Source organism: Mycetohabitans sp. B8 (assembly GCF_021991875.1).
Lineage (GTDB): Bacteria > Pseudomonadota > Gammaproteobacteria > Burkholderiales > Burkholderiaceae > Mycetohabitans.
In genome coordinates, this window is record NZ_JAHLKR010000005.1 from 57,672 (window position 1) to 114,279 (window position 56,608).

Consider the following 56,608-nt stretch of genomic DNA (forward strand, 5'->3'; position numbering starts at 1 on the left):
GAATTTGAACAGGCGTATGTCGCGTACGAGGAGAAGGCCGCGCGCGGCGAACTGAAGCTGTCCAAGAAGATTCCGGCTGCGCAACTGTGGCGCAAGATGCTCGGGATGCTGTTCGAGACGGGTCACCCGTGGATCACGTTTAAGGACCCCTGCAACGTGCGCTCGCCGCAGCAGCACGTGGGTGTCGTGCATTCGTCGAACCTGTGCACTGAAATCACGTTGAACACGAGCGACAACGAGATCGCGGTTTGCAACCTGGGCTCGGTCAACCTGGTCGCGCACATGAAGCAGGACGCGGACGGTGGCTATGTGCTGGACCACGATAAGCTCAAGCGCACGATCAGCGTCGCGATGCGCATGCTCGACAATGTGATCGATATCAATTACTACGCGGTTGCCAAGGCGCGTAACTCGAACCTGAAGCACCGCCCGGTCGGCATGGGCATCATGGGGTTCCAGGACTGCCTGCACCTGCTGCGCACGCCGTATGCGTCGCAGCAGGCGGTGGAGTTCGCGGACCGCTCAATGGAAGCTGTTTGCTACTACGCGTACTGGGCGTCCACTGAACTGGCGAGCGAGCGCGGCCGGTACTCGTCGTACGGCGGCTCGCTGTGGGATCGCGGAATCCTGCCGCAGGACACGCTGAAGCTGCTCGCCGACTCACGCGGCGGGTATGTCGAGGTCGACTCGTCCGAAACGATGGACTGGGCTGCGCTGCGCGAGCGCATCGCCACGCATGGCATGCGCAACTCGAACTGCGTCGCGATCGCGCCGACCGCAACGATTTCGAACATCATTGGCGTGTCTGCGTGCATCGAGCCGACGTTCCAAAACCTGTATGTGAAATCGAATTTGTCGGGTGAATTCACGGTCGTCAACGAATACCTGGTGCGTGACCTGAAGGCGCACGGGCTCTGGGACGAAGTGATGGTGGCCGATTTGAAGTACTTCGATGGATCGCTGGCGCGCATTGATCGTATTCCCGCCGATCTGCGCGCGACGTATGCAACCGCGTTCGAAGTGGATCCGAAGTGGCTCGTGGAAGCGGCGGCGCGCCGGCAGAAGTGGATCGATCAGGCGCAGTCGTTGAACATCTACATGGCCGGTGCGTCGGGCAAGAAGCTGGACGAAATCTACAAGCTCGCTTGGCTGCGCGGCCTGAAGACGACGTACTACCTGCGCACGATCGCCGCGACGCATGTCGAGAAGTCGACGGTTGCGCATGGCGCGCTCAATGCGGTGCCATCCAGCGACGGTGGGGGGGGCGCGATGCATGGCGCGGGTGGCGTGTCGGGCAGCGCGACGGCACATAACGCCGGTGTGCACGCCGCTGCTGATGCGGGATCACAAGATGAGATCGCGGGACCGGTTTGCATGCTGCGTCCTGGCGATGCAGGCTTCGACGAGTGCGAAGCGTGCCAGTGATGCGTTGGCGTGTGAGCATGCTCGACCGTGTTGTCTGAAACTGCTCGCGGGCATACTGCATGCGGCACACGATAGGGCACGTGACAAGCGCTGCTTTGCACGCATCGCGCGTGCATCATGCGACGCGCGATGCGTGGTGACCGCGTGTAGGGTAGGTGCGGCGAGTGCGATGAAACGGATGGTGCACTTGCCGCGCCGATCGATATGAAGCAATGCGTCGATCCGGGTCGTGATGCAACCGATGCGAAGGCTTCGACGATCACATCGATCAAAGTGTTGTATGAAGGTCTCAATGCGAGATCAAAAGAGCGTTTTTCATTAGCGGACTCTTTTATCGCTGGTGAAAAGATGGTACAAACCGATCTAAATTGATGGTGACATTTATGCTCAACTGGGATGACGAGATGACTGCCGTAACTCCCCCGAGCGTTCCGCAACCGACGGTGCGAGAAACGACGGCGACTGGAGCCATGGCATCGTCCGCCGAGTACGCAGCGCAAGCTGCGAGTACGCCCGCTCCGTTGGCACAGGATATCTTGACGCGCGATGTCGCTGTCGCGCCGGGCCAGCAACCGAACGCGTCGCCGGCGCCCGCACCCGAGGCCCGCGTGAACGTGGCCGACAAGCGGATTATCAACGGCAAGACCGACGTCAATCAGCTCGTGCCGTTCAAATACAAGTGGGCGTGGGAGAAGTACCTCGCCGGTTGCGCGAACCACTGGATGCCGCAGGAAATCAACATGTCCCGCGACATCGCGCTCTGGAAGGATCCGAACGGGCTGACCGACGATGAGCGCCGTATCGTCAAGCGTAATCTGGGTTTCTTCGTCACGGCCGATTCGCTGGCGGCGAACAACATTGTGCTCGGCACGTATCGCCACATCACCGCGCCTGAATGCCGCCAGTTCCTGCTGCGCCAGGCATTCGAGGAAGCGATTCATACGCACGCGTACCAATACATCGTCGAGTCGCTCGGCTTGGATGAGGGCGAGATCTTCAATGCGTACCACGAGGTGTCATCGATCCGCGCGAAGGACGAATTTCTGATTCCGTTCATCCATACGTTGACCGATCCGTCGTTCAAGACCGGCACGCTCGAGGCGGACCAGAAACTGCTGAAGTCGTTAATCGTCTTTGCGTGTGTAATGGAGGGATTGTTCTTCTACGTCGGGTTCACGCAAATACTGTCGTTGGGTCGGCAGAACAAGATGACCGGTGCCGCCGAGCAGTACCAGTACATCTTGCGCGACGAGTCGATGCACTGCAACTTCGGCATTGACCTGATCAACCAGATCAAGCTTGAGAACCCGCATTTGTGGACGCCAGCATTGCGCGAGGAGATTCGCGGCTTATTCAAGCATGCAGTCGAGCTCGAGTACCGGTATGCGGAGGACACGATGCCGCGCGGCGTGCTGGGCTTGAACGCTGGCATGTTCAAAAGCTATTTGCGATTCATCTGCAATCGACGCTGCCAGCAGATTGGCTTGGAGCCGTTGTTCCCGAACGAGGAAAATCCGTTTCCGTGGATGAGCGAGATGATCGACTTGAAGAAGGAGCGCAACTTCTTCGAGACGCGAGTGATTGAATATCAAACGGGTGGCGCGTTGAGTTGGGAATGACGCGCACCCATGAATAGGCAGGGGTGTGCGGCACGCGATGGCGGCGATGACGCCGCCGCGTGTGCCACACGGGTTAAGGAGAAGTGCCGCCTGATGCAATGTGTGCCTGACCGCCTGGATAGCCGACTGACGATGAACGGCACTGTGCGAACCCTTCAATGGGATGGGCAAACTACCCCCGGAAAAGCCTCCGGCCGCGGTGTCGCGCGCCGGACTGCTTCAAATCATTCGCCGGCAACGATGCCGGTCGTGTTTTGGCGTACGCAGCCGCTGGGTCGGTCTCGTGCGCCTTGCCGCATTCATTAGCGTAAGCAGGATGCAGGTGCGTACGCCGATGAATAATCCGCTTCGCAGCAACCGCGTTGAAAAAACGCGTTGGCGGGAAGCGGGTTTTGACGAAGGGTGTTTGTAACGCTCATCTGAACCTGAAGGAGAAAAAGATGGCTACTGCGAAGAAAAAACCGGCTGCGAAGAAAGCAGCAGCAAAACCCGCTGTGAAGAAGGTTGCGGCGAAGAAGGTAGCACCGGCGAAAGCGGCGTCGGCGAAGAAGGCGGCACCGGCCAAGAAAGCAGCACCGGCTAAGAAGGTTGCCGCCAAGAAGGTCGCGGCGAAAAAGGTCGCGGCCAAGAAAGCAGCACCGGCCAAGAAGGTCGCCGTGAAGAAGGTTGCGGCGAAGAAGGTGGCCGTGAAGAAGGTCGCCGTGAAGAAGGTCGCCGTGAAGAAGGTCGCGGCCAAGAAGGTCGCCGTGAAGAAGGTCGCTGCAAAGAAGGTCGCTGCAAAGAAGGTCGCTGCAAAGAAGGTCGCTGCAAAGAAGGTCGCGGCGAAGAAGGCGGTGCCGGCCAAGAAAGCTGCAGTCAGAAAGGTCGCCGCGAAGAAGACACCGGCGAAGAAGGCTGCGGCCAAGAAGCCGGCCGCGAAGAAGGCGGCGGCCAAGAAGGCTGCCGCTGCCCCTGCTGCCCCCGCGACGCCGACGCCGGCTGCGCAGGTCAATGCGGTGAAGACCGCGTTGAACCCGGCTGCGGCATGGCCGTTCCCAACTGGCGGCCGTCCGTAATCGACACGTCGAATGGGGCCGGTGCGTTACGACGCGCCGGCGCGCCAAGCGTATGACATCCCGCACTGGGCGCGCGCCCGGTGCGGGATGTTTTTTCAATGCGTCACGCGCGTGATGCCGCCCGCGGACAGCAACCGGATGCGATCGCCGGCGCGGAATACCTCGCCGGTGGCCGCCTGCGTGATCGAGCGCAGGTCGCCGTTATCGAGCCGTACCGTAATTTCCAGGCCGTTAGAAGTGCCGGCCCGTTGAGCCACGGCATTGCCTGCCACCGCGCCCGCAATGCCGCCGACAATGCCGGTCAGGAGCGAGCCGCGGCCGCCCCCGATCGAACTGCCCGTCACCGCGCCAAGCGCACCCCCGCCGAGCGTCCCAAGCGCGCCGCCGCCCTCGTTATCCGAAGCGATGTGGACTGCCCGTACGCTTTCCACGGTTCCCATGCGCACGGTCTGTTCACGCTGCGCCTGCGATGTAGTGTAGACGTCGGCCGAGCCAGCGGGCGTAAAGCACGCTGTCAGCGAAAGGCTGGCGGACAGCATCACGACGAGCGTAACGTGTCTGTTGACCATCATCGTTGTTCTCCCATAACTTAAAACAAGCGGTAGCCGAATGCGGTTTCGAAACGAGCGCCGATTTCGGTTCGATTCAATGTGTAGGTTTGTGGTCCTTGATGCGCGATCTTGATCGACCCCATCAGGCTTGCGAGGCGTCCGATGGTGGCCCAGTCCAGGCCCTTTTCGATGCCGTAGAGCAGGCCACTGCGAAAGGCATCGCCACAACCGGTAGGCTCGACGACTTGATCTGCCGGCACGACCGGAATGGTTTCGACGCCGTTGCGGTGATGAATCGTCGCACCCTGCGCACCGAGCGTAATGATCAACGCGTCAACGCGACTGGCGATGTCCGTCACGGACCATCCGGTTTTGTCGCTCAAGAGTTTGGCTTCGTAATCATTGACTGCCACGTAGGTCGCAAGTTCAATCATCCGGCGCAGCTGGGCGCCATCGAGGATCGGTAGCCCTTGGCCCGGATCAAACATGAACGGGATGTTCGCTTGCGCAAATTGCTCCGCATGCTCGCACATGCCTTGAGCACCGTCCGGCGCGACGATGCCGAGCGTGACATCCTGCGCATCACTGATGCGGTTCAGGTGACTCATTAGCATGGCGCCGGGATGAAACGCGGTGATCTGGTTGTTTTCCTGGTCGGTCGTGATCATTGCCTGTGCCGTGTGCGTGTCCGGCAGCACGCGCACGTAATCACGGCGTATGCCCAGCGAGTCGAATCGCTCCAGATAGCGTTGAGCGTCGATTTCGCCGAGCGTCGCCATGATCAGCGGCTCGCCACCCAATAACTTCAGGCCATATGCGATATTCCCCGCGCAGCCGCCAAATTCACGGCGCATGGACGGAACGAGGAAGCTGACGTTTAGGATATGGACCTGGTCGGGCAAGATGTGCTCGCGAAAGTGCCCTTCGAAAGTCATGATGTTGTCGTACGCGAGCGAGCCGCAGATTAGCGTGGCCACAGTGGTGACTCCTTATAATAGGTTGAGTGCCGGATCGCCCCCCGCGCGTATCGCCGGCATGCAGGTGCGTGCTTGCACCGGCTGCCTGACACGATACACTTGTGGCCGCGCGGCCGGTATCGAGCCGGTCGCCCGCGCCGGGTGGCGGCAGGTAGGGCGTTTATTTCAGTGCAGCAAGGGCCGCGTCGTAATTCGGTTCGTTTTTAATTTCCGACACCCGTTCCACGTGCAGCACGTTGTCGTCTCCATCGAGCACGACAACGGCGCGCGCGGTCAAGCCGGCCAGCGGGCCAGTCTTGATGTCCACCCCGTATTGGCTGGCGAAATCTCGGTTACGGAACGTCGAGGCCGTGATCACATTCTCGATGCCTTCGGTTGTGCAAAACCGCGTCGCTGCAAACGGTAAGTCAGCCGAAATCACAATTACGACGGTGTTCTCCAGCTTGCTTGCCGCTTCGTTGAACTTGCGCGTCGATGTTGCGCAGGTGGGCGTATCCAGGCTCGGCACGACGTTCAGGACCTTGCGCTTGCCAGCGAAGTCGTTGAGCTTCACGTCCGCCAGGCCCTTGCCGACCAGTGAGAATGGCGCCGCCTTCTGGCCGACGGCCGGCAGTGTACCGGCGACTTCGATTGGGCTACCCCCGAGAGTGACTTGACTCATGGTTTGCTCCTGCGATAGTGGCGGTGGGCGCTCGGGCCGAGCGCTTGCCGCCGGGTCAATGATGGGGTGGCGTGCACGCTGCGCGTCACGAATAGACAGTCTGCAGCGGTTCCTCTAGTTTGGCATGCAACGGCGTGTCCCGCAGCGTGTGGTTGCGTTGCAGCCGCTGCGGGCGGCAATGCGTCAAGCGCGGCATGCGGCAATATCTGCGGTGCCTGGTTTTCGCCGGTGATCGGCGCGGTATCGCGTAGCGTCGCGTCCGCTGCGTCGTGTTCCAAGTGTGCCCAGGCATGGCCGGTCGTAAGTGCTGGCGCGCGTGCGCGTGCTGGTGCGTTTGCCGTGGCACGCGCGGCTCCGCCGTCTTCGGTGTCCCCTGCGTCGCAGCCGTCGTCGGGTCGCGCGGCAACGTCGGTCAGCAACCAGGGCTCGACTTGCCGGGCCGCACCGTCGAGGATTTCCAGGCAATGGCCACAGCGCACCACGCCGTGGCGCAGTTTCAATTGATCGGCAGTGAGTCGGTAGATGGTAGTACCGCAGCGGAGATAGCGGGTGGCGAGCGTCATGTCAACGGGTTACTCTGAGCCGGCGCATGGCGCGCCGACCAATCGGTTGAGATCCCGGTATAGTAACTAACTATCCCGACGCTGCCCGGCCAGGCACACCCATCCGTCCTGTTCACGCCAAACGGCAAGCTCGATGTGGCGTGCGTAGGCTGCCGCGACTTCGTCCGCTTGGCGCGCCAGTACCCCGGATAGCGCAAGTCTTCCGCCCGGCTTTACCCTGGAGGCCAGCATCGAAGCCATGAGCTTCAGCGGATTGGATAGGATGTTGGCGACGACCACATCGAACTCGTTTGCGGGGCACTCATGGGGCAGCCCATACGTGACGTCGACGTGATTGCGCTCGCTGTTGTGCTGGGCCGAGTCGATCGCCTGCGGGTCGATGTCGATGCCCACGACCGGCGTGGCGCCGAACTTGCGTGCAAGTATTGCCAGGATGCCAGAGCCACATCCGTAGTCGAGCAGCGAATCGCCGGCACGCACGTGCTGCTCGATCCATTCCATACATAGGCGTGTGGTCGGATGGCTGCCGGTGCCAAAGGCGAGCCCCGGGTCGAGTTCCAGCACCACGGCGTCGTGCTGCGGTGCGTCGTGCCATGATGGCACGACCCAGATCCGCTGGCCGACATGGATCGGCTCGAACTGGGATTGCGTGAGTCGCACCCAGTCCTGCTCCTGGACGTCGCGCGCGGTGAAGGCCGGCGGCGCGGGTAGGCCGGCCTCATTCGCGGCGGCGGCTAGCAGCACGGCGGGGTCCTGTTCCGCGGCAAGCATGGCAATCACCCGCGAGTGCGTCCACGCGGCACGATCCGGTATGAGGCCGGGTTCACCGAACAGTGCTTGTTCGTGCGGCGTATCTGCGTCGGCGTCCTCGACGCAGACCGACAACACGCCCAATTCGAGCAGCGCGTCTGACAAAGGCTCGGCGCGCTCACGATCAACTTCGACGACGACTTCGCGATAGCTCATGCCGTTACGTTTCCTCAGGGGCGGCCTGCTGTTTGGCCGCCAACTTGTCTTCGAGGTAATGGATGCTCGTGCCGCCCTGGACGAACTTGGCGTCCAGCATCAATTCCCGGTGCAACGGGATATTCGTCCGAATACCCTCGACCACCATCTCGGACAACGCGATACGCATCCGATTGATCGCCTGTTCGCGGGTCGCGCCGTACGCGATCAGCTTGCCGATCATCGAATCATAGTTGGGCGGCACAAAGTAACCATTGTACGCGTGCGAATCGACGCGGATGCCCGGACCGCCGGGCGCGTGCCATGACGTGATCCGTCCCGGCGACGGCGTGAACTTGAATGGATCTTCCGCGTTGATCCGGCATTCGATCGCGTGACCACGGAATGCGATGTCGCGTTGCCGCACCGACAGTTTCTCGCCTGCCGCGATGCGGATCTGCTCTTGGACGATATCCACGCCCGTGATCAGCTCGGTCACCGGATGCTCAACCTGGACCCGGGTGTTCATTTCGATGAAGTAGAACTCGCCGTTTTCGTACAGGAACTCGAACGTGCCGGCACCCAGGTAGCCCATTTTCTTGCACGCTTCGGCGCAGCGATCGCCGATCCGGTCGATCAACCGGCGCGCGATGTCAGGCGCTGGCGCCTCTTCGATCACTTTTTGATGGCGCCGTTGCATCGAGCAGTCGCGCTCGCCGAGCCAGACCGCGCTCTTGAACGAGTCGGCCAGCACCTGGATCTCGATGTGTCGCGGATTCTCCAGGAACTTTTCCATGTAGACCTGCGGGTTGCCAAACGCGCGACCGGCTTCTTCGCGCGTCATGTTGACCGCGTTGACGAGTGCCGCTTCCGTGTGCACGACCCGCATACCGCGCCCGCCGCCGCCGCCGGCCGCCTTGATGATCACCGGATAGCCGATCGAGCGTGCGATCTTGACGATCTCCTTCGGATCGTCCGGCAACGCGCCGTCCGAACCCGGCACACACGGCACGCCTGTCTTGATCATCGTCTGCTTGGCGCTGACTTTGTCGCCCATCAGCCGGATGGTCTCCGGGCGCGGGCCGATGAACGTGAAGCCGGACTGCTCGACCCGCTCCGCAAAGTCGGCGTTCTCGGACAGGAAGCCGTAGCCCGGATGGATTGCTTCGGCGTCGGTGACTTCCGCCGCGCTGATGAGCGCCGGCATGTTCAGGTAGCTTAGATTCGATGGCGCCGGCCCGATGCAGACTGCTTCGTCGGCAAGGCGTACGTACTTTGCTTCCTTATCGGCTTCCGAATAGATGACAACCGTCTTGACGCCGAGCTCGCGGCACGCGCGCTGAATGCGCAGTGCGATTTCGCCGCGGTTGGCAATGAGTATTTTCTCAAACATAGGCAAAGCGACCCGTTAACCGATCACGAACAGCGGTTGGCCATACTCGACGGCCTGGCCATTTTCAACGAGGATTTCCTTGACCACGCCCGTCTTGTCGGCTTCGATCTCGTTGAGCAGCTTCATCGCCTCGATAATGCAGATCGTCTGCCCCTCCTTGACCGAATCGCCCACTTGCACGAACGGATCGGCCCCCGGCGACGGCGCGCGGTAGAACGTGCCCACCATCGGCGAGGTGACCACATGGCCTTGCGGCGTGGCGGCGGCGGGGGTCGCGGGTGTGTCGGATTCAGCCGACGCGGCAGCCGGTGCGCCGGCCGCACCGGTGACCTGCGGCGCCGGGGCGTATTGTGCCTGGGACGGCAGATAGACGGGCGCTGCGTTCTTGACGATCCGGACCTTGCCTTCGCCTTCGGTGACTTCGAGCTCCGAGATGCCGGACTCGGATACCAGGTCGATCAGGGTTTTAAGTTTGCGTAGATCCATCGGAGGTCCCCAAATTGATGTGGCGTCCGGGCCAGGCCCGGAATAGCGAAAGTGTGGTGTTGCCAGAAAAAAGACGTCAATGCGACCGGTCCAGGCGCCCCAGCGCAAAGTCCAGCGCGTACAGGTAGCCTTGCCAGCCGAGTCCGCAGATCACGCCCTGCGCCAAGTCGGAGAAATACGACGCATGGCGGAAAGCCTCGCGTCGATGCACGTTCGACAAGTGGATCTCGACAAATGGGATCCCCGTTGCCGCAATCGCGTCGCGGATCGCCACGCTAGTGTGCGTGAAGGCGGCGGGGTTGATCAGCACAAAGCCGATCTGCTCGTCAAGCGCCTGGTGCAAGCGCTCGATGATTTCGCCCTCGTGATTGCTCTGGAAGCAACTGAGCACCGCCCCCGCGGCGGCAGCTTTCTCCGCCAGCGCCTGCTCGATCTGGGCGAGCGTCGTACTGCCGTACGTTTGCGGCTCGCGCGTGCCGAGCAAATTGAGGTTGGGGCCATTGACGACCAGGATGCGAAGACTCATGGGAGTTCGTTTTCTGCGAAGTTGCGCGCACTTTACCGCTGATTCAAAAAAAGTGTCCAGTTTTCGGCGTGCTCATCGTTAAAAGAACGAGCGTTCGCCAAAGCGTGTCGGTTGTAAATGTAGTCGATCGAGCAACAAATAGCAGACAACTGCGGCGAATACCAACAATTTATCGATAAATTACCGAATAATTTGCGATCGATACGCGCTGTCGGCGACTAGCACGCGAGCGCCGCACTGGCAGGCCGCACAGCAGCGACTATTGCGCCTATGTCATAGCGCGTCTAGTTCCGTGCTGAGCCGCGTCGCATCGATTTCCCCCAGCTTCAAGTAGCGAACGTGCCCGGCTTTGTCGATAACCACGGTGAATGGCAATCCGCCGGCCTGGTTGCCGAACTGGCGAGCCAAGTCCGCGCCGCCGAAGCCAGCTATGTAGACCGGATAGCCGATCGTCACCTTGGATAGGAATTGCAATACATTCCGGGCCGAATCGACGCCAATGCCGACGAAGCGCACGCCTTTGTCCGCGTAGCGGCGTTGCAACGCGGACAGCGCCGGTATTTCCTTCACGCATGGCGCACACCACGACGCCCAGAAGTTCACCACGGTGACTTTGCCGCGATACTGGGCCAACGACTGAGGCTGGCCTGCTGGATCGGGCAGCGAACTAGCAAACAGCGCGCGTACCGCATCGTCGTGTGCCGTGTAGGGAGGCGCGATGGCATACGCCGGCGTGGCCCCCGCTGGCTGCACTGCGCAGGCATGCGGCGGCGCGCACAGCAAGCAGGCCACGGCGAGCCACGCGGCACGGGCGCGACGTGCCGGGGCGGGCACCGCAGAAGCGGGGGGGAAGTCAGGATACAACGTCGCGTTCATCACATTTCCACTAAAACAAAGGCGAACGGCTACCGCCCACGCCGGTTCCGGCTGCGGTGCGGTGCGGTGCGGTGCGGTGCGCTGAGGGGCGCTGCGCTGAGGTGCCGGCGGCGTTTGCCACTGCCGTTTAACCCGCATCGAGCAGCGCTTGGACTGACGCCGCGTTCGCGCGTGCCTGTCGTCCGCGTGCATCGGTGCGGACCGCGCCACGCAAATCATTCGTGTCGTATAGCGCCACATGGATGCCGACCGCGTTGCTGTTACCGTCGCGGGCGAGGAAACTCAATGTCTCAACCGCTGCGCGACCGGCGAAATGGCGCGTCTCGGATACGTGGTACTGTACGCCGACGTTCAGTAGATGGATGGCCACCTCTTTGGGATTATCGCAAAACACTTGCAGGTGGATGTCCGAATGGACGCCGGCCGTGCCGTTAAGCACGGCGCCGGTTAAGTAGGGATTGAATTGCGCGAGCCGCGCCATCCAGTCCAGCGCGATTTCGCGCAGACGCCGCAGGATGCCGGGCTGTGTGTCGCCATGGAATAACGCCAAATATTCCCGTATTTCTTCCTCGATCCGGTCGTTATCGGGCAACCATTCGCCAGCAACACGCGTCTCGCCAATGATTTGCCGGGCTGCTTTGCGCTTGGCGCTAGCATAGTCGAGCCCGTCTTCGGCGATCAGGCGCGCGGCCACCAACGCGATCTCATCGCGCACGCGCTCTCGCTCCAGGTGCAGTTTCGAAGCCATGACGGTAATGATACCCGCAGTTCGCACACGCGCCGTGCATTGCCGCCGCGGGGCCCGGTCGTGGGCGGCCCCTCGGTTACAATGTCGCACTTTACTCCACGCCAGTTCCAAACGCAGTCCGACGATACGGCGCGGACCGCGCCCGCTCGGTAGACGGACTCCAACTCCAACGCTATGCACATTCATATTCTCGGGATTTGCGGCACGTTCATGGGCGGCTTGGCCGTACTGGCACGCGCCGCGGGTCACAAGGTTACGGGCTGCGACACTGGCGTGTACCCGCCGATGAGCACCCAGTTGCAAAGCCAGGGCATCGAGTTGATCCAGGGCTATGGTGAAGCGCAACTGGCATTGCAGCCGGACCTGTTCGTCGTTGGCAATGTCGTGATGCGTGGCAACCCGCTGATGGAAGCGATTTTGGATCGTGGCTTGCCCTACGTGTCGGGCCCGCAGTGGTTGGGGGAGCACGTGCTGGCCGGCAAATGGGTGCTGGCTGTCGCCGGCACGCACGGCAAGACCAGTACGGCGTCGATGCTTGCGTGGTTGCTCGAGGACGCAGGGATGAACCCCGGCTTCCTGATCGGCGGCGTGCCGTTGAACTTTGGCCTCTCCGCCCGGCTGACCGATTCGAGCTTTTTCGTGATCGAGGCAGACGAGTACGACACCGCATTTTTCGACAAGCGATCCAAGTTTGTTCACTATCGGCCCCGCACGGCCATATTGAACAATCTCGAATTCGACCATGCCGATATCTTCGACAACCTGGCGGCGATCGAGACGCAGTTTCATCACCTGGTGCGCACCCTTCCAAGAACGGGGCGGATCGTTGTGAACGGCGCTGACGACGCACTGCAGCGCGTGCTGGCCCGGGGCTGCTGGAGCGAGGTCGAGCGCTTCGGCGTCGAGGGCGGATGGCAGGCGCTACCGGCCGATGCGGTGGGGCCGGCAGACGAGCGTTTCGCGGTGTATCGGTGTGCGCAACAGGTGGGCGTGGTCGACTGGCCGCTGCAAGGTGAGCACAACCGGATGAACGCGCTGGCTGCCATCGCGGCTGCGCACAGTGTTGGCGTGCCGGCTGCGCGGGCGGTGACGTCGCTCGGCGGCTTTCGCAACGTGAAGCGCCGCATGGAGGTGCGCGGCAGCGTCGATGGCGTGACCGTCTACGATGACTTCGCGCACCATCCGAGCGCGATCGGCACGACCATCGCCGGCTTGCGCACCCGCATCGGCGATGCGTCGCACGCCCGGATCCTCGCGGTGTTCGAGCCGCGCTCGAACACCATGAAACTGGGCACGATGAAGGCGCAGCTTCCTGCAAGTCTGGCGGGTGCCGATTGGGTGTTCGGTTACGGTGCGCCCTCGGGCAAGGACGCGCTCGGCTGGGATCTTGGGGCGGCGCTTGCGCCGCTGGGAGACAAGGCACACGCCTTCGATGACCTCGGTGCACTGGTGCGGGCCGTCGCCGCGGTTGCGCGTGCCGGCGATCATGTGCTCGTGATGAGCAACGGCGGTTTCGGCGGCGTGCACCAGAAGCTGCTTGACGCGCTGGCGAACCGGAGAGCGGCATGATTCTCTACCTGCACGGATTCCGCTCTTCGCCCCGCTCGTTCAAGGCACGCCTGCTGGCCGAGCGGCTGACGCGGCTTGGTCGAGCCGGCGACTGGCTGTGCCCGCAATTGCCCGTGTCGCCGCGCGAGACGATCGCGCTGGCCGAGCAACTCGTCCAACAGGCTCAACAGGCGCGTGCGGCGGATCGCGCCGCGCCGGTTACGCTGATCGGCAGCTCGCTAGGTGGGTTTTTTGCCACCTATCTGGCCGAAAAACATGGCTGGCCGGCGATGCTGCTCAACCCGGCCGTGGTGCCGCAGCGCGACTTGTCCGCGTATGTTGGTGAGCAGCCGTTGTGGCATGGCGGCGGCTCGATCGTTGTCGAGCCGCATCACGTGGACGAGTTGGGTGCGCTGCAGGTCGCCGCGATCACGCGGCCTGAACGGTATCATTTAATTGCCGCGACCGGCGACGAAGTCCTCGACTACCGGGAGATGCTTGCGCACTACGCCGGTGTGCGCACCACGCTAATCGATGGCGGCGACCATGCGATCAGCGATTTTGCGACGTACTTGGATGACGTGCTCGCGTTTTGCGGCATCGACACTGGCCGCGGACCCGTTGCGGCGTAGGACTGGACCCCCGGGCGGCGCATGCACCGCCGCCCCAGGCCGCCATGCGCGGCCTTCACGTTTCGAGAGTACCGAGTGAACGTTTTTTTTGAGGAATCCGGTAGTTTTAAGGCTGGCACGGTATTGAATCGGCAAGGTGACGCGTTCCAGGTCGAGTTGCCGGGTGGACGTCGCGCCAAAGTTCGCAGCAAGGACGTGCTGATCGAGTTCGACAGCCCGAGCGCCGCCGACCTGATTCAACAGGCCGATGCGGCGGCGAAGGAAATTGACCTGGAGTTCCTATGGGAAATCTCTCCGCCGGACGAGTTTCGCTTCACCGACCTGGCCAATGATTATTTCGGTGGTACGCCGGATGCCGTGCAAAAGAGCGCACTGGTACTTTGCATGCACGGCGCGCCGGTCTACTTCCGACGTAAGGGACGGGGACAGTACCAGCGCGCGCCCGAAGAGCAGTTGAAAATGGCGCTCGCGGCGCTGGAGCGGCGGCGCCAACAGGCGATCGTGCAGCAGCAGTACGAGGACGAGTTGAAGGCCGGTAGGCTGCCTGCCGCGTTCGACGGCAAGGTGCTTGGCTTGCTCACGCGTGCGGACAAGAATTCGATTGAATACAAGGCGCTGGAAGCGGCTGCGCTCGCATTGGGTAAGTCGGCTGCGCAACTGATGCTGGACGTCGGCGGCATCCCGTCGGCACGCGCGCTGCACGAAGCGCGGTTCCTGTCCGAGTACTTTCCGCACGGTACCGGTTTCCCCGCATTGAACGCGGGTCCGTTGCCGGAGGACCTGGGTGAGGCGATCGGCGTGCAGGCGTTTTCCGTCGACGATGTGACCACCACCGAGATCGACGACGCCTTCTCGGTTCAGCACCTGTCGGACGGGCGCGCCAGGATTGGTATTCACATCGCGGCGCCCGCGCTGGGCATCGAGCGCGGCGACGCCGTGGACGCGATCGCGCGCGCACGCCTGTCAACCGTCTACATGCCGGGCGATAAGATCACGATGTTGCCGGACGATTTTGTCGGCACGTTCACGCTGAAGGAAGGCGGATTGCGGCCGGCGCTGTCGCTGTACCTGATGATCGACACCGCCACACAGGACATCGTGATGACCGAGACGGTGGCCGAGCGCGTGCAGGTGGTCAGCAACCTGCGGCACAACGTGTTGGACGAGATTATCACTGAGCAGACGCTCGAGGCCGGCACCGGCGACTACCCGCACAAGGACGAGATCGCGGTGCTGTGGCCCTTCGCCAAGGCGCTGTACGAGCGACGTCAGCAGGCGCGCATCGGCTACGGTCTCAGGCGCGAGGTGCCGCGCAACGTTGACTACAACTTCTACGTTGATGGCGAGCATGTCAGCATCACGCCGCGCCGTCGCGGTTCGCCGTTGGACCTGATCGTCGCGGAACTAGCGATCCTAGCCAACAGCCGCTGGGGCGCGTTCCTGCATGAGCATGGCGTGCCGGGCATTTATCGCGCGCAGCGCGCGTTCGGTCCCAATCGCACGCGGATGCAGACCACGCCGGCGCCGCACGAAGGGCTGGGCGTGGCGCAGTATGCGTGGAGTACCTCGCCGCTGCGCCGGTATGTTGACTTGGTGAATCAGTGGCAGTTACTGGCGTGTGTCCGACATGGTGTCACCGCGAAGCTGGCCGCGCCGTTCAAGCCGAAGGATGCGGACCTGTACGCCATCGTGCAGAATTTTGACGAAACCTATACCGCGTATGCTGACCACCAGCGGCTCATGGAGCATTTCTGGTGTCTGCGCTGGCTCAAGCAAGAAAAGCGCGACCGGGTGGTGGCCACGATTGTCAAGGACGACGTCGTGCGACTCGAGGAAGTCCCGCTGCTGTTGCACGTGCCGGGGTTGGGCGTGCAGGCGCGCGGCACGCGTGTGCTGCTCGAGGTGAGGGCGATCGACGAGCTGCGCGTGGAGGCGTCGTGCCGGCTCATCGAAGTGCTGGACGTGGCGCGCGTGACGGGCGGCGACGAAACGAACGGGGACGCAGATAGGGCGTTGGACACGGACAGCGGAACGGACATTGACGCCGCGGCGGGTGATGACGTCCAGACGCTAGGTGACGCGTCCGATGCGCGAGCGCAACCGGGCGATGCACAGCCGGATGCGAGTGCGGCCGTTCGCGGCGACGCAACGCAGACGCGCAATGATGGTGAGGTGGCGCAATGAGCGCGCCGCCTGCGCCGGGCGGCCAGGGCCCGGACCGCTACGCGGTGATCGGCAACCCAGTCGCGCATAGCAAGTCGCCGGCCATTCATGCGAGCTTTGCCCAGCAGACGGGCGAGCCGGTCGAATATGACCGGATTCTTGCGCCAGTGGACGGCTTCGCGCAGGTCGTGGACGCCTTCATGTCGGCCGGTGGGCTCGGGCTGAACGTCACGGTGCCGTTCAAACCGCAGGCCTATGCGCTGGCGACACGGCGTTCCGCGCGGGCGGAGGCGGCCGGGGCGGTCAATACGTTGCGCTTTGACCGCGTGGACGGCGGCCGCATCGAAATCTTTGGCGACAACACCGATGGCGTGGGGCTCGTCACGGACGTCGAGGCGCAGCCGCATATTGCGCTCAGCGGCGCGCGTGTGCTGCTGCTCGGCGCAGGCGGCGCGGCGCGCGGCGTGATCCCGCCATTGCTGGAGCGTCGGCCCGGCGCGCTGACGATCGTCAACCGGACTGCGGCGCGCGCGGTCGAGTTGACCGAGCGCTTTGCAGCGTTCGCCCGGGCTGCGGGCTGCGCATTGGAAGGCGGCGCGCCGGGCGTGGAGCACGGTGTCTATGATATCGTGATCAACGCGACTGCCGGCAGCCTCGATGGGGCCGTACCGGCATTCGCAGCGGCGTGTGTCGGCCCCGGTACGCTCGCGTACGACATGATGTATGCAGCCGGGCCCACGGTGTTCATGCAGCACGCCGCACGCCTGGGCGCGCATACTGTCGATGGCCTCGGGATGCTCGTGCGGCAGGCTGCGGAATCGTTCTTTGTTTGGCGTGGCGTGCGTCCCGACCCAGCTCCGGTGCTCGCGGCACTGCGCGCGTCGCTGTAGGCGGGCGTGCGGATGGCCTCGCGCATTCTGCCCGCGCGCGGTGGCAAACGTACCCGCCCGCCTGCACGGGGAGGCGGGCTGGACTACATCGCCGGCGTCGCGATGTTCGCATGGTGTTTCACGCAGGCGTACTACGCCGCCCAAATTGTCATCTGGCGTTACGTCGATTCGTCGACAAGCCGACAAGCGCCTACATGCGGGCCGACGAATGGCGCTTCAGGCACGCTCACGCAGCCACTCGTTCGGCAGTGGGTACCCTGCGAGCGGATCGCGCGAAACCTCAAGCGCGCGAGCAGAGCTATATCCACAAGGCCCAAGAGCTGGCCATCACGTGGATGCTAGAAGCGCTGCTCGACAAGGAACGCATTTTCGATGCTTTACCTGGATTCGGTTGAGTAGGGCAATGGCGTCTACGGTGCACAGGCAGCCGCACAATATTACTTTCGCACGGATGCGGACAGGCTCAGCGCGTCGCAAAGCGCCCGACTCGTGGTGATGTTGCTGTGTCCCCGCTATTTCGATGCGCATCGTAGTGCGCTGGGACTCGCGCAACGCGCAGCGGTGATCCTGTGCAGGATGGGTGCGGTGAAGTTGCCCGGATAGCAACGCTGCCTTGCCGCACCAGTCGGATTGCCGCGGCACGCGCGAGTCCCACTCAATGGGCACGCGCACCCCATTTTGGAGGTTTTCCGCATGCGTCCTACAATGCGGTCAACACAGCGGTACATCGGCAACCGGACATGGAGACAGCGCAGTGACCTCATCGGGGCATGAGACCCGCCTAATCCAGGCGCAGGGCGCAGCGCTGACGTCGCGGCGTGACGTGGCAAGCTGGTCGAGCGCCGCACGGCTTGCCGTGCTGACCGCTGCCACCGCAGCAGGATGCGATCACACAGGCCAGCATGGCGCTGGGCTTGACCGCACAGCAGGCGGGCATGCAGACGTTGCTGCGCGGCCTGGAGGGCGCTCCCGAGCCGGGCACCGAATGCCGCTCGCGAAGGCGATGATGATCAACCTTACACGCGATGAATGGCAGCGGTTGTTCGTGCGCGGGGTGAGCGCTCTGAAGAATCGCGGCACGCGCGATTGACGCGTAAGCCGTGCCGCGGGCCGTCTGGACCGAACGGCGCTGGATTGGCAATCAGGAGGAAAAATGTCTTCACCGGCCGATGCATCCGAGCAGCGCGCCACCGCCCCGGCCCGTTTTGCTCATTATCCGAGTCTTGCCGGCCGTGCCGTGCTGATCACCGGCGGCGCGACCGGCATGGGCGCATCATTCGTCGAGCAATTCGCTGCCCAGCACGCGAAGGTTGGTTTCATCGATATGGATGCGGGTGCCGGCGCGGCGCTGGCCGACCGCCTGGGCGATTCCCGCCACCGGCCAGTGTTCGCCACTTGCGATTTGACTGACTTGGACGCATTGCGCAAGGCGGTCGCCGATCTGCGCGACGCGCTCGGGCCGTTCACGGCACTGGTGAACAATGCGGCCAACGATCGCCGCCATGTGTTGCGGGAGGTGACGCCGGCATACTATGACGCAAGCATTGCCGTGAATCTGAGACACCAGTTCTTCGCGACGCAGGCGGTCGTTCCCGACATGAAGGTCGCCGGTGCGGGCGCGATTGTGAACCTCGGATCGATCAGCTGGATGACGAAGACCGCGAACCTGTCGATCTACCAGAGTGCGAAAGCGGCCGTGCATGGCATGACGCGGGGGCTGGCGCGCGAACTCGGCCCGCATGGCATCCGCGTCAACACGCTGTCGCCAGGATGGGTGATGACGAACAAGCAACGGCGCCTGTGGCTGGACGATGACGGGCGCCGTGCGATCAAGCAGGGACAGTGTCTGGACCGCGAGCTGTTGCCGGAGGACATCGCACGCATGGCGCTGTTCCTGTGCGCAGACGACAGCGCGATGATCACCGCGCAGCAATTCATCGTCGATGGAGGCTGGGCGTGAGCGCGCTGGGCCGCCAGGCTGCATTGTGGGTGGAATGCCGCAACCAGCTGGGTGAGGGTGCCACCTCAGTCAAGTTTTGGAATGCGTCGAGCTGTTCGGCACGACAGCGGTACTGGCCCCGGCAGCGGTCTGAGTACGGCAGGCCGCCCTCGATTGCCAATTCGCTTGATGGTGGGGTTGCTGTATTTGAAGCACGCGTACAACGAGAGCGACGAGTCGGTGTGTGAGCGCTGGGTGCAACACGTCTACTTCCAGTTATCGAACAAATTATGCGCTCGCCGCTTTGTTCGTCGCCGACAAGTTCACCAAAGGCCAATCACACGGCCCTCGCAGGGCCTTAACGCTGTAGACCGAGCGCTGGCATCATACGGCCTTTCGCTGCGCGCATTGAATTTTTCCGGTCCGACTAGCTAGGAAAACGAGGCGATGCAGATGCGATATGATGGGATGGGTGGCGGAACCAACAAGACAGCGACGAAGACCCTAAAAGTCCTTCAAATTAAGGTTAAGGGGCGGGGGCCGTTATCGCCAGTGGTGTCAGCATCGTATCGGGTCTGCCACCGGGAATTTGAGACAAGCTAACCTACAAAGCCTTTAAAGCGGCCATATTAGTATATTCGCTGACTTCCCCATTAGGGGATATCATGGACCTGAGTGTTTAGTGGAGTGCGTTCATGGGGACGAGATACGAACAGGACGTGGTGGCATGGGCAAGCGAGCAAGCGGCGCTGTTGCGCGCGGGTCGTCTCTGCGCTATCGACGTTAAGCATATCGCCGAGGAGATCGAGGACGTGGGCAAGAGCGAACAGCGCGAATTGGCGAGCCGTATGTCGGTGCTGTTGGCTCATCTGCTGAAGTGGCGGTTTCAGCCTTCGCGTCGCAGCAAGAGTTGGCAGTTCACGATTAGCACGCAGCGCAAAGAAGTTGCCTACGTGCTGAACGAAGCGCCGAGTCTGCGTGGCAAGTTCAACGACGCGGCGTGGCTCGATCTCGTCTGGTCGAAGGCGCGCAGCATGGCCAGCAACGAAACGGGGCTCGACCTTGATGTGTTCCCGGAGGTATTGCCGTGGTCCATTGAGAACGTGCTTTCGCAAGCGTTTCTTCCTGAATAACGGAAAAGAGGCTGAATGCAGGGACGTATCCCAGCAGACAGGTGTCACGGATCGGCATAATCAAGCCAGAGTGATCGACGTAAGGAAGCCACTCGGAATGGCTTCGAAACGCGATTTCGCAGGGTTTCAAGAATGCGGTTTTTGGTGTATGACGTCTAGCAATTTGTAACAGGGGTAGGAGAGCGTTTCATTCCCGCGGCTAAAGCTTCTAGGCTGCCTGCTTGAGTGGCGTCAACTCTTGTGCTTGAGCCTGCCAGAGAATAGGCGGCATATTCTAATCCTTTCAAGGTTGTGCAAGGCCAGATATAGCAGCTTGCTGGCGGCTTCGGCGCTCGGGAAGTGGCCGTGTCTTCACGACCTTGCGCAACTGCATGTGCATGCTCTCAATGGCGTTGGTTGTGTCAATGATTCGACACACCTCGGCGGATAGGTGAAGAAGAGAATCACCTGTTCCCATTGGCGTTGCCACATCGCCGCAACCGTGGTGAATTTGTGCCTCCACTGGCCTTGCGCGAAGGCATCGAGTGCCGATGCCGCCGCTTCGGCCGTGGGTGGCCCTCGAGGCTTTGCCATTTAGGCCCGGTCTGCATCCATTCCTGCCGCGCGACGCGCATACGCAGCTGTGCGTCGCCGCGGCCGGTATCTGGTTTTCCGGCGCTGACCGATTGCCGGTGCGGCACGTGCAGGCCCGCCGCGTGGCAGTTCGGGCTCGCCTATCCGCTGCCGGCAACGCTGGTCGAACCACGCATTCACGGGCTGGGGCACGTGCGCAAGCATCGCGTGGCCGGGCCGTCCGCTTAAGCAAGTAGAATACGGGTTTGCCCGCCGCGTCGTTCGCGGTGCTTCTTGCAGATTCGACCATGTCCTTCATTGCTACTCTGGAGCGCGCCTGGCAGCGCACGCAATCATTGCTGTGCGTTGGGCTTGACCCCGAGCCATCGCGCTTTCCGCCGCATTTGACCGGGCGCGCCGATGCCATCTTCACGTTCTGCCGCGACATCGTCGATGCCACCGCGCCCTATGCGAGTGCATTCAAGCCGCAGATCGCCTATTTCGCCGCACACCGCGCGGAAGAGCAACTTGAGGCGTTGATCGCGCACATCCACGCGCGGCACCCGGGACTGCCGGTGGTGCTGGACGCCAAGCGCGGTGACATCGGCAGCACCGCGCAGCAGTACGCGCGCGAAGCGTTCGAGCGATATTGCGCAGACGCGGTGACGGTCAACCCCTACCTAGGGTTCGACTCGATTGAGCCGTATCTCGCGTATCGGGACAAGGGCGTGATCGTGCTGTGCCGCACGTCGAATCAGGGCGGCTCGGACTTGCAATTCCTTGACATCGGGGGGCAGCCTCTGTACCAGCACGTAGCGGCGCTTGCCGCCGAGCAATGGAATACCAGCGGACAGCTCGGGCTGGTGGTGGGTGCGACGTTCCCGAAGGAAATTGATGCGGTGCGCCAGCGCGTCGGTACGATGCCGCTGCTGATCCCGGGAATCGGCGCGCAAGGCGGCGACATTGAGGCGACGGTCCATGCCGGTCGCACGGCTGACGGCACCGGCATGATGATCAACTCGTCGCGCGCGATTCTGTACGCGCGCAGCGGTGAGGACTTTGCATCGGCCGCGGCCGATGCTGCGCGCGCCACGCGCGACGCGATCAACGCCTATCGCTAACTGGCCAACGGGACGCGCTCGCCGGCGACGGCTCGCTCAGTGTTCCTTTTCGTCCAGTAGCTTGAGTAGCCCGCGCAACGCATGTGCGGCCGCCTGTTTGCGAATCTGGCCACGATCCCCACGCAATAGCTGGATCTCGCTGACCGTATGCAATCGGTTTGTCCACGCGAACACGACAGTGCCCACCGGCTTGGCCTCGCTGCCACCGTCCGGGCCGGCCAAGCCGGTGATCGACAGCGCGAGTTGGGCGCGGCTGTTGCGCAGCGCGCCTTCAGCCATCGCTCGCGCCACAGGCTCGCTGACCGCGCCGTGGCGCTCGATCATGTCAGCCGGCACGCCAATCATCTCGGTCTTGGCCAGGTTCGAATAGGTCACAAAGCCCCGCTCGAACCAGCCGCTGCTGCCCGGGATGTCGGTGATCGCCGTCGCGACCATGCCGCCGGTGCACGATTCCGCGGTGACGAGCATCAGGCGCTCGTCGCGCAAGCGGTTGCCAATGCGAATCGCAAGTTGGTGGACTACCGTGTCAGTTGCCATCGAATTAAACTTGTTGTTGGCGAGCAAGGGGGAACCACCTGTCATCATCGCGTGCGTGCTGTCGCGACGCGTCAAAGCGAGCGTATCAGCGCGATGACGAGCAATGTGAAGAATGCTGCGACGATGTCGTCGAACATGATGCCGAAGCCGCCTGACAATCGCCTATCAAAATAGCGGATTGGCGGCGGCTTGACCATATCGAAAAATCGGAATATTAGGAACGCGCCCAGTTGGCCGGCAAAGTTTGCCGGCGTGACGAACAGCAGCACCAGCCAGATCGCGACGATCTCATCCCAAACCGCCGCGCCCGGGTCTTTCACGCCCATGCGTCGCGCCGTGAAGCCGGTGCAGCCGCATCCGGCGACAAAGCCGACAATAATCAGCATCCACCATTGCACGACGCTTAGGTACGGGTTCAATGCGATGAACGACAGCCAACCGAACAGGGTCCCGACCGTGCCGGGCATCACCGGTGACAGGCCGCTGCCAAAGCCCAACGACAACACGTGCAGCGGATGGGACAACATGAAGCGTACGGTGGCGCGTGAGCGCGGCGCGGCGTCGGGGCCGGGCGGCGTGCTGCCGGGGGTCACCGGCACGATATGCGGCCGGTGCGAATTGGAGTGGGACGGATCATTCTGCATGGAAATGGTCAAAACTGCGCCAAGTTGTGCCGATCTGGGCGCCGGACGCATCGCACCAATGCACCGCGTGCGAGTCGACAGCGGTGGTGTCATCCGCGGGTGGATCGGCAAGGGCGTCTATTGTACCTATCCGCGTGAGTGGCACGCTGATGCGTGCGGCGAGCGCGAGCAGCGTGTCGCGTCGGCTGGGCGGCGCGGTGAAGCACAGCTCGTAGTCGTCGCCGCCCTCGATCGCGCAGCGGTGTTGGATCGACAGAGGCTGCGCGCGCAGGGCGGCCGAGCGCGGCAGCGCGTCGACATCCACGCGCGCGGCCACGTGGGAGCGCTTGAGAATGTGTGCCAAGTCCCCGGCCAGCCCGTCGGACAGGTCGAGCGCGGCGTGCGCAACGCCCCGTAGCGCCATGCCGAGCGCGATACGGGGTTCGGGCATCTGCAGGGCATGACGTAACGCGGGCAACGCGTGCGCGGCGAGCGGCCATTCTCCGCGCAGCGCGCCCAGCGCCAAGCGCGCGTCACCTAGTGCACCAGATACCCAGATATCATCGCCGGGCTGGGCGGCGTCGCGGCGCAGTGCCTGGCCACGGGGCACGTCGCCGAACACAGTGATGCAGATGTTCAACGGTCCCGCGGTGGTGTCGCCGCCGACCAACTCGCAGCCGTGGCGATCGGCCAGCGCGAATAGTCCGTGCGCAAATGCCTCGAGCCAGTCTTGGCGCGCTGCGCCCGCATCCGGCAGCGCCAGCGCCAGCGTGAACGCGCGCGGTTCGGCGCCCATCGCGGCCAAGTCCGACAGGTTGACTGCCAAAGCCTTGTGCCCCAGCGTCGCCGGTGGGACGTCAGCGAAGAAGTGGCGCCCTTCGATCAGCATGTCGGTGGACACCGCCAATTCATGCCCGGGCCGCGCGGCAAGCAACGCGCAATCGTCGCCGATGCCCAGCACGGTGTCGCGGCGTGGTGGCCCACTGCGGGCAAAATAACGATCAACGAGTTTGAATTCAGATAAGGATGTCGGCATGGTGCGTGAAGAAGCCTGCATGACAGGGGTGCGCGCCGCGCCTTGCGCGACGCTGCTGCACGGTGTCGGCATCGCGGCGGCGGTCGGACAGCGCCGGTCTAAGATCCGCCAATGACGCTACAATGCAGCTCGACTACGCATTCTAATCCGCACTGCCAGGCCTTTATGTCCACACCGACCAACAACAAGCTGCGCGAAGCCGCGCTTGATTATCACGAATTCCCGACCCCGGGGAAGATCGCCATCGCGCCCACCAAGCAAATGATCAATCAGCGCGATCTCGCGCTGGCCTATTCGCCGGGCGTGGCGGCGGCGTGCGAAGAAATCGTGGCTAATCCGCTTAACGCGGCGCGTTTTACCGCACGCAGCAATTTGGTGGGCGTGGTGTCGAACGGCACGGCCGTGCTGGGGTTGGGTGATATCGGTCCGCTTGCGGCCAAGCCGGTCATGGAAGGCAAGGCCGTGCTGTTTAAGAAGTTTGCCGGCATCGATGTGTTCGACATCGAATTGAACGAAAAGGATCCGCACAAGCTGATCGAGGTGATCGCCGCGCTGGAGCCGACCTTTGGGGGGATTAACCTGGAGGACATTAAGGCGCCGGATTGCTTCACGGTCGAGCGCGAGTGCCGTAAGCGGATGAAGATCCCGGTATTCCACGACGACCAGCATGGCACCGCGATCGTGGTGGCCGCGGCGGTGACCAACGGGCTGAAGGTCGTCGGCAAGTCGCTTGGCGAGGTGAAGGTGGTGGCCTCCGGTGCGGGTGCCGCGGCGCTTGCGTGCCTGAACCTGCTGCTCGACATGGGATTGAAGCGCGAGAACGTATTTGTCACGGACCTGGTCGGCGTCGTCTACGAGGGCCGCACGGAGCTGATGGACCCGGACAAGGCGTTGTTCGCGCAGGTCACCGACGCGCGCACGCTGTCCGATGTGATCGGCGGCGCGGACGTGTTCCTCGGTTTGTCTGCCGGCGGCGTGCTCAAGCCGGACATGGTCAAGCAGATGGCGGCTCGTCCGCTGATCCTGGCGTTGGCCAACCCGACGCCTGAAATCCTGCCGGAAATCGCGCTCCAAGTGCGTCCCGACGCAATCCTGGCGACTGGCCGCACCGATTATCCGAACCAGGTCAATAACGTCCTGTGTTTTCCGTTCATTTTTCGCGGCGCGCTCGATGTCGGCGCGACGACGATCACCAAGGAGATGGAAGTCGCCGCGGTCAACGCGATCGCTGAACTGGCGCGCCAAGAGCAGAGCGACATCGTGGCAACGGCGTACGGGATCCAGGACCTGACGTTCGGCCCAGAGTACCTGATTCCGAAGCCGTTCGATCCGCGGCTGATCGTGAAAGTCGCGCCGGCGGTCGCGCAGGCCGCAATGGATTGCGGCGTTGCGACGCGACCGATCGAGGATATGGACGCCTACAGGCAGCATCTGCAGCAGTTCGTGTATCACAGCGGCACGACGATGAAGCCGATCTTCCAGATCGCGCGCGGCATCGACGCGGACAAGAAGCGCATCGTGTTCGCTGAGGGCGAGGAGGAGCGCATCCTGCGCGCGGTACAGATCGTGGTCGACGAACGGCTGGCCAAGCCGATCCTGATCGGACGACCGGCGGTGATCGAGCAGCGCATCGCGCGCTACGGGCTGCGCCTCGTGCCGGGACAGGATTTCACGATCGTCAATACCGACCACGATGAGCGCTACCGTGATTTCTGGCAGACGTACTTCAAGATGATGGCGCGCAAGGGCATCACGCAGCAATTGGCGAAAGTCGAAATGCGGCGACGCACCACGCTGATCGGCTCGATGCTGGTACTCAAGGGTGAAGCCGACGGGATGATCTGCGGCACGATTTCGACCACGCACCGGCACTTGCATTTCATCGACCAGGTCATCGGCAAGCGCGCCGGCTGCTCGGTCTACGCGGCGATGAACTGCCTGGTGTTGCCAGACCGGCAGATCTTCTTGGTCGACACGCACGTGAACGTTGACCCGACACCGGAGGAGTTGGCCGAGATCACGTTGATGGCTGCGGACGAGGTGCGTCGTTTCGGCATCGAGCCGAAGATCGCGCTGCTATCCCACTCCAATTTTGGTTCGAGTAACGCGCCGAGCGCCAAGAAAATGCGCGACACGCTTGCGTTGCTGCAGCAGCGTGCCCCGCAACTACAGCTCGACGGTGAAATGCATGGCGATGTCGCGCTCGATGCGAATCTGCGCAAGTTCGTGCTGCCGGAGGCGACGCTCGAGGGCGACGCGAACCTGCTGATCCTACCCAACATCGATGCAGCCAATATTTCATACAACCTGCTCAAGGCCGCGGCGGGCAACAACATCGCGATCGGGCCGATCCTGCTGGGCGCGGCAAAGCCCGTACACGTGCTGACCGCGTCCGCGACCGTGCGGCGCATCGTGAACATGACCGCGCTGCTGGTGGCCGATGTGGCCGCGGGCGCCAAGGAATCGGGTGGGTGAACCCAGGACTCGGGTGAGTGATGAACCGTGGGACGGCAGGCAACGGCTCTGCCACCGCGGCACGGCATGTGCCGTATCAGGCAGCGCATCGAAACCGGATGCAAAAAAGCGTGTGTCACGGATGAGGCACGCAGGCGGCGGTTGGGGGCAACCGCCGGACTGCTCGACAATGCTGTGCGACATTTACGCGCAGCACCCAGATGCTTCACCGCTCCAACGCGACCTGTCGGTCGCGCCATCGGGGCCAAAGCGAGCCGTTACGCCGTTGCGCAAACGTTTGCGCGCCTGTATTTGAATGCTGTGAAGGCGCGGTTCTCGATGCAAGCGAATGTTTGATGACTGCAGCGATCATCCAAACTTGGATTGCTTCGTAGATACTTTAGTGATGTTAGACTCCCGCCCCGTGTGCTAGTCGTGAAAATTTAACCTTGCAATGGCCTAACACCATTGATTATTAAGGCCATTCGGGATAACCTTACGTTTTTAATGGTCGTGTACGCGTCCTCTTCGCGAAACGAGATACATGATCGGCAAATGGCTCTGTCACGGCACGCTTGCGGTGACCGTGTCCGTCACCAGCGTGCCAGGCTTGGTTTCCACTGCGTGGGCGCGAACTCGCCGCCGTCAAACGCGCCCATTGGCGCCACGCCCGGCGAGGTGTCGATTGCTGGGCTGCCTGGTGAAGTACCGTTCACGTTCAAATCGATCCAGGCCGGCCGTCCGTTCCCTTATCCGAAGGATGGCGACGTGTTCGGTCATATCGAGCGGCGCCTGCCGGTGCGGCTCCGTGGCTATTTTCACGAGCACACGGTGAAGACGCCGCGCGCGCCATCGCGGAGTACGTAGCATCGTCCGCGGGAGAGCGCCGTGTTATATCGGTGAATGCTATTACACCGGCGACCATTATGCGAGTTTCAAACGAATTGTGGGATGACTACGGTTATGAGCGACAACACTTATTCGCACGGCACCGGGGTCGCGCGCGATATCTTCGCGCTGAACGACAGCAGGTTGTTTCAGCGCGTGCTGCGCCAGCAGGACGCCGAACGTGAGCGCCGTGCCGGTGCGCTGCTGTCCAACGAGGCAAACATGAGTCTTTTCAAGACGGTGCGCTCGAACATCGTGCAATCGATCCGTGCGTTCCGCGTGCCGGAGCTGGCCAATGAGGCGGCCCGGCTGGGCCACCATTTCCTGTATGCAAATTGCGCGGCCGCGCAGACGAAGGCGGAAGTGCTCGAAACGATCTCGACATCGTTTTTTTTCCCCAAGCACTTTGGCAAGAACTACGATGCGTTGTACGACTGCCTGACCGACGTCGTGCACAAGGCGGGAGCGCAACCTGGATTCGTGATCGTGCTCGAGGGCTTGCCTGCGACGCACAAGTTCGACAAGGAGGCGCGGGAGACACTGCTCGATGTGTTTCGCGAGGCAGCCGAATTCTGGGCCGAGCGGAAGGTGAACTTTCGCGTGTTCTATTCGTTTGCTTGACGCAGTCCGGCTTCCGGCTCGCCCGCGCGTGACGTGGGCAGTTCACGCCGGCTTTTCACCATCCGCCCCAGCGTGCCGCCAACGCGGCCAGCATCGCGATGCCGGCCGTCTCGGTGCGCAGCACGCGTGGGCCCAGGCCGAGCGGCATGAAGCCGTGGGCTATCGCGGCTGCCTCCTCGGTGGCCGACAGCCCGCCTTCTGGCCCAATCATCACGATGACCGGCGCAGCAGGTGTGGTGTCGGGCAGTGCCGCGAACGGCCGCTCGGCGCGCGGTGACAGCAACAGACGCAGTGCATTGTCACGGGGCGCAGCCACGGATGACTCGAGCCAGGTCATGACGTCGGTGGGCGGCGCAACGTCGGGCAGCCGATTACGCCCGCATTGCTCGCATGCGGCCCGCACCAGCGCCTGCCAGTGCGCGTGGCGCCGAGCGGCGCGCTCGCCCGTCAGCCGCACGACGCTGCGTGCGGTCGTCAGCGGTATCACGCCGGCCACGCCCAGTTCGACGGCTTTCTCCAGCAGCCAGTCCATTTTGTCGCCCCCGGCAATGCCTTGCGCTAGCACGACGCGATAAGGCGGCTCGACCTCCCGTGCGTCGAAGCGGCCGACTTGCACCGTCGCCGAACGCTTATCCAACTGAAGCAATTCGGCGTCGAACTGGCCACCTTCCCCGTTGAATAAGATCGCCTTGTCACCCGCTTGTAGCCGCAGCACGTGCATATGACGCACGACATCGTCTGGCAACGGCGTGCTGTGGCCGCTGTGCAGCGGCATGGGGACAAAAAAGCGAGGTGGCGATAGCGTGGTCATTGTCGAGAGGGCGGGGTGTGGCGTGTGACGCGCGCGTGCGCACCGCCCGGATTGTGTCATAACTGCGGCGGCGCAAGCGAGCCGTCGCCCGGCGATGCGTCGCGGCGTGGCATCATTTCGGCGCCGTGCCGCGATCCGGTATCCGCTCGATGAAAAAAGCATCGTGGCGGGATGGGTCATAGTATTCGAGCCCGGACAATCCCCATTGCGCCGCGCGCTCGGCCGCCCGTTGCGCGGGCAGTTGCCCGGCATCGAATGTGTCACTGACCACGGCCATCTGCCACGGCGAGCCGTATAACGGCACATACGCCTGCATGAGCGCGACATGACCAAACGCGGCGCGCAGCGTGCCGAGCAGTGTCGCGACCTGGCCGGGCTGGAACAGCGGCGAGCCGACGTGGATCGACAGTACCGCGTCGTCCACCATGCGTGTGCGCAGCAATGCATAAAAATTGCGCGTGTACAGCGCTGAGGCCGGCGAATCGGGCGGCGTCAAATCGAACACGACCGCGTCGAAGCGCTCTTGCGTGTGCTGCACAAAGTGCAACGCGTCCCCCGTGACGATCTGCACGCGCGGATCGTCGAGTGCGCCACGATGCACGCGTTGTAGGTGGCGTCGCGCCATCGCCACGACCGCGGGATCAAGCTCCGCGATGACGATGTACTCCAGTGTCTTGTACTTGAGCCACTGCCGCGCCGCACCGCCATCGCCGCCGCCGAGAACTAGCACGCGCCGCGGAGGCTGCCCCCGCGCCAGCGCGCCGGGATGCACCATGCTTTCGTGATAGAGGTACTCGTCACGCTCGGATGTCATCGGGCGTTTGTCCAGCACGAACAGCTTGCCGAGCAGCGGCGTATCCCAGAGCTCGATATGCTGATATGCCGACTCGATTGTTTGCAGCCGTCGAGCGCCGGTGAACGTGTACGCATAATATGCGCACGGACGGAACGTCAGTGAGCCGCCGTGCGCGTCCGGGCAGTCGGGGTCGTGCGTGGCGTCAACGGGCTTCACGGCGTGCGGCGGCGTGCGCGATGATGGCGAGCGCAGTTTCAATCGGCAGGACTCCTCGAGGGGGGGCATGGCGCCGTTGTGGCAGTGTGGCCAGGCAGTTCGCGATCTGCGCGTGCACCCGTGGCGCGGCGCAACGTCGCCAAGCAGCGGCAGGCCCGTCTGTTAGAATAACGTGCTTTGCGACGCTTCGCGCGCGGGCGTGCCCGCATGCGTTTCCCATTGCACCGGCGCGGCCGCGACGCGCGACGCGTGCGGCCCTGCTTTTCCTGAGTCCGGACCCGATATGACAACCCCGCCCGACACCCAGACCACCGTGATGGCCAACGCAATCCGTGCGTTGGCCATGGACGCCGTTCAGCAAGCCAATTCTGGCCATCCGGGGATGCCGATGGGCATGGCGGAAATCGCCGTGGCGCTATGGCAACGTCATCTGCGGCACAATCCGGCCAATCCGCATTGGGCGGACCGGGACCGCTTCGTGCTGTCTAATGGGCATGGGTCGATGCTGCTGTACGCACTGCTGCACCTGAGCGGCTATGACTTGCCGATGGACGAGTTGAAGCATTTCCGCCAATTGCATTCGAAGACACCCGGCCATCCAGAGGTTGGGATCACACCGGGTATCGAGACGACCACCGGGCCGCTGGGTCAGGGATTGGCCAACGCGGTGGGCATGGCGCTGGCCGAAGCGCTGCTGGCGGCCGAATTCAACCAGCCTGACGCGAAGATCGTCGACCACTACACGTATGTGTTTGTCGGTGACGGCTGCCTGATGGAAGGGGTGTCGCACGAGGCTTGCTCGCTGGCGGGCACGCTGGGGTTGTCGAAGCTGATCGTGCTGTATGACGACAACGGCATTTCGATTGACGGGGATGTCGGGCACTGGTTTGCCGACGATACGCCGAAGCGCTTCGAGGCCTATGGCTGGAACGTGATCCGCGCGGTCGATGGTCACGACGTGGACGCGGTCGACGCGGCCATCCGCGTCGCGAAGCAGTCGGACAAGCCGACGCTGATCTGCTGCCGTACCGTCATCGGCAGGGGGGCGCCGAACAAGGCCGGCGGCCACGACGTGCACGGCGCGCCGCTGGGCGCGGCGGAGATTGCCGCGACGCGCGCGGCGATCGGCTGGGGTGCCGAGCCTTTCGTGATCCCGCAGGACGTCTATGCGCTGTGGGATGCAAAGGGGACGGGCGCCCGGGCCGAGCGTGAGTGGAATGAGGCTTTTGCCGCGTATCGGGCGAAGTATCCGCAGCAGGCGGCTGAGTTTGAGCGCCGCATCGCCGGCCGGCTGCCGGCGCATTGGGCCGAGGCCGCGCAGCGGCTGATCGCCGCCGCTAACGAGCGTGCTGAGACGGTCGCGACCCGTAAGGCGTCGCAGCAGGCGATCGAGGCGCTGGCTGCGGCATTGCCGGAACTGCTGGGCGGCTCGGCCGACCTCACTGGCTCGAACTTGACCAACTGGAAGGCCAGCAAGCCGGTACGCGCGGGCCGTGAAAGCGGCGCGCCGATGCTGCAATGGGGCAATCACGTCAACTACGGAGTGCGCGAATTCGGCATGAGCGCGGCGCTCAACGGCGTGGCGCTACACGGTGGTTACTTGCCATTCGGCGGCACGTTCCTGACCTTCTCAGATTACAGCCGCAACGCATTGCGGATGGCCGCACTGATGAAGACCCGCTCGATCTTCGTATTCACGCACGACTCGATCGGGCTCGGCGAGGATGGCCCGACGCACCAGTCGATCGAGCACGTGTCGAGCCTGCGCCTGATTCCGAACATGGACGTGTGGCGCCCGGCCGACACGGTCGAGACCGCGGTGGCCTGGACGCAGGCGGTTGAGCGCCATGGGCCATCGTCGTTGATCTTTAGCCGACAGAACCTGGCGTTCTCCGCGCGAACCGACGCACAGATTGCGGCGGTCGCCCGGGGTGGATACGTGCTGCGCGACTGGAATGACGACATCCCGGCCCGCAAGGTGATCCTGATCGCGACGGGCTCCGAGGTCGAGCTCGCGCTGAACGCCGTCGAGCCGCTGGCGCGCGTGGGCATCGGCGCCCGCGTTGTATCGATGCCATCGACTACGGTATTCGACCGGCAGGATGCCGAATGGCGCGAGCGCGTCCTGCCACGCGGCGTGGCGCGAGTGGCGATCGAGGCTGGCGTCACGGGGTTCTGGCACAAATATGTGGGAATCGACGGCGGCGTGGTCGGGATCGACACGTTCGGCGAATCGGCGCCCGCCGGCGTGTTGTTCAAGCATTTTGGCTTCACGGTCGATAACGTTGTCAACACCGTGAAGTCGGTACTGGGTTAAGCCGAGAATGTGTGACGTGCCGACCGTGCGTCGCACAGTCTCGGTCGAAGCGTTGCCATTTACCCATTAGGAGATAGACATGACGATTCGCGTCGCAATCAACGGTTATGGCCGTATTGGCCGCAATACGCTGCGGGCCCATTATGAGGGCGGCAAGAAGCACGACATCGAGATCGTGGCGATCAACGACCTCGGCAATGCCCAGACCAACGCGCATCTGACCCAGTATGACACTGCGCATGGCAAGTTCCCGGGCACCGTCTCGGTTGACGGCGACTACATGATCGTCAACGGCGACAAGATCCGCGTGCTCGCGAACCGCAACCCGGCCGAGCTACCGTGGGGCGATCTTGGCGTGGATGTCGTACTTGAGTGCACCGGTTTCTTCACGACAAAGGAGAAGGCGAGCGCGCACCTGAAGGGTGGCGCGAAGAAGGTCGTGATTTCGGCGCCGGGCGGCAAAGATGTCGACGCGACGATCGTCTATGGTGTGAACCACCCGGTGCTGAAGGCGTCGGATACGGTCATCTCGAACGCCTCGTGCACGACGAACTGCCTTGCGCCGCTAGTCAAGCCGCTGCACGACAAGATCGGCGTCGAGAACGGCCTGATGACGACGATCCACGCGTACACGAACGATCAGGTGCTGACTGACGTGTACCATGAGGACCTGCGCCGCGCCCGCTCGGCCACGCACAGCATGATCCCGACCAAGACCGGCGCGGCGGCAGCCGTCGGCCTGGTGCTGCCGGAGCTGAACGGTAAGCTCGATGGCTACGCGGTGCGCGTGCCGACGATCAACGTGTCGATCGTTGACCTGTCGTTCATCGCGTCGCGCGACACGAGCGTGGACGAAGTGAACAAGATCCTGAAGGAAGCGTCGGAAGGCGCGCTCAAGGGCATCCTCGCCTACAGTGACGCGCCGCTGGTATCGGTTGACTTCAACCACAACCCGGCGTCCTCGACATTCGATGCGACGCTCACGAAGGTGTCGGGCCGTCTCGTGAAGGTGTCGAGCTGGTACGACAATGAGTGGGGCTTCTCGAACCGGATGCTCGATACGACGGTGGCGTTGGCCAACGCGAAGTAACGCGCGAGCGCACACGAAGCAGCATGTGCGACAAAAAAAGCCGCCAGGCCAGGCGGCTTTTTTGTCGGCGCGCAGCGCGATCAAGACTTGCGGTGCGGGCAGTTTTCCTTCGTGCAGGAGCCGTACATTGCGAGCGCGTGCTCCTGTAGTTTGAAGCCCCGTTCTTTTGCGATCAGCTGCTGGCGGTGCTCGATCTCGGGATCGTAGAATTCCTCAACCCGGCCGCAGTCCAGGCAGACCAGATGGTCGTGGTGCGTACCCTCATTCAGTTCGAACACCGCTTTGCCCGACTCGAAGTTGCTGCGCGTGAGCAGGCCGGCTTGCTCGAACTGCGTTAGCACGCGATAAACAGTTGCCAGGCCAATATCTAGCTCCTCATTGAGCAAGTTGCGGTAGACGTCTTCCGCGGTCAAGTGGCGCACGGAACTGTGTTGAAAAATCTCCAGAATCTTCAGGCGCGGCAAGGTTGCCTTGAGCCCCATGTTCTTGAGGTCAGCGGGATTGGTCATCGCTAGGCATCCCTAGAGTACAATGCAAAATTCTAATAGTAATGGGTTTTTGGGTATTCCGGTCGGTGCACGCGTGTCCCGGGCCCAAATCGATCAAAGCGTCAGACGCGTTTTATGGGTGAAATGAGTTCAACGTTCTTCTCCGGGTCGCGCATGCGCGCCACCGCCTTTGCGGTAACGGCCCGCGTCGTCGTGCTAGCCGCCGTGGCTTCGCTCGGTGCATGCAAGACATACGACAGCCTGACGCAACGCATCGCGCGTTCGATCACCCCATACCAGATCACAGTCGTGCAGGGCAACTTCGTATCAGCCGAGGCTGCATCGAAGCTACGCGTTGGCATGTCCCGCGACGAAGTGCGCAACGTCCTGGGCACACCGCTGCTCACCGACCTGTTCCATGCCGATCGCTGGGACTATGTGTTCTATTTCAAGCGCGGTTCGACTTCTGTTGTGCAGCAGCGAGACCTGGTCGTGAATTTCGTCGGCGATCGCGTGGCAAGCTGGACAGGGGCCGACGAGCTGCCATCCGAGTATGAGTTGATCGCCGAAATCGATGGTGACCGCAAGGGTTTGAAGAAAGCGCAAGCCGAGACCACCGCGGTCAACGCGGCAAAGGCCGCTGCGGCTGACGCGTCGGCAGCGGCGGCGAGCGCGCCGGTTGCGCAGGCGCCGGTGCCTGGCACCGCTGGTGCGGCCGCGACGAGTGGCGTCAGCAATGTGAGTGCGTTGCCGTCGTCGCAAGCTGCCAACGAGGAAGCCGCGACCGCGGCGAACCGCGCGACGGCTCAGGTCGCGCCGCAGCATATCGCGTTGCCGCCGACCGGCGTCGCACCGTCGCCGGATCCGTCCACTGGCCTGGCGCCGGCCAATGCCGCGGATCTGCAGAACCAGCCGGTGCTGGAGCCCAGCGGCATACAAGGGACGCATCAATGATGAAGATTGCCATCGCAGGGGCATCGGGCCGCATGGGGCAAATGCTGGTCGAAACGGTGCTCAATACGCCGGAAGTCACGTTGTCGGGCGCGCTGGAGCGCGCGGGCGCTGCCGCGCTGGGACAGGACGCTGGCGCATTCGCCGGGCGGCAGACCGGTATCGCGATCACTGACGACGTGGAGCGCGTGTTTGCGCATGCAGACGTGCTAATCGATTTCACGCGGCCCGAGGGCACCCTTGAGTACCTGAAGACGGCACGCCGGCACGGCACCCGCATGGTGATCGGCACGACGGGTTTTGCCGAATCGCAAAAGGCTGAGTTGGCCGCCGCCGCGCAGAACCTCGGGATCGTGTTCGCACCGAACATGAGCGTGGGCGTGAACGTGACGTTGAAGCTGCTGCAAGTGGCCGCTGCGCATTTCGCTACCGGCTACGATATCGAGATCATCGAGGCGCATCACCGGCACAAAGTTGATGCGCCGTCCGGCACAGCGTTGCAGATGGGTGAAGTGATCGCGACGGCGTTGGGTCGTGAGCTGGCATCCTGTGCCGTGTACGGACGCCATGGCGTGACCGGTGAGCGCGACCCGTCGACAATCGGGTTCTCAGCCATCCGCGGCGGCGACATCGTCGGCGACCACACGGTGATGTTCGCCGGCACCGGCGAGCGGATTGAGATCACGCATAAGTCGGCGAACCGGCTCGCGTACGCGCAGGGCGCGGTACGGGCCGCCCGTTTCCTGGCCGGCCGACCGGCGGGGCTGTACGATATGTGGGACGTGCTAGGCCTGCGCTAGCCGTCGTGCGCACGTGCGCGGCGTATCCCAACTGGCGCCGGTGTCGCGCACCATCGAGGTGTCGATCGATGCTGACGGGCACCTGTTCTGCGACGGCCAACCGGTTGACACCGCGCAGTGGTCCACGCGGTTTGCGCAGGCTGCCTATGAGCCGGTGCCGGCGCAGTTGGAACTGCGGGCCGACCATGCGACCCGCTACGAGTCGATTGCCGGCGTGATGAGCGCCGCGCAGCGGGCCGGGCTCACGCGCATTGCGTTCGTGACGCTGCCGGTCGGTGGCGGCGCGCACTGACGCAGGCAAGCGCGTGCCGCCCGCGGGCGCGCAGACGCTATAATCGGCGTTTCCCCTGGCTTTCTCGAGGCGCGGTACCGCACGTGCGCCCCTGCGCGGCATGCCGCAAGCCGATTGTCTCCGACGACTATCATGCAAGATAAATACGTTCCCGCCGATGTCGAATCCGCCGCGCAGCAAGCATGGCGGGACAACGATGTCTATCGTAGTACCGAGCGCGCCGACAAAAAGAAATTCTATTGCGTGTCGATGCTACCGTACCCGTCGGGCAAGCTGCATATGGGGCACGTGCGCAACTACACGATCAACGACGTAATGTATCGTCACCGGCGCATGAATGGGTACAACGTGCTGATGCCGATGGGCTGGGATGCGTTTGGGATGCCGGCGGAGAACGCGGCGATCGCCAACGGTGTGCCGCCGGCCAAGTGGACATACGAGAACATCGCCTACATGAAGCAGCAGATGCAGGCGATGGGGTTGGCGATCGATTGGTCGCGTGAGATTGCGACATGCAAGCCGGACTACTACAAGTGGAACCAGTGGTTGTTCCTGAAGATGCTTGAAAAGGGCATCGCGTATAAGAAGACGGGGACGGTGAACTGGGATCCAGTCGATCAGACCGTGCTGGCCAACGAGCAGGTCGTCGATGGGCGCGGCTGGCGTTCTGGCGCGGTGGTTCAGAAGCGCGAGATCCCGATGTACTACTTGCGGATCACGGACTACGCGGAGCCGTTGCTGCAGGACCTTCACGCGCTGGGGTGGCCCGAGCGCGTGAAGGTGATGCAGCACAACTGGATCGGCAAGAGTCATGGCGTGAACTTCGGTTTCCCGTATGAAATCGATGGTCAGCAACAATTGCTGCGCGTGTTCACGACGCGCGCGGACACGATCATGGGCGTCACGTTCGCCGCCATCGCCGCCGAGCACCCGCTCGCCACGCGGCTGGCGCGGGACCAACCCGCGTTGCAGGCGTTTATCGACGAGTGCCAGCGCGGTGGGGTGGCCGAGGCAGACATGGCGACGATGGAGAAGAAAGGCGTGCCCACGGGCTTCTTCGTCAAGCATCCGCTGACCGGCGCCGACATCGAGGTCTGGATTGGCAACTACGTGCTGATGAGCTATGGCGAAGGCGCGGTGATGGGCGTGCCGGCCCACGACGAGCGCGACTTTGCGTTCGCGACGAAGTACCGCCTGCCGATCAAGCAGGTCGTCGCGGCGCAGGGCAAAGTGTATTCGACTGAAGCGTGGCAGGACTGGTACGGTGACAAGGACGCCGGCGTCTGCGTGAACAGCGGCAAGTATGATGGCATGCACTACGAGCAGGCGGTGGACGCGATCGCGGCGGACCTTGCCGCGAAGGGGCTCGGCGGCAAGCAGGTCACGTACCGGTTGCGCGACTGGGGCATTTCGCGCCAGCGCTATTGGGGCACGCCGATCCCGATCATCCATTGCCCGAGCTGTGGCGATGTGCCGGTGCCGGAGCAGGACTTGCCGGTGTTGCTGCCCGAGGACCTGGTGCCGGATGGCAGTGGCAATCCGCTGGCCAAGTCCGAGGCGTTCATGCACTGCACGTGCCCGCGCTGCGGCGCCGACGCGAGGCGCGAGACGGACACGATGGACACGTTCGTCGATTCCGCCTGGTATTTCTCGCGCTATGCGTGCCCGGACGCGCCGACGATGGTGGATGCGCGCACCGATTATTGGATGCCGATGGACCAGTACATCGGCGGCATCGAGCATGCGATTCTGCACCTGCTGTATTCGCGCTTCTGGGCCAAAGTGATGCGCGACCTCGGGCTGACCGACTTTTCCGAGCCGGCGACCAACTTGCTCACGCAGGGCATGGTGCTTGACCAGACGTACTATCGCGAGGACGCGGCCGGCAAGAAGACATGGTTCAACCCCGCTGACGTGACGTTGTCATACGACGACAAAGGGCGTGCGGTCAGCGCGGTGCTGCACGCCGACGGCCAGCCGGTCGAGATGGGCGGCGTCGAAAAAATGTCGAAGTCGAAGCATAACGGCGTCGATCCGCAACATCTGATCGATTCGCACGGCGCCGATACCGCGCGCCTATTCACGATGTTCGCGGCGCCGCCCGAGCAGTCGCTCGAATGGTCCAGTGCCGGTGTCGAAGGCGCGAGCCGTTTCCTGCGACGGCTGTGGGCGTTCGGCTACGCGCATCATGCCACGTTCGCGGTGCGGCCGGCGCTGGACGCCGCGACGCTGAACGACGCGGGCAAGGCGCTGCGCCGCGAGATTCACGCGGTGCTCAAGCAGGCCGACTTCGACTATCAGCGGCTGCAGTACAACACGGTCGTGTCCGCGTCAATGAAAATGCTCAACGCGCTGGAGTCGGCCAAAGACGTCGGCACCGCGGTCCTCTACGAGGGATATGGCATCCTGCTGCGCGTGCTGTATCCGGTGGTGCCGCACGTAACGTTTACGTTGTGGCGCGAACTGGGTTACGCGACGCAATTCGGCACGCTGCTGGACGCGCCGTGGCCGAAGGTGGACGAGCAGGCGCTGGAGCAAAGCGAAGTCGAACTGGTGCTGCAGATCAACGGCAAGGTGCGCGGCGCGATGAAGGTGGCCAACGGCGCGCCACGCGAGGCGATTGAGCAGGCGGCACTCGCGCACGAGATGTTCAACAAGTTTGGCGAAGGCAAGATGCCGAAGAAGGTGGTAATCGTGCCGGGACGGCTCGTGAACGTGGTTGTTTGAGGGCTTGCATGACTGAATCGAAACTGACGCGCCGATCCTGCATCGTGCTTGCCGCGGCAGCGTTATTGTTGTCCGGATGTGGCTTCCAACTGCGCGGTGACTATGGCTTCCCGTTCAAGCGGCTCGCGGTAGTCGGCCCGGGTCCGGAGCTTGGTGCACGGATTCAGCGGATGGTGGAGGGCGGCAGCCAGACGCGAATCGTCAAGCATACCGACGGTGCGGACGCGATCCTGTCGATTTCGGAGGGGCACGGCACCGGGGCGCTGACGCTCAATGCGGCCGGACAGGTCAACGAGTACGAACTCGACTACACAATGTCGTACCAATTGGTCGGCGCGGATGGCACAGTGTTGTTGCCGCCCAGCGTGATCCGCATCAACCGGGCGATGACTTATTCCGACCAGTACGCGCTGGCTAAGTCGCAAGAGTTCGAGCTGCTGTATCGCGACATGCGCAACGACGCGGTTGACCAGCTGTTGCGGCGCATGAGCGCAGTGCGCGAGCTGCACCCGACCCATGGTGGGGTTCGCGCGGTGGCGCCGCGCGCGCCGCTGCCCACGCCGCCGCTGTAACGGACACGACGTGATGCAACTGCGCGCAGACGCCCTGGAGTCGCACCTGGCCAAGACATTGGGCCGCTTGTACGTCGTGTACGGCGACGAGCCACTGCTCGCGCAGGAAGCTGTGGCGCGCATCCGCGCCGCGGCGCGCGCGGCCGGTTTCACCGAGCGCAACGTATTCTCGGTTGAGCGTGGTTTTGATTGGAGCCTGTTGCTCGGCGCCACGCAATCGATGTCGTTGTTCGGCGAGCGGCAGCTGATCGAATTGCGCATCCCGACCGGCAAGCCGGGCAAGGAGGGCGGTGACGCACTGAAGGCGCTGGCGGCATCGGACAATCCCGACGTGCTAGCGTTGATCGCATTGCCGCGGCTGGACGCGGCGACGCAAAAGACGGCATGGTTCACTGCATTGGTCCAGGCTGGTGTGGCGATACGCATCGACACGGTCGAGCGTGCGCAGCTGCCGAACTGGATTGCGCAACGGCTCGCGGCGCAGCAGCAACGTATCGTTGCCGGCGACGAAGGGCGGCGCGCGCTGCAGTTCATCGCCGAGCGGGTCGAGGGCAACCTGCTCGCCGCGCATCAGGAAATCCAAAAGCTCGGCCTGTTGTATCCGGCCGGCGAATTGACGCTCGAGCAGGTGCAGGACGCGGTACTCAACGTCGCCCGCTACGACGTGTTCAAGCTTAACGAGGCCATGCTCGCCGGCGATGTTGCGCGCTTGGCGCGGATGCTCGATGGATTGCGCGGCGAAGGTGAGGCGACGGTGCTGGTGCTGTGGGCCGTCGTAGAGGAAATCCGTGCGCTGGTACGAATCAAGCGGGGGCTAGCTGCCGGCAAGCCGTTGGCGATCCTGATGCGCGAGAATCGCGTGTGGGGGCCGCGTGAACGGCTGATGGGTCCCGCGCTGCAGCGCGTCGATGAACGTTCGCTCGAGCGGGCACTGGCGCTGGCGGCGCGGCTGGACCGGCAGGTCAAGGGGCTCTGCGGCGGGGTGCCGGCGCGCGTGGGCGTCGCGCCCGCGCGCGCGTCGCTGCCGCCAGCCGATCCGTGGGATGGCTTGTTCGAGCTCGCGATGACGATTGCGCGGCCCGGTGGCAGCGATGGCAGGCGCTGCGCGGGTGGCGCCGCGCCGCGCGGCGTTACCACTACTGCCACCGCCGTGCGAGCGATACGACCGTAGCCTTACAATGGAAGCCGCCGCGTGGCGCGGCAGGTTACGCGCGACGGCTTCGATCCGTGCGCACTGGGCGTGCACGAACCCACCGCATTCACGCATTACGGGAACACGAAGATGGACATTGACCGCTACATGACCGATTTGGGTCGCCGCGCGCGCGCGGCGTCAAGGGTGATCGCCCGGGCGCCCGGGGCCGCGAAGAACGCGGCACTCGAACAGATCGCGCTGGCGATCCAGGGACAGGCCGACGCGCTCCAGCGTGCGAACGCGCGCGATGTCGAGCGGGCACGGGCCAACGGGCACGATGCGGCCTTTATCGACCGACTGACGCTGTCGGACAAGGCGCTGACGACGATGGTCGAGGGCCTGCGGCAGGTTGCGGCGCTGCCTGACCCGATTGGCGAGATCACCGGCATGAGGACGCGTCCGACCGGCATCCAGGTGGGCCAGATGCGGGTGCCGCTCGGTGTCATTGGCATCATTTATGAGTCGCGGCCGAATGTCACGATCGACGCTGCCGCGCTGTGCCTAAAATCGGGCAACGCGACGATCCTGCGCGGCGGCTCGGAGGCAATCGAATCCAATACCGCGCTCGCCGCGCTGATCGCCGAGGCGCTGCGCATGAGCGGCCTGCCCGAGGATGGGGTGCAAGTGGTCGGTACGCCGGATCGGGCGGCGGTTGGCAAGCTGATCACCCTGACCGACTACGTCGACGTGATCGTGCCGCGCGGTGGCAAGCGCTTGATTCAACGGTTGGTCGATGAAGCGCGGGTGCCGATGATCAAACACCTAGACGGCGTGTGCCATGTCTACGTGGATGACGGCGCCGATGTCGGCAAGGCGCTGGCGGTATGCGATAACGCGAAGACGCATCGGTACGGCACCTGCAACACGATGGAGACGTTGCTTGTCGCACAGGGCATCGCGCCGACCGTGTTGCCGTTGCTGGGCAAGCTGTACCGGGATAAAGCTGTCGAACTGCGAGTGGACGCGGCTGCGCGCGCAATCCTTGCCGATGCCGGTGTTGCGCCGCTCGTAGACGCGACCGAGGCCGATTGGCGCACCGAATACCTGGCGCCGGTGCTCGCGATCAGGGTAGTGGACGGCGTCGACGCGGCGATTGAGCACATCAATACATATGGCTCCGCGCATACCGATGCGATCGTGACCGAGCACTACGATCGCGCGATGCAGTTCCTGCGCGAGGTTGATTCAGCCAGCGTGATGGTCAATGCGTCGACGCGCTTCGCGGACGGCTTCGAATACGGGCTGGGCGCCGAAATCGGCATCTCGAACGACAAGCTGCATGCGCGTGGGCCGGTTGGCCTTGAGGGGCTAACGTCATTGAAATACGTCGTGCTGGGCCACGGCGAAGTACGACAGTAAAGGGGCTAGAGCATGTTGTGGATGAAGACCTTTCATATTGTGTTGATCGCCTCCTGGTTCGCGGGACTGTTCTATCTGCCCCGCATCTTCGTGAACCTGGCAATGGAGACTGAGCCCGCTGCGTCGCGGCGCCTGTTGGTGATGGCGCGTAAGTTGTATCGCTTCATGAGCCTGATCGCCGTGCCGGCGCTCGCGTGCGGTCTCTGGCTATGGCTGGTGGTGGGCATCGGACGTGGGCAGGGATGGATGCATGCGAAACTGACGATCGTCGTGCTGCTGATCGTCTATCACGCGATGTGTGGCAGGTTGCTCGCCAGATTCGAGCGGGGGGCGAACCGCCGCTCCGACCGGTGGTATCGGATGTTCAACGAATTGCCGGTGTTTGGCTTGTTCGGCGCGGTCGCGCTGGTGGTCTTCAAGCCCTTTTGAGCGGCCCGCTGTCAGTCGCGCACGGCCACGCGGCGTTGCGCGAGGACTTTCTTGGCGTCGCTTAGCCGGTCGATCAGTGCCGGTCCTTGGCGCAGCGCAACACCGACCGCGAGGATGTCGCCGATCACCAGGTGCGACATGCGCGAGGTCATCGGCGAGAATACGTCGGTTTCCTCGGCGATGTTGGCAAACAAACTGAGGGTAGCCAGCCGCGCCAGCGGCGAATTGCCGTGCGTGATCGCAATGACCTTGGCGTCACGCTGCAACGCTGAGTGGACGGCACCGATGATATCCCGCGTGCGGCCGGTGTTCGACACCGCCACTACCACGTCGCGCGGGCCGAGCAGCGCCGCCGACATCGCATAGGTATGGGGATCGGTGTACGCGACGCTGGGCATGCCAAGCCGGAAGAACTTGTGCTGGATGTCCTGCGCGGTGATGCCGGAGCCGCCGGCGCCATAGAATTCGACGCGGGCCGCGTCGGCGAGCAGTTCAATCGCCGCCTCGACACTGTGTGCTGACAGGCTGTTGCGCACTTCGAGCAATGCGCCAATGGTGCGGTCGAATACCTTCGAGACGATGCCCGGTGCCGGCTCGTCCAGCCGCACGTCCCGATAGACGGTGGGCAGCCTGTGTGCCACGCCTTGCGCGAGTCTGATTTTGAACTCTCGAAATCCGCTGCAGCCGAGCGCGTGGCAAAAGCGCGCAATGGTGGGCTGGCTGACGCCCGCACGGTTAGCCAACTCGGTCATGGACAGATCGAGCACCTCGCGCGGCGCGTCGCAGACGTAGCCGGCAAGCTTGCGCTCGGACGGTCGCAATTGTGCGCGCATGGCTTCGATTCTAGCGAGCATCGCGTGAAGGGTCGCAGCGACGGGGAAGTGGAATGGGTGCAGTATTGCGCAAAATATGTAGAAAATCTACATATTGGGAGGCATCGACATGGTCGGGCGCAACCGCGCGTCGCCCGCTCGCGTCCATGCGAGCGCGCCCATACGATTAAGCAAACTCATGGGACTCTATCGCTCGTTTCGAGGCAAGCCGGCGTGAGCCGGTTCAGTGTGGGGAAATCCGGATCAACTCTGATTGAGTCGATGTAGCATTTCTACTAAACTGCACGACACCGGCCGAACTTGCGGTCCTCCGGCGATTCAAACCTTTCGGCGTACTGGCGCGTGCCGCCCGTTTCCAGGAGCGATTCCTATGGCTTCGTTGCACCCCAGGCTGACGGCAGTGACCGATCGCATCATCGAGCGCAGCAAGGCAACGCGGCGCGCCTATCTTGCCCGAATCGAGCATGCGCAAGGACAGTTTCCCGCGCGCGGTGTGCTGTCTTGCGCGAACCTGGCTCACGGTTTTGCCGGGCTCGAAGGGCAGGACAAGATCGCGATCCATGCGATGCGGCAGCCGAACATTGGCATTGTGTCGGCCTACAACGAGATGTTGTCCGCGCATGCGCCGTATCGCGACTTTCCCGACATCATTAAACAGGCTGCGCGCGAAGCGGGTGGCGTCGCGCAATTTGCCGGTGGCGTGCCCGCGATGTGCGACGGCATCACGCAGGGCAACGCCGGCATGGAGCTGTCGCTGTTTTCCCGCGAGACGATCGCGATGTCGACGGCGATCGCGTTGACGCACAACATGTTCGACGCGGCGCTGTGCCTGGGCATTTGCGACAAGATCGTGCCGGGCCTGTTGATCGGCGCGTTGCAATTCGGCCACTTGCCGACGATCTTCGTGCCCGCCGGGCCGATGACCAGTGGCCTGTCCAATGATGAGAAAGCCAAGATCCGCCAGCAGTTCGCCACCGGCGCCGTGGGGCGCGACGTGTTGCTCGACAGCGAGGCGCGTGCGTACCACGGTCACGGCACCTGCACGTTCTATGGCACGGCGAATTCGAACCAACTGCTGATGGAAATCATGGGCCTGCACTTGCCCGGTGCCGCGTTCGTCCATCCGCATACGCCGTTGCGCGATGCGCTCACCGCCGAGGCGGCACGCCGCGTGCTGCAACTGACCGCGCAAGGCGCGCACTACACGCCGATCGGCCGCGTGATCGACGAGAAAGCGATTGTCAACGGCATCGTCGCGCTGCTGGCCACTGGCGGCTCCACCAACCATACGCTGCACCTGGTGGCGATCGCCCGCGCGGCCGGCATCGTGATCGACTGGAAAGACTTTGATGATCTGTCACGTGCAGTGCCACTGCTCGCGAAGATCTATCCGAATGGCAAGGCGGACATCAACCACTATCACGCGGCAGGCGGCATGGCGTTCCTCACGCGCACGCTGCTCGAGGCAGGCTTGCTGCACGACGACGTGACGACCGTTGCCGGCGCCGGCTTGTCAGACCATTACACGCGCGAGCCGAAACTGGTCGATGGCAAGCTGGTCTGGGTCGACGGCCCGCGCGGGAGCCACGACAAGGCCGTGCTGCGCAGCGCCGCGGAACCGTTCCAGCCCGATGGCGGGCTGCGACTGGTGCAAGGCCGGTTGGGCCGAGGTGTGATCAAGATTTCCGCGGTCGCGCCGCAACATCGCAGTGTCACCGCGCCGGCGATCGTCTTCGATTCGCAGGAAGGCGTGCAGGCCGCCTTCGATCGCGGTGAGCTGGAGCGCGATTGCGTCGCTGTGGTGCGATTCCAGGGGGCAAGAGCCAATGGCATGCCCGAGCTGCACCGGCTCACGCCGCTGCTGGGCGTCTTGCAGGACAAGGGCTTTAGCGTGGCGCTGGTCACCGACGGCCGAATGTCGGGCGCCTCGGGCAAGGTGCCGGCGGTGATCCACCTGTCGCCTGAGGCGCTGCTGGATGGCCCGCTCGGCAAGGTGCGCAGCGGCGATGTGATCATGCTCGATGCACAAGCCGGGCGACTGGACGTGGACGTGGACGAGGCCGAATGGGCGCGCCGCGCGAACGAAAAGCCCGTGCATCGCCACGAGCATGAACGGGGCTTTGGCCGCGAGCTGTTCGGCGTTTTCCGTGCCGCTGCGCTGCCGGCCGAGCAAGGGGCGTCGGTGTTCGGCGCGATGACCGAATGAGGGCATCGTTCCATTTTGAACTACAGGAGAGCTGCAGATGAAACCCGTGAGCGAAATCGTGCGGATCGGCCCGGTCATCCCGGTGCTGACATTTGATTCGGTGGAGCAGGGCGAGCACGTCGCGCACGCGCTGTACGAGGGTGGAGTGAAGGTGCTCGAGATTACACTGCGAACTGAGGCCGGACTGCAGGCGATCGGGCGCGCATCGCAGCTCGCCTCGGATATCGTCGTCGGCGTCGGCACGCTGACTACTGCCGCCCAGGTCGAGGAGGCCAAGCGTGCCGGCGCGACATTTGGCGTGTCGCCGGGGCTCACACGCGAGATCCATCGGGCGGCGCAGGACGTCGGCTTGCCGTTGCTGCCCGGTGTGATGACGCCGTCCGATATCCTGCTCGCGCTCGAACTCGGCTACGACATCGTGAAGTTCTTCCCGGCGCAGCAGGCCGGCGGCTCGGACATGCTGCAAGCGTTCAGCGGTCCGTTCCCGGCGTTGCGGTTCTGTCCGACCGGCGGCATCACGCAGGAGTTGGCGACGACCTTTCTCGCGCTGCCCAACGTGGTCTGCGTCGGTGGCTCGTGGCTCACGCCCCGGGCGGTGCTGGCCGCACAAAACTGGGCTGAGGTGACACGCCTGGCGCGCGCGGCGAGCCAACTGGCACGGCCCAATACCTAAGCTTAAGCCTGAGTCTGAGCCTGAGTACTGCGAAGCCAATGGGACACGCTCGAGGAGCCGGGGCCTGACGAGGCGATCACGGTGAGCATCGACGAGCCGCCGGAGCGCATCGTCGGCCGGGTGCTCGCGCGCACCCGTTGATTCACGCGGCCGGGGCGGCTGCCTCGGTATGCGTGCCCGCAGCGGCGCGGCGCACCGGTGTCAGCCGATGCGTTGTGCGAGCTCGACCGCCTTGCCGACATAGGATGCCGGCGTCATTGCCAGCAGCCGCGCCTTGGCCTCGTCCGGGATCGCCAGCGTGCCGATAAAGGCGTGCAGCCCATCGCGGGTGATGCCCTTGCCACGCGTGAGCTCCTTCAATTGCTCATACGGATTCTCGATGCCATAGCGGCGCATGATGGTCTGCACCGGTTCGGCCAGCACTTCCCAGCAGTCATCCAGGTCCTCATCAAGCCGTTGCGGATTCACTTCGAGCTTATCAAGCCCGCGGATCAGGGCATCGTACGCGAGCAGCGAATAGCCGAATGCGACCCCGATGTTGCGCAGGACCGTCGAGTCGGTCAGGTCGCGTTGCCAGCGTGACACTGGCAGCTTGTCCGCCAGATGGCGCAGCGTGGCGTTGGCCAGGCCCAGGTTGCCTTCGGAATTCTCGAAATCGATTGGATTAACCTTGTGCGGCATCGTCGACGAGCCGATTTCCCCCGCCTTCGTTTTTTGCTTGAAATAGCCCAGCGAGATGTAGCCCCACACGTCGCGGTCCAAATCCAGCAGGATCGTGTTCGCCCGCGCGAGCGCGTCGAACAACTCCGCCATGTAGTCGTGCGGCTCGATCTGGATCGTATAGGGATTGAACGTCAGTCCGAGTCGCGTCTGCACGACATCCCGGGCGAAGGCTTCCCAATCGAAATCCGGGTAGGCAGACAGATGGGCGTTGAAATTGCCGACCGCGCCGTTCATCTTGCCCAGCAGCGTGACGGCGGCGATCCGGTCGATGGCACGCGCTAGGCGCGCGGCCACGTTGGCGATTTCCTTGCCCAGCGTTGTCGGGCTGGCCGGCTGTCCGTGCGTACGTGAGAGCATCGGTTGCGCGGCGTGCGCGTGCGCGAGCGCGACCAGTCGCTGGTGCACGGTGCGCAGCGCCGGCAGTATCACATGCTCGCGCGCGCCCTTGAGCATCAACCCGTGCGACGTGTTGTTGATGTCCTCGGACGTGCAGGCGAAATGAATGAACTCGCTCGCGCGCTCCAGTTCCGGTTGGCCTTTAACGGACTCCTTCAGCCAGTACTCGACCGCCTTCACGTCGTGGTTCGTCACGCGCTCGATGTCCTTGATTCGGGCGGCATCGTGCGGGGAGAAGCGCTCGACCAGTTGCAGCAGGAATTGTTCGGATGACGCGGAGAACGCCGGGATGCCCGGCAACCCGGTCTGCGACAGCGCGATCAGCCAATGGACTTCGACGGTGACGCGGTGGCGCATAAACGCGGCTTCGGACAGCCAGTCGCGCAGAGCTTCGGTTTTGGCCGCATAGCGGCCGTCCAGCGGCGACAGCGCGGTCAGCGCAAAGAGAGTATCGGGACGAATGTCGGACATGGCACGGGACGCCGCAGCGGCGCCGGAAAAACGTGGAGAACCGCATATTTTATCATCGGCCGCATCCCGGCGAGGCCGGCCGTGCGCCGCGTCGCCAGTGCGCCGTGCTGCCGGTGTGCCGTACTGCCGGTGTGCCGTACTGCCGGTGTGCTGCCGCACTGAGACGCGGCGGCGGTTCATGCGCCGTTTCAGGCTGTTGTAATCCAAACACAATGGTCACGCGTTAGAGTGCCTGCCGCGCGAATGCGACGGATAAGATGATGTTCGGGGGCGCTATATCGCCCAAGACGCTCTAAAGGGGAAAAATGAAACTCATCGGTTCGCTCAGCAGCCCGTTCGTGCGCAAAGTACGGATTGTGATGGCTGAAAAGAAAATCGACTACAAGCTGGTGCTCGAGAATCCCTGGGCGGCCGATACGGTCATTCACGACTTCAATCCGCTGGGCAAGGTGCCATGCTTGGTTATGGAGGACGGCGAGGCGATGTTCGATTCGCGGGTCATTTGCGAGTACCTCGACACGCTGACGCCGGTGGGCAAACTGTTGCCGCAACTTGGCCGCGAGCGCGCCGCGGTGCGTTGCTGGGAGGCGCTGACCGACGGAGTGCTCGAGGCTGCGGTGCTGGTGCAGGTCGAAGCCACACAGCGCGACGAGGGTCAGCGCAGTCAAGCGTGGGTGGAGCGGCAAAAACGCAAGATCCACGCCGGCCTCGCTGCGATGGCGCGCGGACTCGGCGAGCGGCCGTGGTGCCACGGCAATCACTACACGCTGGCCGACATTGCGCTCGGCTGTACACTCGGCTATTTGGACTTTCGCATGCCGGAGTTAGCGTGGCGCGATGCGCACCCAAATCTGGGCAAGCACTTCACGAAGCTGTCGCAGCGGCAGGCGTTTGTCGATACGTTGCCGCAGGCGTGAACGGCGCCGACGTGGCGCCGATGATACCGCCGCCCAAGCACACGTCGCCGTCGTACAGCACGGCGGATTGCCCCGGCGTCACCGCCCATTGCGGCTGCGCGAAGCGCAACGCGAAGTGCCCGTCTGGCGCATGCTGGAACGTGCAGGTCGCGTCCTGCTGGCGATAGCGCGTTTTAGCCGCGCACGGGTGCCCGTCCTGCGGTGCTGCGCCTGAAATCCAACTGGCGTTCTCCGCCTGTAGCGTCGAGCTGAGCAACCACGGGTGATCGTGCCCCTGCACGACGTACAGTGTGTTGTCCGCAATGTCCTTGCCGGCGACGAACCACGGCTCGCCGCTGCCATCGCGGCTGCCGCCCAGGCCGATCCCCTTGCGCTGACCCAATGTGTAAAATGCGAGCCCGATGTGTTCGCCGACGACCTTGCCATCCGAGGTTTTCATTGGGCCGGGGCGGGTCGGCAGATAGCGGTTCAGGAACGTGCGGAACGGCCGCTCGCCGATGAAGCAGATGCCAGTCGAGTCCTTCTTTGCCGCGTTGGGCAACCCGATTTGCGCGGCAATCTCGCGAACCCGCGTTTTGGGCATGTCGCCGAGCGGAAACAATGTGCGGCTCAATTGCGATTGGTTCAGGCGATGCAGGAAGTAGGATTGGTCTTTGGACGAGTCCAGTGCCTTGAGCAGTTCGAACCGCTCGCCGACCCGGCGCACGCGAGCGTAGTGCCCGGTCGCGATGGTTTGCGCACCCAGCGCCATCGCGTGGTCCAAAAATGCCTTGAATTTGATCTCCGCATTGCACAGCACATCCGGATTGGGCGTGCGGCCCGCCGAATACTCGTGCAGGAACTCGGCAAAAACCCTGTCCTTGTACTGCGTGGCGAAGTTCACCGCTTCGACGTCGATGCCGACGAGGTCCGCGACCGATACGACGTCGATCCAGTCCTGCCGGCTCGAGCAATATTCGTTGTTGTCGTCGTCTTCCCAGTTCTTCATGAACAGGCCGACCACCTCGTAGCCCTGCTGCTTGAGCAGCCACGCGGCGACCGACGAATCCACGCCGCCGGACATGCCGACGACCACGCGTTGCTTTGCCATGATGCGTTACCGTTGCCAGTTTGGGCGCCGCGGGCGCCACGCGGCGCGAGCGCCGGTTGGGTTGCTCAAAGCCGGTCGCGGCACGCTGTCTAGCGCGGTGCGGCCGGATGGGATTGCACGAGTTTGAGCGGATAGCGGCGTCCCGCCAGGTAGTCCTCGATACAACGCAACACGAGTGGCGTGCGGTGGCGCGACGCTTGCGCGCGCACCGCGTCGGCGCTCAGCCAGACCGTGCGCAGGATATCGGGGTCGAGCTCGCGCGGGACTGGATCGTGGCTGGCGGTGCCGCAGTACGTAAAGCGGACATAGGTGGCTGGCACACCGTGCCCTCGCTCGAACTGCGCGACGTACACGCCAACTAACGCCTGCGGCGTGAACACTTGCCCGGTCTCCTCAAGCGTTTCGCGCACGACCGCCTCGAGCAGCGTTTCGCCCGGCTCCAGGTGACCCGCCGGCTGGTTCAGCCGCAGCCCGTGCGGCGTGTGCTCCTCGACCAGCAGGAACCGCTGCCCGTGCTCGATGATGGCGGCCACGGTCACGTGCGGCGCCCACAGTTGCGTATCCATAAGGTCCAATATTGTACCGCTGTCTGGGGCAGCGAGCGGCCTTTCATCCGCGCGCCGGCGCGGCGGTCCATCTGGTGGTGGGCACCGACTCGCGACCGTGTGGTGCGATCCAGGTCCCTATGGTATTTCCCGCTTGCAGCTAACGATGTCGGACGCAGCGTCACCGGTACCGATAAGCGCTCAAGGAGGTCAACAAGGCAGATCGGAGTGTCCGCCCAGACGCGGGAAGGCGAAACGTGCGTTGCGGCGACGCCGGAGACGGTCAAAAAGCGGGAGTGGGGGCGGGCGCGTTGCCAGCGCTGGGCCTTTCAATCGGATGAGCCCGTCTGCGCGCGCGCCGCCGAGCGTTGCCGCATCGCGCCGGCGACCAGGTCGAAGCGGAACAGCCGGCATTCGAGCGCGCCGTTGTACAACGGCGTCTTCGTCGATTCGCGCAGCCGCATCTGGCCGGGCAGCGTACGATCGGCGCTGAGCACGAACGCGTGCCAGCCGGGGAACCGCTGCTTGAGCACGTCGCCGAACGAGCGGAAGAACGCGCTGTCCGCGTCGTCCGGACGGGCGCGTTGGAATCCCGTGCCGTCGTCGCCGCCCGTGCGAGCGCTGCGGCCGCGCACGGCGATTCGCTCGCCGTAGGGCGGATTGGCCACCAGTACGCCCGGCGTGTCGCATGGCGCCACGATGTCGCGCGCATCGAGTTGCTTGAGCGGCACCATTGGCACACCTGCGCGCTGCAGGTTCGCGGCGGCCTTGGCCAGCATGTCGCCGGACACGTCGCTGCCGTAGATCGACAGCGTATCGCCTGGCGTGGCACGCGCGCCGGCCTCGCGCCTAGCGTCCAGCGCTTGCGCCTTCAGGCGCTGCCACGCGCCGACATCGTAGTGTTTGAGCTTTTCGAATCCGAAACGCCGGTCCACGCCCGGCGCGATGCCTAGCGCGATCTGCGCGGCCTCGGCGATGAACGTGCCGCTGCCGCACATCGGATCGAACAGCGGCGTGCCGGGTGTCCAGCCGGTCAGCCGCAGGATTCCGGCGGCCAGATTCTCGCGCAATGGCGCGGCGCCTTTGTCCAGGCGCCACCCGCGCTTGAACAACGGCTCGCCGGAGGTGTCCAGGTACAGCGTGCAGTCTGTGGCGGTCACGAACGCCTGCACCCGCACGTCTGGTTCGACGGTGTCGATGCTGGGCCGCGCACCGGTCTGCTCGCGCAGCCGGTCGCAGATCGCGTCCTTGATGCGCAGCGTCGTAAATTCCAGACTGCGCAGCGGCGACTTGATCGCGGTCACGTCCACCCGCAACGTGCGACTGGCGTCAAACCATTGCTCCCACGGCTGCTCGCGTGCCAGCGCGTAGATATCGTGCTCGTCGCGATAGGGCCGCGCGGCGATCTTCAGCAGAATCCGGCTGGCGATCCGCGAATGTAGGTTGGCCGCGATGGCGGCAGCCCATGCACCGCTGAACGGCACGCCGCCAGCCGCCGGCGCTCGCACGACGAACGTCGGATCGGCGGCGAGCGCGGACAATTCGCCGAGTTCGACGGCGAGCGTGCCCTCCAGGCCGCGGGGGCAGGGGGCGAAGAATTCGAGGCGGGTGGCGAGGGACATGGGGAACGCGCTGGGCGCAAAACGGACCAGTACGTATTGTACGTGGCCACGCGACCGATGAGCCGGCCCCGAGCCCCGATGTCTTGGCCGTGGGTGCCGCCGCGTCCGCCGCATCGGCCCGTACAGCCGCCAGACGGTACTTTGCCGTCTTGGGCAGATGGTAGAATGTCCGGCTATTTTGACCTTCCACCACGGAGAGACCAACGTGTTCATTTCCAATGCGTACGCCCAGGCCGCACCCGCCGCAGGCGGTGCCGCCGGCTTTATTCAGACGTACGGCTTCTTCATCCTGATGATCGCGGTGCTGTATTTCTTCATGATCCGTCCTCAGATGAAGCGGCAGAAGGAGCACCGGAACATGCTCGCCGCGATGACCAAGGGCGACGAAGTGCTCACGTCCGGCGGTATCGTGGGCAAGGTCACGAAGGTCGGCGAGGCCTATGTTGGCGTCGAGTTGTCCGACGGCGTCGAGGTCACCGTGCAAAAGAGCGCGGTCTCGGCGATCCTGCCCAAGGGCACGATCAAGTCGCTCTGATCGTCGGTGTGTGTCCGGTCCGCGCGGCACGGCGCTTGGTGCGCCGACCGCGCGCCGAAGCGGACACAGCCCGGCGAGCGTCGCGCCAGAATTCCCCTGTCCGGTCATTCCATGAATCGCTATCCCCTCTGGAAATACGTCGTGATGCTGGTGGCGCTTGCCATCGGCTTGCTGTACACGCTGCCCAACTTCTTCGGCGAGGCGCCGGCGGTGCAGGTGTCCAGCGGCAAGGCGACGGTCAAGCTGGACTCGTCGGTGCTCAATACTGTCGAGTCGACGCTCGCCGCGAACGGCGTGCAGGCGGACGACGTGACGTTTGACAACACGAGTCAGAACGCGACTATCCGCGTGCGGCTGAAGGACACCGACACGCAACTGCGCGTGAAGGACCTGCTGCAAAAGGCGCTCAATGCCGATCCGACGGATCCGACCTACATCGTCGCGCTGAACCTGCAATCGGCGTCGCCGCGCTGGCTAGCGTCGCTGCACGCGCTGCCGATGTACCTGGGCCTGGACTTGCGCGGCGGCGTGCACTTCCTGTTGCAGGTAGACTTGGCCGGCGCGCTGAACAAGAAGCTCGATTCAGACGCAGCCGATGCGCGTACGCTGCTGCGCGACAAGTCGATCCGCGATGGCGGCGTGAACCGCGTCGGCCAGACGGTGGTAGTCAACTTCGTCGATCAGGACGTCGCGAACCGTGCGCGCCAGCTGCTGTCGGACAACGTCACCGAGTTGACCTGGCAGGTGCAGCCGGCCGCCGGCGGCTATCAGGTCGTGGGCGCGTTCACACCGGCCGCGCAAAAAGCGGTACTGGACAGCGCGCTAAAGCAAAACATCACAACGCTGCACAACCGAGTCAACGAACTTGGCGTCGCGGAACCGATCGTGCAGCAGCAGGGCACGGACCGGATCGTCGTCGAACTGCCCGGCGTGCAGGACACCGCAAAGGCCAAGGACATCATCGGGCGGACCGCGACGCTCGAGGCCCGCATGGCCGATTACCAGAATCTGGTGCGCAACATCAACGATCCGGTGCCGGCCGGTGATGACCTGTTCACGCAGGGCAACGGCGCGCCGGTGTACCTGAAGAAACAAGTGATTTTCACCGGCGACCGGATCACCGACGCATCGGCCGGTTTCGACGAGCATCAGCGTCCGGCAGTGAAGATCCGCCTCGATGCGCGCGGTGGACGGGTACTGCGCGATGTGTCGCGCGACAACATCGGCAAGCCGATGGCGATCGTGTTGTTCGAGAAGAACAAGGGCGAGTTGCTGACGGTGGCGACGATCCAGTCCGAGCTCGGCGAAAACTTCCAGATCACTGGTCAGCCGACGCCCCAGGCGGCGACCGATCTCGCGCTATTGTTGCGCGCCGGCTCGCTGGCCGCGCCGATGGAGATCATCGAGGAACGCACAATCGGACCGAGCCTGGGCGCGGACAACATTAGAAAAGGTTTCGACTCGGTGCAGTACGGGTTCGCCGCAATCGCGGTGTTCATGATCGCGTACTACATGCTGTTTGGGCTGATCTCGGTGATTGCGTTGTCAGTGAACCTGCTGCTGCTCGTCGCGGTGCTGTCGATGATGCAGGCGACGCTGACATTGCCCGGCATCGCGGCGATCGCACTGGCATTGGGCATGGCGATCGACGCGAACGTGCTGATCAACGAGCGCATCCGCGAAGAGCTGCGTCACGGCGCGCCTGCGCAACTGGCGATCCAGAATGGCTTCTCGCATGCATGGGCGACGATCCTGGATTCGAACGTCACGACGCTGATCGCCGGCCTGGCGCTGCTCGCGTTCGGCTCCGGGCCGGTGCGCGGCTTTGCGGTCGTGCACTGTATCGGCATCCTGACATCGATGTTCTCTGCAGTGTTCTTCGCACGTGGGTTGGTGAACCTGTGGTACGGCGGCAAGAAGAAGCTCAAGTCGCTGTCCATTGGCCAGGTATGGCGTCCGGAAGGCGCGCCGGTCGCGTACGCCGAATCTGCTCAGGAGGGGGCGGCCGGCGCGGCGCAGGCGCTGTCACACACTCCAGGTGCCAAGCGTACGGGACCCAAACGCGCGGTGCGGCGCAATGCGCCAGCGGTGCCGCGGCCCGGCGATGTGTCCCCGTCGGAACGCACATCGCAACGTGATGCACCGACCAAGCCGGGCCAGTCCCGCTGACCACGCTCGGAGACCCTCATGGAATTTTTCCGGATTCACAAAGACATTCCGTTTATGAAGCGGGCGTTGATCTTCAACGTGATCTCGCTCGTGACGTTCCTTCTCGCGGTGTTCTTTCTGCTGCATCGCGGTCTGCATTTGTCCGTCGAATTTACCGGCGGCACCGTGCTAGAAATCCACACGCCGCAAGCTGCGCAAGTCGACCCGATTCGCGGCGCGCTGGACAAAATCGGCTATGCCGATGCGCAGGTACAGACCTTTGGCACGTCGCGTGATGTGCTGATCCGGCTGCCGTTGAAGGGGGGGCTGTCGTCGGCGCAGCAAAGCGACCAGGTGATGGCCGCGCTGAACGAGCTTGATGCGCAGATCAAGCTACAACGCGTGGAGTTCGTCGGGCCACAGGTGGGCAAGGAGCTTGCGACCGACGGGTTGCTTGCGCTCGCGTGCGTGGTCGTGGGCATCGTGATCTACCTGTCGTTTCGCTTCGAATGGAAATATGCGATCGCCGGGATCATTGCGAACCTGCACGACGTCGTGATCATCCTGGGTTTCTTTGCGTTCTTCCAGTGGGAGTTCTCGCTGTCGGTGCTGGCTGCGGTGCTCGCGGTGCTCGGCTATTCGGTCAACGAATCCGTGGTCATTTTCGATCGGATTCGCGAGACGTTCCGGCGCGAGCGCAAGATGACGGTCACCGAGGTCATCAATCATGCGATCACGAGCACGATGTCGCGCACAATCATCACGCACGGCTCGACGCAGATGATGGTGTTGTCGATGCTTTTGTTTGGCGGTCTGACGCTGCACTATTTCGCGCTAGCGCTGACCATCGGTATCTTGTTCGGCATCTATTCGTCGGTGTTCGTCGCAGCGGCGCTGGCGATGTGGCTCGGGGTCAAGCGCGAAGACCTGATCAAGGAAAAGAAGGCGGGGTACGACCCGAACGATCCGAACGCCGGCGCGCAAGTGTAGCCGAGCCGCGCGCGCCGTCCTACGGTGTGTTGGTCGGTCCGTGATGATTCGGACCGGCCAACTGCTACGGCACTACAACTGCCACAGCCGCTACAACTGCTACGGCCGCTCAACTACAACCACTGCGGCCGCTACAACCAGCTCGCGCGTTTAGCGCACCGCGAGCCGCAAGCGCACCGCGAACAGTGCGACGATGCTGATCGCGGCCGCAAAGATCATGTAGAAGCCGGGTGCCACCTTGGTGCCGGTCGATGCGATCAACCACGAGATGATGAACGGTGCAAAACCGCCGAAGATCGTCACGGCGATGTTGTACGACAGTGACAGCCCGGTTGTGCGGGTACTGACCGGGAAAATCTCCGACAGTAACCCGGGCAGCGTTGCGAAATAGCCGCTCATCAGAAAGCCGAAGATGATCTGCACGACCAGTAGCGTCGCCAAGGTCGGATGCGAGACCAGCATCGCAAACGCAGGGTAGATCAGCACGAGGATCGCGATCGCCGACGCGAGCATAATGCCGGTGCGGCCGTGCTGGTCGGACCAGTGGCCCACCAGTGGCGATATGACCAACTGGATTATGCCGGTCAACAGGATCGCGGCGAATGACGCCGACGCCGGCAGGCCGAGTTGCTTCACCGCAAAGGTCGGCATGAACAGCACGACATACGTCGACACGGTAGCCAGAATCACCACACCGATGGCGATGAGCAAACGCTCCTTCTGCGTCGCGAGCGTATCGCGCACGGGCGTCAACGTGGTTGTGTTCGACGTCTCAGCCGCGACGAACTCGGGCGTCTCATCGACGCACTTGCGGATATACCATGCGACCGGCCCAATCAACAGCCCAAAGAAAAACGGGATCCGCCAGCCCCATGCATCCATTTGCGCGGGCGATAGGTTGCCATTGAGCACGACGCCGAAGCTGGCCGCGAGCAGCGTCGTGAACCCCTGGCTGGCGACTTGCCAACTGGAGAAAAAGCCGCGGCGCTGCGGCATGTGCTCAGCCAGGAACGCGGTGGCGCTGCCGAATTCGCCGCCGGCGGAAAAGCCTTGCAGCAATCGCGCGACGACTAGGATCAGCGGCGCGGCCAGGCCGATGGTCGCGTAAGGGGGCAGCACGGCGATGATCAGCGTGCCGACCATCATCAGCAAGATCGACAGCGACAGCGCGGCCCGGCGGCCGGCGCGGTCCGCATAAGCACCGAGCACGATGGCGCCCAGCGGCCGCATGAAGAACGATACGCCGAACGTGCCTAAAGTGAGCAGCAACGATATCGTGTCGTTGCCGGCCGGGAAAAATTGCCGAGAGATGACGACGGCAAAAAAGCCGTAGGCGACCAGATCGAACCATTCAAGTGCGTTGCCGATCGAGGCGGCGGCCACTGCACGCCACACCTTCGGCTGCACGGCCGGGGCGACGGAGGACGACGAGACAGATGCACCCATGCAAGTCC

General features: G+C 63.6%; 51 protein-coding genes and 6 pseudogenes (1 of these 57 running past the window's edge). 34 read left to right on the forward strand and 23 right to left on the reverse strand.

Annotation, left to right across the window (positions count from 1 at the left end):
- From KQH60_RS01895 to KQH60_RS01905, 3 genes are all read left to right on the forward strand, one after another.
- Positions 1-1,425, forward strand: partial view of a ribonucleoside-diphosphate reductase subunit alpha gene (locus KQH60_RS01895; RefSeq protein WP_237574906.1) — the 3' end only. Its footprint begins 1,554 nt before the window's first position; the window shows 1,425 of its 2,979 coding nt (coding positions 1,555-2,979); its start codon lies off the left edge, out of view; it ends in the stop codon at positions 1,423-1,425.
- Between the two features lie 383 nt (positions 1,426-1,808).
- Positions 1,809-3,044: a ribonucleotide-diphosphate reductase subunit beta gene (locus KQH60_RS01900; protein ID WP_237574907.1), complete on the forward strand. Its 1,236-nt coding sequence runs from the start codon at positions 1,809-1,811 to the stop codon at positions 3,042-3,044.
- A gap of 362 nt (positions 3,045-3,406) precedes the next feature.
- Positions 3,407-4,099: a histone H1-like DNA-binding protein gene (locus KQH60_RS01905; RefSeq protein ID WP_237574908.1), complete on the forward strand. Its 693-nt coding sequence runs from the start codon at positions 3,407-3,409 to the stop codon at positions 4,097-4,099.
- Positions 4,100-4,194: 95 nt separating this feature from the next.
- Here KQH60_RS01905 and KQH60_RS01910 read toward each other — a convergent pair whose 3' ends face one another.
- The 10 genes from KQH60_RS01910 to KQH60_RS01955 all read right to left on the reverse strand — a co-directional run bounded on the left by KQH60_RS01910 (position 4,195) and on the right by KQH60_RS01955 (position 11,825).
- Complete coding sequence (locus KQH60_RS01910; protein ID WP_237574909.1) at positions 4,195-4,671, reverse strand: glycine zipper 2TM domain-containing protein; 477 nt, start codon at positions 4,669-4,671, stop codon at positions 4,195-4,197.
- A 17-nt stretch (positions 4,672-4,688) separates the two neighbouring features.
- Positions 4,689-5,627, reverse strand: coding sequence for a carbohydrate kinase family protein (locus KQH60_RS01915; RefSeq protein ID WP_237574910.1), 939 nt, complete (start codon positions 5,625-5,627; stop codon positions 4,689-4,691).
- A 160-nt stretch (positions 5,628-5,787) separates the two neighbouring features.
- Positions 5,788-6,288: a thiol peroxidase gene (gene tpx, locus KQH60_RS01920; RefSeq protein ID WP_237574911.1), complete on the reverse strand. Its 501-nt coding sequence runs from the start codon at positions 6,286-6,288 to the stop codon at positions 5,788-5,790.
- Positions 6,285-6,851 carry an MJ0042-type zinc finger domain-containing protein gene (locus KQH60_RS01925; RefSeq protein ID WP_237574912.1) on the reverse strand — a complete coding sequence of 189 codons (567 nt, stop codon included), beginning with the start codon at positions 6,849-6,851 and terminating at the stop codon, positions 6,285-6,287. The genes tpx and KQH60_RS01925 overlap by 4 nt, the downstream gene beginning before the upstream one ends.
- Before the next feature lie 66 nt (positions 6,852-6,917).
- Positions 6,918-7,817 carry a 50S ribosomal protein L11 methyltransferase gene (gene prmA, locus KQH60_RS01930; protein WP_237574913.1) on the reverse strand — a complete coding sequence of 300 codons (900 nt, stop codon included), beginning with the start codon at positions 7,815-7,817 and terminating at the stop codon, positions 6,918-6,920.
- Between the two features lie 4 nt (positions 7,818-7,821).
- On the reverse strand, positions 7,822-9,189 hold the full coding sequence (gene accC, locus KQH60_RS01935) for an acetyl-CoA carboxylase biotin carboxylase subunit (RefSeq protein WP_237574914.1): 1,368 nt from the start codon (positions 9,187-9,189) through the stop codon (positions 7,822-7,824).
- A gap of 15 nt (positions 9,190-9,204) precedes the next feature.
- The gene (accB, locus tag KQH60_RS01940) at positions 9,205-9,675 is read right to left on the reverse strand and encodes an acetyl-CoA carboxylase biotin carboxyl carrier protein (protein ID WP_237574915.1); all 471 of its coding nucleotides are present in this window, start codon (positions 9,673-9,675) and stop codon (positions 9,205-9,207) included.
- Positions 9,676-9,751: 76 nt separating this feature from the next.
- A complete protein-coding gene (gene aroQ, locus KQH60_RS01945; protein WP_237574916.1) occupies positions 9,752-10,201 on the reverse strand; it encodes a type II 3-dehydroquinate dehydratase in 450 nt (149 codons plus the stop codon).
- Positions 10,202-10,474: 273 nt separating this feature from the next.
- Positions 10,475-11,077: a TlpA disulfide reductase family protein gene (locus tag KQH60_RS01950; RefSeq protein ID WP_237574917.1), complete on the reverse strand. Its 603-nt coding sequence runs from the start codon at positions 11,075-11,077 to the stop codon at positions 10,475-10,477.
- 127 nt (positions 11,078-11,204) lie between these two features.
- Complete coding sequence (locus tag KQH60_RS01955; RefSeq protein WP_237574918.1) at positions 11,205-11,825, reverse strand: UDP-N-acetylmuramate--alanine ligase; 621 nt, start codon at positions 11,823-11,825, stop codon at positions 11,205-11,207.
- 174 nt (positions 11,826-11,999) lie between these two features.
- Here KQH60_RS01955 and mpl point away from each other — a divergent pair, with 174 nt between their 5' ends.
- The 9 genes and pseudogenes from mpl (at position 12,000) to KQH60_RS02005 (ending at position 20,130) form a co-directional block, all read left to right on the forward strand.
- Positions 12,000-13,394 (forward strand): UDP-N-acetylmuramate:L-alanyl-gamma-D-glutamyl-meso-diaminopimelate ligase, encoded by a 1,395-nt coding sequence (gene mpl / locus KQH60_RS01960; RefSeq protein WP_368669311.1) that lies wholly within the window; start codon positions 12,000-12,002, stop codon positions 13,392-13,394.
- Positions 13,391-14,005 (forward strand): YqiA/YcfP family alpha/beta fold hydrolase, encoded by a 615-nt coding sequence (locus KQH60_RS01965; protein ID WP_237574919.1) that lies wholly within the window; start codon positions 13,391-13,393, stop codon positions 14,003-14,005. The genes mpl and KQH60_RS01965 overlap by 4 nt, the downstream gene beginning before the upstream one ends.
- Positions 14,006-14,080: 75 nt before the next feature.
- Positions 14,081-16,189, forward strand: a complete 2,109-nt coding sequence (locus tag KQH60_RS01970; protein WP_237574920.1) for an RNB domain-containing ribonuclease — start codon at positions 14,081-14,083, stop codon at positions 16,187-16,189.
- The gene (gene aroE / locus KQH60_RS01975) at positions 16,186-17,058 is read left to right on the forward strand and encodes a shikimate dehydrogenase (protein ID WP_237574921.1); all 873 of its coding nucleotides are present in this window, start codon (positions 16,186-16,188) and stop codon (positions 17,056-17,058) included. The genes KQH60_RS01970 and aroE overlap by 4 nt, the downstream gene beginning before the upstream one ends.
- A 78-nt stretch (positions 17,059-17,136) precedes the next feature.
- Positions 17,137-17,661: pseudogene (locus tag KQH60_RS14970) on the forward strand (transglycosylase domain-containing protein).
- Between the two features lie 151 nt (positions 17,662-17,812).
- Positions 17,813-18,148: a hypothetical protein gene (locus tag KQH60_RS01990; protein ID WP_237574923.1), complete on the forward strand. Its 336-nt coding sequence runs from the start codon at positions 17,813-17,815 to the stop codon at positions 18,146-18,148.
- 63 nt (positions 18,149-18,211) lie between these two features.
- Complete coding sequence (locus KQH60_RS01995) at positions 18,212-19,018, forward strand: SDR family NAD(P)-dependent oxidoreductase (protein ID WP_237574924.1); 807 nt, start codon at positions 18,212-18,214, stop codon at positions 19,016-19,018.
- A gap of 135 nt (positions 19,019-19,153) precedes the next feature.
- Positions 19,154-19,273 (forward strand): annotated as a pseudogene (locus KQH60_RS02000) (transposase); the annotation flags it as partial.
- A 419-nt stretch (positions 19,274-19,692) separates the two neighbouring features.
- The gene (locus KQH60_RS02005) at positions 19,693-20,130 is read left to right on the forward strand and encodes a DUF29 domain-containing protein (protein ID WP_237574925.1); all 438 of its coding nucleotides are present in this window, start codon (positions 19,693-19,695) and stop codon (positions 20,128-20,130) included.
- 274 nt (positions 20,131-20,404) lie between these two features.
- Here KQH60_RS02005 and KQH60_RS02010 read toward each other — a convergent pair.
- Positions 20,405-20,682 (reverse strand): annotated as a pseudogene (locus KQH60_RS02010) (transposase); the annotation flags it as partial.
- A gap of 8 nt (positions 20,683-20,690) precedes the next feature.
- On the opposite strand from KQH60_RS02010, the pseudogene KQH60_RS02015 reads away from it, so the two are divergent.
- Positions 20,691-20,929, forward strand: a pseudogene (locus KQH60_RS02015) (aldose 1-epimerase); the annotation flags it as partial.
- Positions 20,930-20,990: 61 nt separating this feature from the next.
- Positions 20,991-21,803, forward strand: a complete 813-nt coding sequence (gene pyrF, locus KQH60_RS02020; RefSeq protein WP_237574926.1) for an orotidine-5'-phosphate decarboxylase — start codon at positions 20,991-20,993, stop codon at positions 21,801-21,803.
- A gap of 36 nt (positions 21,804-21,839) precedes the next feature.
- Here pyrF and KQH60_RS02025 read toward each other — a convergent pair whose 3' ends face one another.
- From KQH60_RS02025 to thiL, 3 genes are all read right to left on the reverse strand, one after another.
- Complete coding sequence (locus KQH60_RS02025) at positions 21,840-22,340, reverse strand: CinA family protein (protein ID WP_237574927.1); 501 nt, start codon at positions 22,338-22,340, stop codon at positions 21,840-21,842.
- Between the two features lie 71 nt (positions 22,341-22,411).
- Positions 22,412-22,984, reverse strand: coding sequence for a phosphatidylglycerophosphatase A (locus KQH60_RS02030; RefSeq protein WP_237574928.1), 573 nt, complete (start codon positions 22,982-22,984; stop codon positions 22,412-22,414).
- Positions 22,974-23,999, reverse strand: coding sequence for a thiamine-phosphate kinase (thiL, locus tag KQH60_RS02035; RefSeq protein WP_237574929.1), 1,026 nt, complete (start codon positions 23,997-23,999; stop codon positions 22,974-22,976). The genes KQH60_RS02030 and thiL overlap by 11 nt, the downstream gene beginning before the upstream one ends.
- A gap of 165 nt (positions 24,000-24,164) precedes the next feature.
- On the opposite strand from thiL, the gene KQH60_RS02040 reads away from it, so the two are divergent.
- The 3 genes and pseudogenes from KQH60_RS02040 (at position 24,165) to KQH60_RS02050 (ending at position 27,962) form a co-directional block, all read left to right on the forward strand.
- Entirely contained in the window at positions 24,165-26,474 is a 2,310-nt protein-coding gene (locus KQH60_RS02040; RefSeq protein WP_237574930.1) for an NADP-dependent malic enzyme, read from the forward strand.
- 705 nt (positions 26,475-27,179) lie between these two features.
- A pseudogene (locus KQH60_RS02045) lies at positions 27,180-27,408 on the forward strand (ribonuclease domain-containing protein); the annotation flags it as partial.
- Positions 27,409-27,416: 8 nt separating this feature from the next.
- Positions 27,417-27,962 (forward strand): barstar family protein, encoded by a 546-nt coding sequence (locus tag KQH60_RS02050; protein ID WP_237574931.1) that lies wholly within the window; start codon positions 27,417-27,419, stop codon positions 27,960-27,962.
- 55 nt (positions 27,963-28,017) lie between these two features.
- On the opposite strand, the gene KQH60_RS02055 is transcribed toward KQH60_RS02050, so the two are convergent.
- A complete protein-coding gene (locus tag KQH60_RS02055; RefSeq protein WP_255779004.1) occupies positions 28,018-28,773 on the reverse strand; it encodes a 16S rRNA (uracil(1498)-N(3))-methyltransferase in 756 nt (251 codons plus the stop codon).
- A gap of 112 nt (positions 28,774-28,885) precedes the next feature.
- Positions 28,886-29,728: a polyamine aminopropyltransferase gene (gene speE / locus KQH60_RS02060; protein WP_237574997.1), complete on the reverse strand. Its 843-nt coding sequence runs from the start codon at positions 29,726-29,728 to the stop codon at positions 28,886-28,888.
- Between the two features lie 340 nt (positions 29,729-30,068).
- Here speE and tkt point away from each other — a divergent pair, with 340 nt between their 5' ends.
- Together tkt and gap are read left to right on the forward strand one after the other, a co-directional pair.
- Complete coding sequence (tkt, locus tag KQH60_RS02065; RefSeq protein ID WP_237574932.1) at positions 30,069-32,102, forward strand: transketolase; 2,034 nt, start codon at positions 30,069-30,071, stop codon at positions 32,100-32,102.
- A 79-nt stretch (positions 32,103-32,181) separates the two neighbouring features.
- A complete protein-coding gene (gene gap, locus KQH60_RS02070; RefSeq protein WP_237574933.1) occupies positions 32,182-33,192 on the forward strand; it encodes a type I glyceraldehyde-3-phosphate dehydrogenase in 1,011 nt (336 codons plus the stop codon).
- Positions 33,193-33,272: 80 nt separating this feature from the next.
- Here the strand turns inward: gap and fur are convergent, their stop codons facing one another.
- Complete coding sequence (gene fur / locus KQH60_RS02075) at positions 33,273-33,701, reverse strand: ferric iron uptake transcriptional regulator (protein WP_237574934.1); 429 nt, start codon at positions 33,699-33,701, stop codon at positions 33,273-33,275.
- A gap of 114 nt (positions 33,702-33,815) precedes the next feature.
- Here fur and KQH60_RS02080 point away from each other — a divergent pair, with 114 nt between their 5' ends.
- From KQH60_RS02080 to KQH60_RS02115, 8 genes are all read left to right on the forward strand, one after another.
- Positions 33,816-34,634 (forward strand): outer membrane protein assembly factor BamE, encoded by an 819-nt coding sequence (locus KQH60_RS02080; RefSeq protein WP_237574935.1) that lies wholly within the window; start codon positions 33,816-33,818, stop codon positions 34,632-34,634.
- Positions 34,634-35,431, forward strand: a complete 798-nt coding sequence (gene dapB / locus KQH60_RS02085) for a 4-hydroxy-tetrahydrodipicolinate reductase (RefSeq protein WP_237574998.1) — start codon at positions 34,634-34,636, stop codon at positions 35,429-35,431. The genes KQH60_RS02080 and dapB overlap by 1 nt, the downstream gene beginning before the upstream one ends.
- A gap of 13 nt (positions 35,432-35,444) precedes the next feature.
- On the forward strand, positions 35,445-35,723 hold the full coding sequence (locus KQH60_RS02090) for a biopolymer transporter ExbD (RefSeq protein ID WP_237574936.1): 279 nt from the start codon (positions 35,445-35,447) through the stop codon (positions 35,721-35,723).
- Positions 35,724-35,855: 132 nt separating this feature from the next.
- A complete protein-coding gene (gene leuS, locus KQH60_RS02095; RefSeq protein ID WP_237574937.1) occupies positions 35,856-38,450 on the forward strand; it encodes a leucine--tRNA ligase in 2,595 nt (864 codons plus the stop codon).
- Between the two features lie 23 nt (positions 38,451-38,473).
- A complete protein-coding gene (gene lptE, locus KQH60_RS02100) occupies positions 38,474-39,022 on the forward strand; it encodes an LPS assembly lipoprotein LptE (RefSeq protein ID WP_237574999.1) in 549 nt (182 codons plus the stop codon).
- Positions 39,023-39,035: 13 nt separating this feature from the next.
- Entirely contained in the window at positions 39,036-40,193 is a 1,158-nt protein-coding gene (gene holA / locus KQH60_RS02105; protein ID WP_237574938.1) for a DNA polymerase III subunit delta, read from the forward strand.
- A gap of 111 nt (positions 40,194-40,304) precedes the next feature.
- Complete coding sequence (locus KQH60_RS02110; protein ID WP_237575000.1) at positions 40,305-41,576, forward strand: glutamate-5-semialdehyde dehydrogenase; 1,272 nt, start codon at positions 40,305-40,307, stop codon at positions 41,574-41,576.
- Positions 41,577-41,588: 12 nt separating this feature from the next.
- A complete protein-coding gene (locus KQH60_RS02115; protein ID WP_237574939.1) occupies positions 41,589-42,005 on the forward strand; it encodes a CopD family protein in 417 nt (138 codons plus the stop codon).
- A gap of 11 nt (positions 42,006-42,016) precedes the next feature.
- Here the strand turns inward: KQH60_RS02115 and KQH60_RS02120 are convergent, their stop codons facing one another.
- Positions 42,017-42,859: a MurR/RpiR family transcriptional regulator gene (locus KQH60_RS02120; RefSeq protein ID WP_237574940.1), complete on the reverse strand. Its 843-nt coding sequence runs from the start codon at positions 42,857-42,859 to the stop codon at positions 42,017-42,019.
- 349 nt (positions 42,860-43,208) lie between these two features.
- Between KQH60_RS02120 and edd the strand changes: the two genes are divergently transcribed.
- The 3 genes and pseudogenes from edd to KQH60_RS02135 form a co-directional block, all read left to right on the forward strand.
- Positions 43,209-45,044, forward strand: coding sequence for a phosphogluconate dehydratase (edd, locus tag KQH60_RS02125; RefSeq protein WP_237574941.1), 1,836 nt, complete (start codon positions 43,209-43,211; stop codon positions 45,042-45,044).
- Between the two features lie 37 nt (positions 45,045-45,081).
- On the forward strand, positions 45,082-45,717 hold the full coding sequence (gene eda, locus KQH60_RS02130; protein ID WP_237574942.1) for a bifunctional 4-hydroxy-2-oxoglutarate aldolase/2-dehydro-3-deoxy-phosphogluconate aldolase: 636 nt from the start codon (positions 45,082-45,084) through the stop codon (positions 45,715-45,717).
- A gap of 24 nt (positions 45,718-45,741) precedes the next feature.
- Positions 45,742-45,858 (forward strand): annotated as a pseudogene (locus KQH60_RS02135) (gluconokinase); the annotation flags it as partial.
- A gap of 60 nt (positions 45,859-45,918) precedes the next feature.
- On the opposite strand, the gene purB reads toward KQH60_RS02135, so the two are convergent.
- Positions 45,919-47,307: an adenylosuccinate lyase gene (gene purB / locus KQH60_RS02140; protein ID WP_237574943.1), complete on the reverse strand. Its 1,389-nt coding sequence runs from the start codon at positions 47,305-47,307 to the stop codon at positions 45,919-45,921.
- Positions 47,308-47,612: 305 nt separating this feature from the next.
- On the opposite strand from purB, the gene KQH60_RS02145 reads away from it, so the two are divergent.
- Positions 47,613-48,224, forward strand: coding sequence for a glutathione S-transferase C-terminal domain-containing protein (locus tag KQH60_RS02145; protein ID WP_237574944.1), 612 nt, complete (start codon positions 47,613-47,615; stop codon positions 48,222-48,224).
- Here the strand turns inward: KQH60_RS02145 and mnmA are convergent.
- From mnmA to KQH60_RS02160, 3 genes are all read right to left on the reverse strand, one after another.
- On the reverse strand, positions 48,172-49,314 hold the full coding sequence (gene mnmA, locus KQH60_RS02150; RefSeq protein WP_237574945.1) for a tRNA 2-thiouridine(34) synthase MnmA: 1,143 nt from the start codon (positions 49,312-49,314) through the stop codon (positions 48,172-48,174). The genes KQH60_RS02145 and mnmA overlap by 53 nt on opposite strands.
- Positions 49,315-49,403: 89 nt before the next feature.
- On the reverse strand, positions 49,404-49,880 hold the full coding sequence (locus KQH60_RS02155; RefSeq protein ID WP_237574946.1) for an NUDIX hydrolase: 477 nt from the start codon (positions 49,878-49,880) through the stop codon (positions 49,404-49,406).
- Positions 49,881-50,188: 308 nt separating this feature from the next.
- Positions 50,189-51,481, reverse strand: a complete 1,293-nt coding sequence (locus KQH60_RS02160) for a class I SAM-dependent RNA methyltransferase (RefSeq protein ID WP_237574947.1) — start codon at positions 51,479-51,481, stop codon at positions 50,189-50,191.
- A 157-nt stretch (positions 51,482-51,638) separates the two neighbouring features.
- Here KQH60_RS02160 and yajC point away from each other — a divergent pair, with 157 nt between their 5' ends.
- The 3 genes from yajC to secF all read left to right on the forward strand — a co-directional run bounded on the left by yajC (position 51,639) and on the right by secF (position 55,154).
- Positions 51,639-52,016: a preprotein translocase subunit YajC gene (gene yajC, locus KQH60_RS02165; protein ID WP_237574948.1), complete on the forward strand. Its 378-nt coding sequence runs from the start codon at positions 51,639-51,641 to the stop codon at positions 52,014-52,016.
- A gap of 111 nt (positions 52,017-52,127) precedes the next feature.
- Complete coding sequence (secD, locus tag KQH60_RS02170; protein WP_237574949.1) at positions 52,128-54,185, forward strand: protein translocase subunit SecD; 2,058 nt, start codon at positions 52,128-52,130, stop codon at positions 54,183-54,185.
- An 18-nt stretch (positions 54,186-54,203) separates the two neighbouring features.
- A complete protein-coding gene (secF, locus tag KQH60_RS02175; RefSeq protein WP_237574950.1) occupies positions 54,204-55,154 on the forward strand; it encodes a protein translocase subunit SecF in 951 nt (316 codons plus the stop codon).
- A 150-nt stretch (positions 55,155-55,304) separates the two neighbouring features.
- On the opposite strand, the gene KQH60_RS02180 is transcribed toward secF, so the two are convergent.
- Positions 55,305-56,600, reverse strand: a complete 1,296-nt coding sequence (locus KQH60_RS02180; protein ID WP_237574951.1) for an MFS transporter — start codon at positions 56,598-56,600, stop codon at positions 55,305-55,307.
- Between the last annotated feature and the right edge of the window lie 8 nt (positions 56,601-56,608).

What these genes read in the sequence shown, in the direction of transcription:
- KQH60_RS02160 (WP_237574947.1), bottom strand. Translation starts at nt 51,481, where the DNA reads ATGTCCCTCGCCACCCGCCTCGAATTCTTCGCCCCCTGCCCCCGCGGC.
- KQH60_RS02155 (WP_237574946.1), bottom strand. Translation starts at nt 49,880, where the DNA reads ATGGATACGCAACTGTGGGCGCCGCACGTGACCGTGGCCGCCATCATC.
- leuS (WP_237574937.1), top strand. Translation starts at nt 35,856, where the DNA reads ATGCAAGATAAATACGTTCCCGCCGATGTCGAATCCGCCGCGCAGCAA.
- eda (WP_237574942.1), top strand. Translation starts at nt 45,082, where the DNA reads ATGAAACCCGTGAGCGAAATCGTGCGGATCGGCCCGGTCATCCCGGTG.
- accC (WP_237574914.1), bottom strand. Translation starts at nt 9,189, where the DNA reads ATGTTTGAGAAAATACTCATTGCCAACCGCGGCGAAATCGCACTGCGC.
- secF (WP_237574950.1), top strand. Translation starts at nt 54,204, where the DNA reads ATGGAATTTTTCCGGATTCACAAAGACATTCCGTTTATGAAGCGGGCG.
- KQH60_RS01995 (WP_237574924.1), top strand. Translation starts at nt 18,212, where the DNA reads ATGTCTTCACCGGCCGATGCATCCGAGCAGCGCGCCACCGCCCCGGCC.
- accB (WP_237574915.1), bottom strand. Translation starts at nt 9,675, where the DNA reads ATGGATCTACGCAAACTTAAAACCCTGATCGACCTGGTATCCGAGTCC.
- KQH60_RS02115 (WP_237574939.1), top strand. Translation starts at nt 41,589, where the DNA reads ATGTTGTGGATGAAGACCTTTCATATTGTGTTGATCGCCTCCTGGTTC.
- mnmA (WP_237574945.1), bottom strand. Translation starts at nt 49,314, where the DNA reads ATGGCAAAGCAACGCGTGGTCGTCGGCATGTCCGGCGGCGTGGATTCG.
- KQH60_RS02110 (WP_237575000.1), top strand. Translation starts at nt 40,305, where the DNA reads ATGGACATTGACCGCTACATGACCGATTTGGGTCGCCGCGCGCGCGCG.
- KQH60_RS01965 (WP_237574919.1), top strand. Translation starts at nt 13,391, where the DNA reads ATGATTCTCTACCTGCACGGATTCCGCTCTTCGCCCCGCTCGTTCAAG.
- KQH60_RS01925 (WP_237574912.1), bottom strand. Translation starts at nt 6,851, where the DNA reads ATGACGCTCGCCACCCGCTATCTCCGCTGCGGTACTACCATCTACCGA.
- prmA (WP_237574913.1), bottom strand. Translation starts at nt 7,817, where the DNA reads ATGAGCTATCGCGAAGTCGTCGTCGAAGTTGATCGTGAGCGCGCCGAG.
- aroE (WP_237574921.1), top strand. Translation starts at nt 16,186, where the DNA reads ATGAGCGCGCCGCCTGCGCCGGGCGGCCAGGGCCCGGACCGCTACGCG.
- secD (WP_237574949.1), top strand. Translation starts at nt 52,128, where the DNA reads ATGAATCGCTATCCCCTCTGGAAATACGTCGTGATGCTGGTGGCGCTT.
- KQH60_RS01900 (WP_237574907.1), top strand. Translation starts at nt 1,809, where the DNA reads ATGCTCAACTGGGATGACGAGATGACTGCCGTAACTCCCCCGAGCGTT.
- KQH60_RS02040 (WP_237574930.1), top strand. Translation starts at nt 24,165, where the DNA reads ATGTCCACACCGACCAACAACAAGCTGCGCGAAGCCGCGCTTGATTAT.
- yajC (WP_237574948.1), top strand. Translation starts at nt 51,639, where the DNA reads ATGGTAGAATGTCCGGCTATTTTGACCTTCCACCACGGAGAGACCAAC.
- thiL (WP_237574929.1), bottom strand. Translation starts at nt 23,999, where the DNA reads ATGCCGACATCCTTATCTGAATTCAAACTCGTTGATCGTTATTTTGCC.
- KQH60_RS02030 (WP_237574928.1), bottom strand. Translation starts at nt 22,984, where the DNA reads ATGCAGAATGATCCGTCCCACTCCAATTCGCACCGGCCGCATATCGTG.
- tpx (WP_237574911.1), bottom strand. Translation starts at nt 6,288, where the DNA reads ATGAGTCAAGTCACTCTCGGGGGTAGCCCAATCGAAGTCGCCGGTACA.
- KQH60_RS02120 (WP_237574940.1), bottom strand. Translation starts at nt 42,859, where the DNA reads ATGCTCGCTAGAATCGAAGCCATGCGCGCACAATTGCGACCGTCCGAG.
- pyrF (WP_237574926.1), top strand. Translation starts at nt 20,991, where the DNA reads ATGTCCTTCATTGCTACTCTGGAGCGCGCCTGGCAGCGCACGCAATCA.
- holA (WP_237574938.1), top strand. Translation starts at nt 39,036, where the DNA reads ATGCAACTGCGCGCAGACGCCCTGGAGTCGCACCTGGCCAAGACATTG.
- KQH60_RS01955 (WP_237574918.1), bottom strand. Translation starts at nt 11,825, where the DNA reads ATGGCTTCGAAACTGCACCTGGAGCGAGAGCGCGTGCGCGATGAGATC.
- dapB (WP_237574998.1), top strand. Translation starts at nt 34,634, where the DNA reads ATGAAGATTGCCATCGCAGGGGCATCGGGCCGCATGGGGCAAATGCTG.
- KQH60_RS02180 (WP_237574951.1), bottom strand. Translation starts at nt 56,600, where the DNA reads ATGGGTGCATCTGTCTCGTCGTCCTCCGTCGCCCCGGCCGTGCAGCCG.
- KQH60_RS02145 (WP_237574944.1), top strand. Translation starts at nt 47,613, where the DNA reads ATGAAACTCATCGGTTCGCTCAGCAGCCCGTTCGTGCGCAAAGTACGG.
- purB (WP_237574943.1), bottom strand. Translation starts at nt 47,307, where the DNA reads ATGTCCGACATTCGTCCCGATACTCTCTTTGCGCTGACCGCGCTGTCG.
- aroQ (WP_237574916.1), bottom strand. Translation starts at nt 10,201, where the DNA reads ATGAGTCTTCGCATCCTGGTCGTCAATGGCCCCAACCTCAATTTGCTC.
- mpl (WP_368669311.1), top strand. Translation starts at nt 12,000, where the DNA reads ATGCACATTCATATTCTCGGGATTTGCGGCACGTTCATGGGCGGCTTG.
- KQH60_RS01950 (WP_237574917.1), bottom strand. Translation starts at nt 11,077, where the DNA reads ATGAACGCGACGTTGTATCCTGACTTCCCCCCCGCTTCTGCGGTGCCC.
- KQH60_RS02005 (WP_237574925.1), top strand. Translation starts at nt 19,693, where the DNA reads ATGGGGACGAGATACGAACAGGACGTGGTGGCATGGGCAAGCGAGCAA.
- gap (WP_237574933.1), top strand. Translation starts at nt 32,182, where the DNA reads ATGACGATTCGCGTCGCAATCAACGGTTATGGCCGTATTGGCCGCAAT.
- KQH60_RS02055 (WP_255779004.1), bottom strand. Translation starts at nt 28,773, where the DNA reads ATGACCACGCTATCGCCACCTCGCTTTTTTGTCCCCATGCCGCTGCAC.
- KQH60_RS01910 (WP_237574909.1), bottom strand. Translation starts at nt 4,671, where the DNA reads ATGATGGTCAACAGACACGTTACGCTCGTCGTGATGCTGTCCGCCAGC.
- KQH60_RS02080 (WP_237574935.1), top strand. Translation starts at nt 33,816, where the DNA reads ATGGGTGAAATGAGTTCAACGTTCTTCTCCGGGTCGCGCATGCGCGCC.
- KQH60_RS02025 (WP_237574927.1), bottom strand. Translation starts at nt 22,340, where the DNA reads ATGGCAACTGACACGGTAGTCCACCAACTTGCGATTCGCATTGGCAAC.
- fur (WP_237574934.1), bottom strand. Translation starts at nt 33,701, where the DNA reads ATGACCAATCCCGCTGACCTCAAGAACATGGGGCTCAAGGCAACCTTG.
- edd (WP_237574941.1), top strand. Translation starts at nt 43,209, where the DNA reads ATGGCTTCGTTGCACCCCAGGCTGACGGCAGTGACCGATCGCATCATC.
- tkt (WP_237574932.1), top strand. Translation starts at nt 30,069, where the DNA reads ATGACAACCCCGCCCGACACCCAGACCACCGTGATGGCCAACGCAATC.
- KQH60_RS02050 (WP_237574931.1), top strand. Translation starts at nt 27,417, where the DNA reads ATGAGCGACAACACTTATTCGCACGGCACCGGGGTCGCGCGCGATATC.